This is a genomic window from Kitasatospora sp. NPDC023176, assembly GCF_055560495.1.
On sequence record NZ_JBVHIP010000023.1, the window covers coordinates 57,672 to 115,342 of the forward strand.

General features: G+C 73.0%; 44 protein-coding genes and 3 pseudogenes (1 of these 47 only partly in view). 18 read left to right on the forward strand and 29 right to left on the reverse strand.

Annotated elements, in window-relative coordinates; genetic code table 11:
* Positions 1-51: 51 nt before the first annotated feature.
* Positions 52-1,002 carry an alpha/beta hydrolase gene (locus ACZ3YL_RS27385; protein WP_465660196.1) on the reverse strand — a complete coding sequence of 317 codons (951 nt, stop codon included), beginning with the start codon at positions 1,000-1,002 and terminating at the stop codon, positions 52-54.
* An 85-nt stretch (positions 1,003-1,087) separates the two neighbouring features.
* On the opposite strand from ACZ3YL_RS27385, the gene ACZ3YL_RS27390 reads away from it, so the two are divergent.
* From ACZ3YL_RS27390 to ACZ3YL_RS27405, 4 genes are all read left to right on the forward strand, one after another.
* Positions 1,088-1,636, forward strand: coding sequence for a TetR/AcrR family transcriptional regulator (locus ACZ3YL_RS27390; protein WP_465660197.1), 549 nt, complete (start codon positions 1,088-1,090; stop codon positions 1,634-1,636).
* A 562-nt stretch (positions 1,637-2,198) separates the two neighbouring features.
* On the forward strand, positions 2,199-2,714 hold the full coding sequence (locus ACZ3YL_RS27395) for a hypothetical protein (protein WP_465660198.1): 516 nt from the start codon (positions 2,199-2,201) through the stop codon (positions 2,712-2,714).
* 4 nt (positions 2,715-2,718) lie between these two features.
* Positions 2,719-3,747: a COG1361 family protein gene (locus ACZ3YL_RS27400; RefSeq protein ID WP_465660199.1), complete on the forward strand. Its 1,029-nt coding sequence runs from the start codon at positions 2,719-2,721 to the stop codon at positions 3,745-3,747.
* Positions 3,748-4,037: 290 nt separating this feature from the next.
* Complete coding sequence (locus ACZ3YL_RS27405; RefSeq protein ID WP_465660200.1) at positions 4,038-4,745, forward strand: hypothetical protein; 708 nt, start codon at positions 4,038-4,040, stop codon at positions 4,743-4,745.
* Between the two features lie 117 nt (positions 4,746-4,862).
* Here ACZ3YL_RS27405 and ACZ3YL_RS27410 read toward each other — a convergent pair whose 3' ends face one another.
* A complete protein-coding gene (locus tag ACZ3YL_RS27410; protein ID WP_188306975.1) occupies positions 4,863-5,294 on the reverse strand; it encodes a DUF7144 family membrane protein in 432 nt (143 codons plus the stop codon).
* 312 nt (positions 5,295-5,606) lie between these two features.
* Here ACZ3YL_RS27410 and ACZ3YL_RS27415 point away from each other — a divergent pair, with 312 nt between their 5' ends.
* Both ACZ3YL_RS27415 and ACZ3YL_RS27420 read left to right on the forward strand, forming a co-directional pair.
* On the forward strand, positions 5,607-5,939 hold the full coding sequence (locus tag ACZ3YL_RS27415) for a carboxymuconolactone decarboxylase (RefSeq protein ID WP_188306974.1): 333 nt from the start codon (positions 5,607-5,609) through the stop codon (positions 5,937-5,939).
* A 335-nt stretch (positions 5,940-6,274) separates the two neighbouring features.
* Positions 6,275-7,219 carry a hypothetical protein gene (locus tag ACZ3YL_RS27420; protein ID WP_465660201.1) on the forward strand — a complete coding sequence of 315 codons (945 nt, stop codon included), beginning with the start codon at positions 6,275-6,277 and terminating at the stop codon, positions 7,217-7,219.
* 96 nt (positions 7,220-7,315) lie between these two features.
* Here the strand turns inward: ACZ3YL_RS27420 and ACZ3YL_RS27425 are convergent, their stop codons facing one another.
* Positions 7,316-8,788, reverse strand: a complete 1,473-nt coding sequence (locus tag ACZ3YL_RS27425; RefSeq protein ID WP_465660202.1) for a hypothetical protein — start codon at positions 8,786-8,788, stop codon at positions 7,316-7,318.
* 347 nt (positions 8,789-9,135) lie between these two features.
* On the opposite strand from ACZ3YL_RS27425, the gene ACZ3YL_RS27430 reads away from it, so the two are divergent.
* Entirely contained in the window at positions 9,136-10,506 is a 1,371-nt protein-coding gene (locus tag ACZ3YL_RS27430; protein ID WP_465660203.1) for a chloride channel protein, read from the forward strand.
* Positions 10,507-10,540: 34 nt separating this feature from the next.
* Here the strand turns inward: ACZ3YL_RS27430 and ACZ3YL_RS27435 are convergent, their stop codons facing one another.
* Positions 10,541-10,723: a hypothetical protein gene (locus ACZ3YL_RS27435; RefSeq protein ID WP_188306971.1), complete on the reverse strand. Its 183-nt coding sequence runs from the start codon at positions 10,721-10,723 to the stop codon at positions 10,541-10,543.
* Positions 10,724-11,191: 468 nt separating this feature from the next.
* Between ACZ3YL_RS27435 and ACZ3YL_RS27440 the strand changes: the two genes are divergently transcribed.
* Together ACZ3YL_RS27440 and ACZ3YL_RS27445 are read left to right on the forward strand one after the other, a co-directional pair.
* Positions 11,192-11,794, forward strand: a complete 603-nt coding sequence (locus ACZ3YL_RS27440) for a hypothetical protein (RefSeq protein ID WP_188306970.1) — start codon at positions 11,192-11,194, stop codon at positions 11,792-11,794.
* Positions 11,795-11,866: 72 nt separating this feature from the next.
* A pseudogene (locus ACZ3YL_RS27445) lies at positions 11,867-12,043 on the forward strand (transposase); the annotation flags it as partial.
* Positions 12,044-12,076: 33 nt separating this feature from the next.
* Here ACZ3YL_RS27445 and ACZ3YL_RS27450 read toward each other — a convergent pair.
* From ACZ3YL_RS27450 to ACZ3YL_RS27465, 4 genes and pseudogenes are all read right to left on the reverse strand, one after another.
* A pseudogene (locus ACZ3YL_RS27450) lies at positions 12,077-12,322 on the reverse strand (cation-transporting P-type ATPase); the annotation flags it as partial.
* Positions 12,323-12,428: 106 nt separating this feature from the next.
* Positions 12,429-13,388, reverse strand: a complete 960-nt coding sequence (locus ACZ3YL_RS27455) for a polyphosphate kinase 2 family protein (protein ID WP_188306969.1) — start codon at positions 13,386-13,388, stop codon at positions 12,429-12,431.
* Positions 13,389-13,633: 245 nt separating this feature from the next.
* Positions 13,634-15,370, reverse strand: a complete 1,737-nt coding sequence (locus tag ACZ3YL_RS27460) for a SulP family inorganic anion transporter (RefSeq protein WP_188306968.1) — start codon at positions 15,368-15,370, stop codon at positions 13,634-13,636.
* Positions 15,371-15,506: 136 nt separating this feature from the next.
* The gene (locus ACZ3YL_RS27465; RefSeq protein WP_465660204.1) at positions 15,507-16,010 is read right to left on the reverse strand and encodes a DUF1269 domain-containing protein; all 504 of its coding nucleotides are present in this window, start codon (positions 16,008-16,010) and stop codon (positions 15,507-15,509) included.
* A gap of 589 nt (positions 16,011-16,599) precedes the next feature.
* Between ACZ3YL_RS27465 and ACZ3YL_RS27470 the strand changes: the two are divergent.
* A pseudogene (locus ACZ3YL_RS27470) lies at positions 16,600-16,731 on the forward strand (IS110 family transposase); the annotation flags it as partial.
* A gap of 12 nt (positions 16,732-16,743) precedes the next feature.
* On the opposite strand, the gene ACZ3YL_RS27475 reads toward ACZ3YL_RS27470, so the two are convergent.
* From ACZ3YL_RS27475 to ACZ3YL_RS27550, 16 genes are all read right to left on the reverse strand, one after another.
* Positions 16,744-18,009, reverse strand: coding sequence for an MFS transporter (locus ACZ3YL_RS27475; protein ID WP_465660205.1), 1,266 nt, complete (start codon positions 18,007-18,009; stop codon positions 16,744-16,746).
* 20 nt (positions 18,010-18,029) lie between these two features.
* Entirely contained in the window at positions 18,030-18,791 is a 762-nt protein-coding gene (locus tag ACZ3YL_RS27480) for an SDR family NAD(P)-dependent oxidoreductase (protein WP_465660206.1), read from the reverse strand.
* An 11-nt stretch (positions 18,792-18,802) separates the two neighbouring features.
* Positions 18,803-19,051, reverse strand: a complete 249-nt coding sequence (locus tag ACZ3YL_RS27485) for an acyl carrier protein (RefSeq protein WP_188306999.1) — start codon at positions 19,049-19,051, stop codon at positions 18,803-18,805.
* 85 nt (positions 19,052-19,136) lie between these two features.
* Positions 19,137-20,384: an aminotransferase class I/II-fold pyridoxal phosphate-dependent enzyme gene (locus ACZ3YL_RS27490; RefSeq protein WP_465660207.1), complete on the reverse strand. Its 1,248-nt coding sequence runs from the start codon at positions 20,382-20,384 to the stop codon at positions 19,137-19,139.
* Entirely contained in the window at positions 20,381-22,285 is a 1,905-nt protein-coding gene (locus tag ACZ3YL_RS27495) for a condensation domain-containing protein (RefSeq protein ID WP_465660208.1), read from the reverse strand. The genes ACZ3YL_RS27490 and ACZ3YL_RS27495 overlap by 4 nt, the downstream gene beginning before the upstream one ends.
* Positions 22,286-22,295: 10 nt before the next feature.
* Positions 22,296-23,576 carry a beta-ketoacyl-ACP synthase II gene (fabF, locus tag ACZ3YL_RS27500; RefSeq protein ID WP_317621245.1) on the reverse strand — a complete coding sequence of 427 codons (1,281 nt, stop codon included), beginning with the start codon at positions 23,574-23,576 and terminating at the stop codon, positions 22,296-22,298.
* Entirely contained in the window at positions 23,573-25,246 is a 1,674-nt protein-coding gene (locus tag ACZ3YL_RS27505) for a thiamine pyrophosphate-binding protein (protein WP_465660209.1), read from the reverse strand. The genes fabF and ACZ3YL_RS27505 overlap by 4 nt, the downstream gene beginning before the upstream one ends.
* A 10-nt stretch (positions 25,247-25,256) precedes the next feature.
* Complete coding sequence (locus tag ACZ3YL_RS27510) at positions 25,257-28,079, reverse strand: aldehyde dehydrogenase family protein (RefSeq protein ID WP_465660210.1); 2,823 nt, start codon at positions 28,077-28,079, stop codon at positions 25,257-25,259.
* A gap of 28 nt (positions 28,080-28,107) precedes the next feature.
* Entirely contained in the window at positions 28,108-28,314 is a 207-nt protein-coding gene (locus tag ACZ3YL_RS27515; RefSeq protein WP_188306961.1) for a hypothetical protein, read from the reverse strand.
* A gap of 237 nt (positions 28,315-28,551) precedes the next feature.
* Positions 28,552-29,643 carry a class I SAM-dependent methyltransferase gene (locus tag ACZ3YL_RS27520; protein ID WP_188306960.1) on the reverse strand — a complete coding sequence of 364 codons (1,092 nt, stop codon included), beginning with the start codon at positions 29,641-29,643 and terminating at the stop codon, positions 28,552-28,554.
* The gene (locus tag ACZ3YL_RS27525) at positions 29,640-30,842 is read right to left on the reverse strand and encodes a glycosyltransferase (protein ID WP_188306959.1); all 1,203 of its coding nucleotides are present in this window, start codon (positions 30,840-30,842) and stop codon (positions 29,640-29,642) included. Before ACZ3YL_RS27525 ends, ACZ3YL_RS27520 begins: the two co-directional genes overlap by 4 nt.
* A complete protein-coding gene (locus ACZ3YL_RS27530) occupies positions 30,839-31,690 on the reverse strand; it encodes an alpha/beta fold hydrolase (RefSeq protein ID WP_465660211.1) in 852 nt (283 codons plus the stop codon). Before ACZ3YL_RS27530 ends, ACZ3YL_RS27525 begins: the two co-directional genes overlap by 4 nt.
* A gap of 2 nt (positions 31,691-31,692) precedes the next feature.
* Positions 31,693-31,947 carry an acyl carrier protein gene (locus ACZ3YL_RS27535; RefSeq protein ID WP_188306996.1) on the reverse strand — a complete coding sequence of 85 codons (255 nt, stop codon included), beginning with the start codon at positions 31,945-31,947 and terminating at the stop codon, positions 31,693-31,695.
* A 68-nt stretch (positions 31,948-32,015) separates the two neighbouring features.
* Positions 32,016-36,542, reverse strand: coding sequence for a beta-ketoacyl synthase N-terminal-like domain-containing protein (locus ACZ3YL_RS27540; protein ID WP_465660212.1), 4,527 nt, complete (start codon positions 36,540-36,542; stop codon positions 32,016-32,018).
* Between the two features lie 7 nt (positions 36,543-36,549).
* On the reverse strand, positions 36,550-43,350 hold the full coding sequence (locus tag ACZ3YL_RS27545; protein ID WP_465660213.1) for an SDR family NAD(P)-dependent oxidoreductase: 6,801 nt from the start codon (positions 43,348-43,350) through the stop codon (positions 36,550-36,552).
* 630 nt (positions 43,351-43,980) lie between these two features.
* Positions 43,981-44,778, reverse strand: coding sequence for an exodeoxyribonuclease III (locus ACZ3YL_RS27550; RefSeq protein WP_465660214.1), 798 nt, complete (start codon positions 44,776-44,778; stop codon positions 43,981-43,983).
* Between the two features lie 296 nt (positions 44,779-45,074).
* Here ACZ3YL_RS27550 and ACZ3YL_RS27555 point away from each other — a divergent pair, with 296 nt between their 5' ends.
* Together ACZ3YL_RS27555 and ACZ3YL_RS27560 are read left to right on the forward strand one after the other, a co-directional pair.
* Entirely contained in the window at positions 45,075-45,848 is a 774-nt protein-coding gene (locus tag ACZ3YL_RS27555) for a GntR family transcriptional regulator (RefSeq protein ID WP_465660215.1), read from the forward strand.
* 123 nt (positions 45,849-45,971) lie between these two features.
* The gene (locus ACZ3YL_RS27560; protein ID WP_188309583.1) at positions 45,972-46,385 is read left to right on the forward strand and encodes a hypothetical protein; all 414 of its coding nucleotides are present in this window, start codon (positions 45,972-45,974) and stop codon (positions 46,383-46,385) included.
* Between the two features lie 4 nt (positions 46,386-46,389).
* Here the strand turns inward: ACZ3YL_RS27560 and ACZ3YL_RS27565 are convergent, their stop codons facing one another.
* From ACZ3YL_RS27565 to ACZ3YL_RS27575, 3 genes are all read right to left on the reverse strand, one after another.
* A complete protein-coding gene (locus tag ACZ3YL_RS27565; protein ID WP_465660216.1) occupies positions 46,390-47,553 on the reverse strand; it encodes an ROK family protein in 1,164 nt (387 codons plus the stop codon).
* Positions 47,554-47,801: 248 nt separating this feature from the next.
* Positions 47,802-48,083 carry a hypothetical protein gene (locus tag ACZ3YL_RS27570; protein WP_465660217.1) on the reverse strand — a complete coding sequence of 94 codons (282 nt, stop codon included), beginning with the start codon at positions 48,081-48,083 and terminating at the stop codon, positions 47,802-47,804.
* A 130-nt stretch (positions 48,084-48,213) separates the two neighbouring features.
* Positions 48,214-49,758, reverse strand: a complete 1,545-nt coding sequence (locus tag ACZ3YL_RS27575) for a hypothetical protein (protein ID WP_465660218.1) — start codon at positions 49,756-49,758, stop codon at positions 48,214-48,216.
* Between the two features lie 277 nt (positions 49,759-50,035).
* On the opposite strand from ACZ3YL_RS27575, the gene paaK reads away from it, so the two are divergent.
* On the forward strand, positions 50,036-51,388 hold the full coding sequence (gene paaK / locus ACZ3YL_RS27580) for a phenylacetate--CoA ligase PaaK (RefSeq protein WP_465660219.1): 1,353 nt from the start codon (positions 50,036-50,038) through the stop codon (positions 51,386-51,388).
* Positions 51,389-51,564: 176 nt separating this feature from the next.
* Here paaK and ACZ3YL_RS27585 read toward each other — a convergent pair whose 3' ends face one another.
* Both ACZ3YL_RS27585 and ACZ3YL_RS27590 read right to left on the reverse strand, forming a co-directional pair.
* Entirely contained in the window at positions 51,565-52,344 is a 780-nt protein-coding gene (locus ACZ3YL_RS27585; protein ID WP_317621488.1) for a COG4705 family protein, read from the reverse strand.
* Position 52,345: 1 nt separating this feature from the next.
* Positions 52,346-53,011, reverse strand: a complete 666-nt coding sequence (locus ACZ3YL_RS27590) for a PepSY domain-containing protein (RefSeq protein WP_465660220.1) — start codon at positions 53,009-53,011, stop codon at positions 52,346-52,348.
* A gap of 163 nt (positions 53,012-53,174) precedes the next feature.
* Between ACZ3YL_RS27590 and ACZ3YL_RS27595 the strand changes: the two genes are divergently transcribed.
* The 5 genes from ACZ3YL_RS27595 to ACZ3YL_RS27615 all read left to right on the forward strand — a co-directional run.
* Complete coding sequence (locus ACZ3YL_RS27595) at positions 53,175-53,852, forward strand: response regulator transcription factor (protein WP_188303339.1); 678 nt, start codon at positions 53,175-53,177, stop codon at positions 53,850-53,852.
* Between the two features lies 1 nt (position 53,853).
* Positions 53,854-55,257, forward strand: coding sequence for a sensor histidine kinase (locus tag ACZ3YL_RS27600; RefSeq protein ID WP_188303340.1), 1,404 nt, complete (start codon positions 53,854-53,856; stop codon positions 55,255-55,257).
* A 102-nt stretch (positions 55,258-55,359) separates the two neighbouring features.
* A complete protein-coding gene (locus ACZ3YL_RS27605) occupies positions 55,360-56,496 on the forward strand; it encodes a substrate-binding domain-containing protein (protein ID WP_188303341.1) in 1,137 nt (378 codons plus the stop codon).
* A 69-nt stretch (positions 56,497-56,565) separates the two neighbouring features.
* The gene (locus ACZ3YL_RS27610; protein WP_411292894.1) at positions 56,566-57,345 is read left to right on the forward strand and encodes an ATP-binding cassette domain-containing protein; all 780 of its coding nucleotides are present in this window, start codon (positions 56,566-56,568) and stop codon (positions 57,343-57,345) included.
* A gap of 71 nt (positions 57,346-57,416) precedes the next feature.
* Positions 57,417-57,671, forward strand: partial view of a sugar ABC transporter permease gene (locus ACZ3YL_RS27615; protein WP_188303358.1) — the 5' portion only. 1,014 nt of this gene lie beyond the right edge of the window; the window shows 255 of its 1,269 coding nt (coding positions 1-255); its start codon is at positions 57,417-57,419; its stop codon lies off the right edge, out of view.

Below are 57,671 nucleotides of genomic sequence, written 5' to 3' on the forward strand. Positions count from 1 at the left end.
TCGGTGAGGAGACGTGGGCACGGACGTCGATGGGGCCTGGTGCGGTCGCGGTCAGGCGGCGCCTGCGCGTGTGGTGAAGGTGCTCACGGCGGCGGACAGCGCCGCGAACGCGCGGGCCAGGTCGTCCTGGGTGGAGGGGACGGCTCGGCGCATCAGGACGAAGCCATGGACGTGGCCGACGGCTTCGAGGAAGGTCGTGGGCACACCAGCCGTGATGAGGGCGGCCGCGTACGCGCGGCCCTCGTCGCGGACCGGGTCCTCGCCCGCGGTGAGTACCACGGCCGGCGGCAGGCCGGCGAGGTCGCCGAGCAGCGGGGAGGCGTGCCGGTCGTGGACGTCGGCGCGGTACTGCTCGTAGTACCAGCGCCGCCCGGCCTCGGTCAGCACGCGCCCTTCGGCGAACTCGCCCTGTGACGGGTAGGTGCGCGAGGAGTCGGTGGCCGGGTAGACGGCCATCTGCGCGAGCACCGGTACGTCGGCCGGGGTGTCGCGCAGGGTCGTCGCCGTCACGATCGCGAGGGTGCCACCAGCGCTGTCGCCGCCCAGCACCAGGGAGGCTGCCGCGCGGCCGAGTTCGGCCGATTGCGAGGCGACCCAGCGGGCGGCGTCCTCGGCGTCCTCGACCGCGGCGGGGTACGGCGCCTCCGGGGCGAGCCGGTAGTCGACGAGCACCACCGGGAGGTCGAGCTGCCGGGCTGCCTCGGCGGCGAAGGCGCGGTGGGTTCCCAGGTCGCCGGTGACGAACCCCCCGCCGTGGTACCAGAGGACGACCGGTCCGGCTTCGCGGGTGGCTCGCGCATCGAGCAGGAGGCCGGCGATCGTGCCGGAGCGGGTCGGGATCGCCAGCAGCTGCTGCACCGCGATCTCGCCGACAGGCAGGTCCGCGGCGTCGACCGATGCGCGCAGTCCGGCCCGTGCCTGTTCAGGAGTCTGTGTCTCGACTCCGGGTGCACCGCGGGCGGAGATGTACGTCAGAAGAGCCGCGACGTCGGGACGGGGCATGGTCGCCTCCCAGTGATGTCAGATTATGACATCACTCAGCCTAGCAGTCGATGTCAGAATCTGACATCACTGGTATGATCACGCCGTGAGCCGATGGGAACCGGGAAGTCGCCAACGACTGCAAGCCGCCGCTCTCGACCTGTTCGTGGAACACGGCTACGCCGCCACGACGACTGCGGCCATCGCCGAGCGGGCCGGGGTGACCGACCGGACCTTCTACCGCCACTTCAAGGACAAGAGCGAAGTGCTCTTCGGTGCCGAAAGCCGGATCGAGCAGCTCCTGGTCGACGCCGTCACGGCCTCGAAGTCCCCGGCCGCTGACGCCCTGCGCGAAGCCCTGCTCGCACTCGGCCGGGACTTCCAGCCACGCCGAACCCAGGCTGCCAGACGGGCGGCGGTCATCGAGACCGTCCCCGACCTGGCCGAGCGCGAGCTGTGGAAACTCCGCAGCTGGTCGCAGGCGCTGACCCGGGTATTCGTCGCGCGGGGCGAGAGCGCCTTCACGGCAGGCGCCCAGGTCGAAGTCGCCCTGGCCCTGTTCCGCACCGCCTTCCACCACTGGACGCACGAGGACGACCCGCCGAACCTCGACGAGCTGATCCAGGACGCCTACACCGCGGTCGGGCTCAACTAGCGCTGTGGCCACATAGGTTCACCGAGGTGGCACCAGCGAACTGACTGGATACCCCACGACGGTCCGTCCGAAGATGCCAGAAGCCGTGCCGGACTCGCTCTGCCCGCAAACGGCCGCCTCGGCTCGTTGTCCGGTCAGTGGGTGAAGCGCGGGTCCGATGCGTCGTACTGGTATCCCCGGGACAGAACCCCCGCAGAGCGGAACGACGCCTTCTCGAAGAAGGTCCACCCGTTCGAGCGCGGCCGGTCCGAAGGTGCCTGCCGGCCTGCCAGAACGGGCGGGTTCCGAGAGTCCTGAGCGCCAAGCGGCTCGAACGCGCACGATCGGTGGATCCTGTCGTGACCCGCGTGCGCGGGTTTCACCGTCGGACGAGCCGTCAGACGGCCTGAGGGTGCCGGCGAGGCGAGCCGGGCTTCGCTCCGGCTGAGATATCGCCATTCGTGTGGCGCAACGCGGCGCGCGTCGGCTTGTGTGAACAGGTCGCGCCGGATTGTCTGTGTCGCGTCAATCAGCATGTCCGCCGTCAGCCAGAATGTCCTCTGGCGGGATTCCAGGAGCCATCATGCGTACACGAAGCCTGTCTGTCGCGGCCGCAGCCGCCATTCTCGCCCTGGTTCAGCCGGGCATCGCCACCGCGAACGGCGACCCCAGCACCACAGTCACGTTCACCGTCACGACCGGCGCATTGTCGCTGTCGGTACCGGCGAGCGCCAGCCTCGGCTCGGGAGCACCCGGCACCACGATCAGCGCACCGATCGGCGCCTGTACCGTCACCGACGACCGCGCCCTCCTCTCGGCCTCCTGGACGGTGACCGCGGCGGAGACGGACTTCGCGAACGGATCGTCGACCATTCCCGCCACCAATGCCACCTACTCGCCCGGGACGGTGACGACGACCGGCACCATCACCGTCACCACGACGAACGTGACGCTGAGCAACTCCGCGCAGACGGTGCTCACCGGGAGCGCCGGTGTCGGAGACAACACCGCGAGCTGGGACCCGACAGTCGCCGTGAACGTGCCCGCCGGCGCCGTCGGCGGAACCTACACCGGAACGCTGACCCAGTCAGTTGCCTGACGGAGTGAAGGGTGTGCGCCGGTACTGGGTCCTCCTGCTGATGCTGGCCTTCGTGCAGGCCGCCGGGGTGATGCCGGCGGCGGGGCAGGAACCCGGGGCACCCTCCCCCCGGGACCCGGCTGCGGGCAGGAGCATCGCCATCAAGCTTCTCGACGCTCCGGAGAGCCGCCGTGCCGATCCCAGAGCGCATGCCTACATCGTCGACCATCTCGCACCCGGCTCGACCATCGAACGGCGGGTGGAGATCACCAACGAGTCGTCCACACCGATGCACGTCGACGTCTACGCCGCGGCAGCCACCATCGCGAAGGGTGAGTTCACCTTCGCGCCGGAGCGCACCCCCAACGAGCTGACCGGCTGGACGTCATTCGATGCGGCGGACCTTGAGCTGGGAGCCGCCGAAACGGCGCGGGTGCGCACCACCATCCGAGTGCCCGGGGATGCCGCCGCCGGGGAGCGATACGGCGTCATCTGGGCGCAGACGAGCGCCCCCGCGGATCGCTCGCACACCCTGACGGTGCTGGGCCGGGTAGGCGTCCGCATGTACGTCGATGTCGGTCGCGGTGACGAGCCACCCTCGGACTTCACGATCGAACGGCTCTCTCCGACCCGAGCCGGCGACGGGCGTGGAGAGGTTCACGCCCGGATCCACAACACGGGGGGTCGCGCCCTGGACATCAGCGGGACACTGTCCCTCCTCTCCGGGCCGGCCGGACAGCACGCCGGACCGTTCTCGACCGCCAAGACGGGCGCCACACTGGCTCCGGGTGACAGTGGAGAGGTGGTCGTCCCACTGGACGCAACGCTGCCGAACGGCCCGTGGGCCGGGGAGCTCACGCTCAGAAGCGGCCTGGTCCAGCACAACGCCCGCGCCACCATCACCTTCCCATCGACTCCCGGTAGCGTCGGAGCGGCCGCCGTGTCGGTCGCCCGGCCAGGGAACTTCCCCACCTCGGTGGTCGCCTGGCTCTCAGCCCTCGTCCTCGCCGCTCTCTGCCTCCTGCTCGCCAGGTTCCTCCGGCGCCGTCGATGACGACTCCGACCATGACCCGCCCTCGCGGCCGGCTGATCTGCTCCGTGAGCGACGTATGACGGTCCTTGTCGAGCGCGTCACCGCTCCTTCTGTACCGGCGCCATCCTCGCCGGCGCGCCGACGTCGGCACACCTCTCGTCCGCCCCCCAGCCGTGCGGATGCTTTAAGTAATGCCCATGTCACTATGAGTATCCACAGCTTGTTCTCGACGGTTGGAAGCGGAGATGCCGGTGTTCAGACACGAGAGAGAGCGGGCCGGAGCAAGCCGCCGCACGGGAGGTGCGGGCGGCATGTTCCGATCCTGGCTGAGGGTGCGGGCCCGGAGGGCGGGGGCGGTCACGCTGACCGGGCTGGCCGTCCTGGCGATCGTCCTGGCCACAGCCTGGACCGCGACGGTTCAACCCGCCTACGTCGCCCAGGTCGGCGATGCGACGCCGGTGGTCGAGCCTTTCGCCGCCATTGGCCTCACCGAACCCAGTGGCACCACCACTGGCCCCGGCAGTACTGCCAGAACCAGCAGTCTCGGCAATACCGGCCTCACGTTCACGGTCATCCCGGTCAGCCTGACCATCGCCAAGAGTCACTCGGACCCCTTCATCCAGGGCGAGGACGGCGTCTACATCATCACTGTGGGTAACCTCGCGACGGCCAGCCCGACCAATGGCACCACGGTCACCGTCCACGACCGCCTCCCCGAAGGTCTTCGGGCCGACAGGATCAGCGGCGCGGGATGGACCTGCATTCCGGCCACCCTCACCTGTACGCGCAGCGACATCCTGCCTGCCGGCCACAGCTACCCACCCATCACCCTGAACGTCGATGTCTCCTGCCACACCCGTGAGCGGGTCACCAACACCGCTACCGTCACTGGAGGAGGTGACAGCACCACCCACACCGCCACCGACCCCACCACCATCAAGCGCCACGGGCATGACGACGACGGGCATGGCGGCCACGACGGGCATCATGACCACTGCGACGGCCACGACCACTGGTAGCACTCAACCTGCGTGGACATAGCGGGAGGTGGCGGAGGTCCTCCGTCTCTGCGGAGGACCTCCGCCACCTCACCGGTCGGGTCGCCCAGTTTGCTCGGACCGGCTGCGGCGGCGGTTCTACACCGGGGTTTCCTGTCGGTGGGTACCAGCCGTCAGCGCCCAGATGATGAAGATGTCGATGGCGATCATGACGATGGACCAGAACGGGTAGTAGGGCAGCCACATGAAATTGGCGATCATGTTTAGCCCTGCGGCAATCACACCGAGGATCCGTGCCCACATCGCACCGGTGAAGAGCAGGAAGCCCGCCACCACGATCACGATGCCGAGGATGAGGTGCAGCCAGCCCCAGCCGGTGACGTCGAACTTGTAGACGTAGTTGCCGGTGATGATGTAACGCTCGTCGTTGACGATGGCGCCGATGCCCTCGAGGATGGCCATCGTTCCGCCGAAGATCATCATGCAGGCCGCGAAGAGCGTCCAGCCGGTGGCGAAGTGCTTCCGGCTGACGTGAGCCCCCGCTGGTGCTCCGCTGACGTTGCTGGCCATGTTCGACTCCTCGGGAATTGACCTGTTACCCGTACCCGCAGGAAGCGGGGAAAGGTCCCCTTCACCAACGTCCCACGACCTCCGCGAGGCTGCTACTCGCGCCTGTCCTCGGCTCCGTATGCCCGGGCCCAGGAGGCCATGGGCCGAAGCCGGGTCACTCTCCCTCGGACGGGGCCCTGGTCGGTCCACTCGGGTGGCTCACTGTTCATGCGATCACCCCGGCAGGTACCTACGGTCGGACCGGGGCGGCCTTCCGGCCGCCCCGGTCCGCGCACGCAGCGTAGACCGAGCCCACACCAAGGGAGACGGCAGATGTCCACCACCTCCGAGACGCCCGTTCTCGACACGCTCATGGCCATGACCGCCGATTCGCTCGAGCGGTGCGGCCTGGCGCCGGACATGCTCATCCTCACGCGGATCGCGGCGCTGGCGGCGATGGACGCACCAGCGGTCTCCTATCTCGCGCATCTCGAGCCGGCGATGCAGGAGCACATGACCGCTGCTCAACTGCAGGACGTCCTGGTGGCGATCGCGCCGATCGTCGGCACCGCCCGGGTGATGTCGGCCGCGACCCACATCACCGAGGCACTGGGGATCGCCATCGCGGTCGCCGACGCGGGGATCGAGAACCAGAACACCAGGTAGTCGCACATCCGGTCGCCGCCTCCGTGGCCCGATCGCCGTGGCCGGTGACTCCCGTCGGGCGTGGGGTCATTGGCCGCTCCGGGACGGAAGCGGCCGCTGACGCGGAATCAGGAAAGAGGATCGGCGCGAAGGGCTGCAAAGGGAAGATCGCTCTGGACATCCGGGAGTCGGTGCCGTACTGGGAGCCGTTCCTGGCGCCGAAGGCCCCCAGGGGTCGATGAGCGCCGACGGGATGTCCCGAGGGGATCGCCGCCCGCACCCCCGCTGGTCGCGGTGCGTTGCAGGCCACGCGTCGCCGCCGCTGGTCAGGGGGTGGCGGTGAGAGGCTGATGGCTGTGGAGGATCCCCCCGCCGACGCCCCGGCTTCCGCGCTGTCCCGCTTCGTACTGCGCGCGGCCCTGGCCGACCCCGGTCACTTGCCCGAACTCCTGGCCAACTTCGCCGTCCACCATCTCGGGCGGCGCGCCGCCACATGGGTCGCCCGCGCACGCGAGGAGCACCCTGGGGCCGGGGATGCCGAACTGTCCGCCATGGTGATCACCCGTGGGCGGCAGGTCAGCGAGAGCGAGGGCGCGTTCGTGGGCGGCCCGTTCATGGTGCTCGTTCCGTTCGCGTTCTGCACCGCGCTGCTCACACAGAGCCGGATGATGCTGGAACTCGCGGCGGTGTCGGGGCGGGAGCCCACCGAGGGCGCGCGGGCGGCCGAGCTGCTGGTGATCCAGGGCGTGTACGGGGACGAGGAGCAGGCCGCCGCCGCACTGGAGGCCGCGGCGGCGGCGCGGCCCGACGCTCCTCCTGGCCGTATTGCCGCCCTGTTGCGGGTCGTGAAGCGGATGGCCCACCTGCTCGGCGTGGTGACGCCCGAGCGACGGCCGGTGTCGACCGTCTTCCGCGTCGGGCAGTGGGTCCTGCTCGTCGGGGTGCTTCTGATCGGCCTGGTCGCCCCGCTGGTCTGGCTGCCCTACCTCGGCTACTCCTACCACAGGGCGGGCCAGCAACTCGGCGAGCGAGCCTGGGCCTACTACCAGGGCGAGGCCACCGCCTGGCCGTCGCGGCCAGCCCGGCCCGTGCGGGCCCGACCCGCACAGGCCGCCGCCGCCCTCGGGACGCTGCTCACCCTGCTGCTGCCGATCGCCGCGGTGCTCCTCGTGGTCGCCACCGACGCGAAGCTCGTGGGCAGCCGGTACCCACTGCTCGCGGTCGTACTGGTCATGCTGTCCACCGCGGTCGGCACGATCTGGTACCTGCACCGTCGCCGTCGGCGCCGGGCGGCGGACTGACCCGCTGCCCGGCCTGTCTCGATCGACCCCCCGCTCCGTGCGTCCGTCGGGGCGGCCGGCGGGGAGGGACCGGCACAACCCAGCTGGGGCGGTCCCTCACGCGTGGGCCGCCGGGGGTGCGCCGGGGGCTGGCGGGGTTGGTGTGCGGTCGCCGCCGGGGCCGGTGTCGAGGAATTCGCGGATAGCGAAGGCGAGGGCGACGAAGAAGGTGATCCACAGGACCACGGCCCAGGTCGGGTAGGACCAGGTGGCCAGGATCACGGCGGCGACCAGCAGGATCGCTGCGCCGATCCAGCCCTTGAAGCGGTGCACGAAAGGTCCGACCGGGCCGAGCTTCATGCCGAGCGAGTACAGCGCGCCGCGCAGGGAGCCGATGATGCGCCGCCAGGCGGTGCGCACCGCGACGGCGGGCCGGGACGGTCCGATCAGGAAGGCGCCCGCGGCGGTGACCACGGCGACCGCGCCGACCGCCCGGACGGTGGCCCGCATGAAGCGGATGAGGGTGTCGTAGAGGGTGCCGGCGGCCGCCTGATTGGCGCCCGGTGGCAGGTGGTCGAGGTAGAACGCGCGGAAGACGGTGAGCACGATGCCGAGCAGCAGCATGGCCAGCGCCACCCCGACGGCGGCGCCAATCAGCGCGCGGCGGCGGTTGACGGCCAGGAACACGGCGCAGGCACCGATGAGGACGGTGATGATCGGCAACCAGGCGCCCATGATCTCCAGCAGCCGGAAGTACGTTTTGACCTTGCCGACGTCCTTCGAGGAGAAGACCACGAAGTTGGTGTGGACGTCGGGGATCTTGGCGGCCGGGCCCAGGCCGGCGTTGACGAGTTCGTCCTTCACCTTGGCGACGATCGGTGCGATGTCGATGGAGACCTGGTTGTTCTCGATGACGACCGCGCCGCCGCCCTTGCCGGTGAGCGCCTTGTCGAGGGCGGTGTGGATGGCCCGGTTGGCCTCGACCCAGAGGGTGGCGAACTGCTCGCTGGTGACGACTTTGTTGACGGCCGTGCTGACCAGTTGGGTGAGGCCGCTCTTGATCGGCGCGCTCAGGTTGTTGATCAGGTTGGCGGCGTTCTGTGGCACGCCCTGTTCGGCGGCGGCGTCGGAGAGCTGCTTGACCAGGGCGTTGACGTCGATCTGGTCGAGGACGACGGTGGTGACGCGGTTGGTGACGGCCTGCTGGATGTCGGCGTCGGTGGCGAGCGGAGCCATGGTCTGGACGTAGCGGTCGGTGTTGCCGACGAAGTCGGACGTCCAGACCGCCAGCACGGACAGCAGGGACAGCAGGGAGGTGATCACGATGAGCACCGCGGCGCCCGAGGTTCGCCACCGGTGGTGTTCCTTCTTGCGCGGGACGGCCTCCAGTGCGGCGATCCGCTCGTGCAGCCGGGTGATCTCGTCGGCGTCCCCGGCCGCCGCGACCGGGGGCCGGCCGGGTTCGGGCGGTGTTGCGGGACGGCCAGGGGGAGGCGGCGGTACCGGGGGCTGCTCGGGGGGACCTGCCTTGCCGGGCCCCTCGCCGCCGGCGGGTTCGCTTGAGCCGGGCTCGGGTGGGGTCGCCGCCATTGCTCCTCCTCGGGTGGGCGGCCGGCCGTCGGCTGCCGCATGCCGTTCCAGGAGAAGCGCCGAGCGGCGCGCGTACCACCGGGAGTCGGCGGTGCGGGTGGGTGCACCCGGCTGACAGGGTGACAGCACACACGTCGGTGCATGATGGCGCCGCCCCCTGCCCGCCGCCCCCGCCATGGCCGAGGGCGTGGTCCGTGTGCCTCGATGCCGTTCACCCGCGTGGCGTTTCCGCCGTGACGGACGCCGCCGGCATCCCGATGATCGGAGGGACGCCTGCCGCCCCTGAGGGGCAGGCATCGCCGGCGCCCGGCTCCCGGGGCGGGCCGAGTGCCGAGGAGGCGATACGCATGCCAGCCGACCCTCCCGCGCCTGTCGAGCCGGCGGTGCCCGCGATGGCGTCGCAGGATCCGTTGGCGATCGTCCGCAACCGCAGCTACGTCGCGTTGCTGGTGATGGCGGCGGTGCTGGGCGTTCCGATCTCGGCCGCCGCGTACGGCTTCCTCGCCCTCGTCTCCGAACTCCAGTCCCTGGTCTACAACGACCTGCCCAAGGGCCTCGGCTTCAAGACCACCCCCAACTGGTGGGCCATCCCCGTGCTCGCCGTCTCCGGCGTCCTGGTCGCCCTCACCATCCAGTACCTACCCGGCCGGGGCGGGCACGAGCCGGCCGACGGGCTCAAGACCGGTGGCATCCCATCCCCGGCCACGGTGCCAGGGGTCGCCCTCGCCGCGATCGCCTCGCTCAGCCTCGGCGTCGTCCTCGGCCCGGAGGCCCCCCTGATCGCGCTCGGCGGCGGCCTGGCCGTCGGCGCGATCCGACTGCTCAAACGCGACGCCCCTCCCAACGCGCTCGCCGTCATCGGCGCGGCGGGCAGCTTCGCGGCGATCAGCGAACTCCTCGGATCGCCCGTCCTCGGTGCGTTCCTGCTGATGGAGGCCTCCGGCCTGGCCGGGCCGATGCTTGGCGTCGTCCTGGTGCCCGGCCTGCTCGCCGCCGGCATCGGCTCGCTGATCTTCACCGGCCTGGACTCCTGGACCGGCCTGGGCACCTACTCCCTGTCACTGACTCACGTACCACCCGCCGACCGGCCCACCCTCGCCGCGTTCGGTTGGGCAGTCCTCGCAGGCCTGGCCGCCCCGGTCCTCGGCGAGGCGATCCGCCGCTTGGCCCTGCGCCTGAGAACACACGTCGAGCCGCGAAGGGTGCCGATCACCGCGCTGATCGGCGTCCTCATCGGAGGACTCGCCCTGCTCTACGCCAGCATCACCGACAAACCGATCTCCGGAGTGCTGTTCTCGGGCGAGAGCACCATCGGCCCCCTCCTGGCCGACCAGGCCAGCTACTCCGTCGGCACACTGCTGCTGCTGGTCGTGTTCAAGTCGCTCGCCTACAGCGCGTCGCTCAGCGCCTTCCGCGGCGGCCCGGTCTTCCCGTCCCTGTTCGTGGGCGGCGCGGGCGGCCTGGCCATGTCCCACCTGCCCGGCCTCGACACCACCACGGGCTTCGCCATCGGGGTGGGCGCGCTGGGCGTCGCCATGCTCAGACTCCCGATGACCTGCGTTCTGCTGGCCACCCTGCTGCTCGGCTCCCAGGGGCTCACCGCGATGCCACTGGTGATTGTCGCGGTGGTCGTCGCCTACGTAGGGACCCTGCGCCTCGCACAGCGGAGCGCCCCGGCCACCGCCGAACCCGAGCCCACCGGGGCTCCCGCCTCGTGACGCGATCGGTCCACGGCCCGCTTCCCGGCGGCCGTCAGCCCGAGGAACCCGGCCCGGCGGTGCCGTCGTCGGTGCCCGCACCGCCGGGAGGCGGGACGATGTCGGAGAAGGCCGGCCGGTTGCCCCGGCCGAGCCCTCCGTTGACGGCACCCAAAATCACGCGTGCGGCGATGCCGACGAACACCAGGTCCCCGAGCATCTGCACGACGACCAGCACTCGGGGCTCCGTGCCATGAGGTAGTAGGCGGCTGCGAACAGAAGGATGAACAGCGGGACGCTCGTGGCCAGCTACATCGCCCTGTAGTGGGTGGAGCGCAGCCTGAAGGACGATCTACAGGGCTCGCCGGCCCGTCGGCTGGGACGCCTACTTCGAGAAGATCATGTCACCGCCTTGTAACAGTCAGTGATGATCAAGGGGCGGCACAGGATCGGGCCCACCGGCCGGGACCGCGCGGCGAAACCCCGGACGGGCATCGCTCCGGGTGAGAGGTTCGCCTGTTCGGCTCAGCGAGGATGACGGCCAGGAGACGGCGCCCGGAGACCTTTCTACCGTTGGACCCCGGGAGGCTGAATCCCCGCGGAGCCCGGCCGAGGACCTCTCGCCCGTCGGCCACCGCTCACGCCGAACCCGGCAGTCGACTTCCACCGTGACCACGCAGGGTCCGGGTCGAAGGAGATGAAGGACATGTACACCACGCGCACCGCCCGCACGCCCGCGACACCCGCACTGAACGGGTGCCGGACATCACGCCGCCGCTTTCGGGCACGGATTGGGCTCGCCGCGACCGCCACGGCCCTGTCGCTGCTGCCGATCGCCCCGTCCGCCGCCAGCGCGGCACCCCACCTCCCGCTCACACAGATCGTGCGGGAGGCCAAGGTGAAGGCGCAGCAGGAGCACCCCGGCTCGCAGTTCTACGACGCGGACGCCGTCCTGCTGACACCCACGACCAACCCCAATGACGTCCAGGCCTGGTGGATCCGCTTCCGGGCCAAGGACTCGGAGCCGTCCTTCGAGTACAAGTACTCGACCACCGGTCAGTACCAGAGCACGCAGCCGTGGAGCGTCCCGATCGGGATCCAGGCCATCTCCCCGTTCACCATGACGGAGGTCCAGGCCCACGATCTGGCCGTCAAGGCCGGGCACACCGGCGCGTTCAAGCCCCTGTACCTCAATGAGCCCGTCGTGCAGAACCCGCACCCCACCTACTACTTCTGCATTCCCAGCGAGGGCAGGACGGTGGCGGTGGACACCGTGACGGGCCACGTCACCACGCCGTGGTCGTGCTAGGGCCTGTGTGATGTTGTGATCAATACTGCGATTTCGCGCCGGCCTGAAGGCGCGATCCGGTAGAAGCTGTCCGTGACGCGCAGGCAAATCACCGACAGTCAGTGGGCGTTCATCGGCCCGTACCTGCCGATCGGCAGGTACGGGCCGTACCCCGAGAGACTGAGGGATCAGTTCGAGGGAATGATCTGGCGGTTCCGCTCCAGCGCCCAGTGGCGGGAGATGCCCTCCGAGTTCGGTCCCTGGCCGACTGCTCCACTGCTTGATCGCCAGCGAGACCACGGCCGCCGCCACCAGGATGATCTGCATGTAGCTGCGGTACTGGTCCAGGAAGCGCAGCAGGGCCGGCCTCGCCCCCTTCTCCGGCAGAGCGTTCGGGCCGCGCGCCGCCAGCAGTTCGGCTGCTCGCGCGGCCGGGAGGCCGACATCCGGAACCACGCCGAGGGCGCGCGCCACCTCCTCCGGTGAGCGCGCGTACCAGTCGGTCCGCTCCGGCGGCTCGGCTCGCGCAGGGTCTGGTTCGACCGTCACTTTCTTCCAGCCTCCGCTCCGGATGTGACAGCTCTGCCGACTGCCCCGCGCGCTCCGTGCCGTGTGCGGTCACGGAGCGCTGCTGCTTGTCGCCGGCTGGGTCGTCTCACTGCTCGTCACCCCCGTCGGGGAGGCCGTGTTCGGCCTTGTACGGGTCGGCCGGCGCACCCTCGGGCGCCTCCTCCTCCAGGTCCCGCCTGGTGGCCAGGAGATCCCGGCGGGCTTGGTCGCCGACCACCGGGTAGTGGGGGTCGATCTTGATGAGTGTGTGTGCGAGTACCGCCCCGGCGCAGATACGCGCGAACCACTTCCGGTCCGCCGGCACGACGTACCACGGCGCCCACGGGGTGCTGGTGGCCGAGAGCATCTCGGAGAACGCCTCCTGGTAGTCGTCCCAGTAGCGGCGCTCCCGGACGTCGGCGGCGGAGAACTTCCAGTTCTTATCCGGGAGGTCGATGCGCTTGAGGAAGCGGGTACGCTGCTCCTCCTTGGAGAGGTTCAGGAAGATCTTCACCACCGTGAACCCGTTGTCGGTGAGGTAGCGCTCCCAGTCGTTGATCTCGCGGTAGCGCCGGTCCCAGATACTCGCCCCGAGGGCGGATTCCGGCAGGCGCTGCCGGTTGAGGTTCTCCGGGTGCACCCGTACGACGAGGACCTCCTCGTAGTGCGAGCGGTTGAAGATCGCGATCTCTCCGCGTGCGGGGAGCTTGCGTGCGTAGCGCCACAGGTAGTCATGGTCGAGTTCCTCGGTGGACGGCACCTTGAAGCTGGTGACATGGACGCCCTGGGGGTTGACGCCGCTCATGACGTGGCGGATGGTGCCGTCCTTGCCTCCGGCGTCGAGCGCCTGCAGGCAGAGCAGTACCCCGTGGGTGTCCTGAGCGGCCAGCCGCGCCTGGTATTCGGCCAGCAGCGACACGCCGGTCTGTAGCAGTTCGATGCCCTCGCGCTTCTTCATCCCCGCCTTGTACCGGGGGTCGAAGTCGCACAGGTCCACCTGAGACCCCGGCTTCACCCGCAGCGGTTTGATGAACTTCGCGATGCGCTTGGCTCGCTTGTCTGCCATTTCGGACCATCTCTCTTCCCGCCGCCGTCACGGCCACGACTGCCGGGCGCCGGGGGCTGTTCTTCGCCCACTCCGGGCCTCGCCCCCGTGACTGGCCGCGTCGTGGCTCCGGCCGCGCCCGGGCGTGTATCCGAGCGTGTGCGGCCGGGCCCGGGACTGCAACTCGGTCCACGGCACAGTGCATTGATCGGCGTAACACGTGTGCCCCAGCGGCTGGCAGGCCATCAGGCCGTCGGGCGGGGGCGTCACGCATCCGCATCGTCAGCGGTTCCTCCGTACCAGGACCGGTATGCCGCCACGGCCATGGGCAGCGTGGGGAAGACCCGGTCCTCGCCGATGGACTCGGTGAGTCCGTAGGCGTCCAACTCGTCGCGCAGGTCCTGCTTGACCCGCGCCACGGCGAAGACGATGCCGCGGTGGACCAGCTCGTCCCGGAGGGCCTCCAGCGAGTCCAGCCCGGTGATGTCCACCTCGACGTTCGCCTCGGCGTTCAACACGAACCAGCGCACCGGCTCCGGCTGCTCGTCGACGACGGCCAGCGCGCGCCGTCGGAAGTCCTCGGCATTGGCGAAGAAGAGCGGCGAGTCGTATCGGTAGATCAGCAGTCCGGGGATGGTACGGGCCTCGGGGTAGTCGTCGATGTCGTGCATGCCGGCAACCCCGGGCACCAAGCCCTGCACCGCGTCGTGCGGCCGCGCCACCCGGGTGAGCAGCTCCGCCACCGACAGCCCGACGGCCACCAGCACGCCGTAGAGGATGTCCAGGGTCAGAACGCCGACCAGGCACCCGAGGCCGAGCAGCAGTTCCCGGCGTCGGAACGAGGCCAGCCGTCGGAAGCCCGCGATGTCGATCATCCGGACCGCGGCGAAGACGACCAGGCAGCCCAGCACGGCCGACGGCGTGTGGGCGAGGGCCGGGCCGAGGAACAGCAGAACGCCGACGACGACTGCGTCCGCCGCCAGTCCGTACAGCTGGCAGTGGGCGCCCGCCGACTTGGCCAGGCTGGTGCGGCTGGCGCTGCTGCTGACCGGGAACCCGTGCAGGACGCCGGTGCCGAAGTTCACCACGCCGAGCGCCAGAAGCTCCTGGTTGGCGTCCAACCGCTCGCCGCTGCCGCGGGACTCGAAGGCACGCGCCGTCAGGATCACGTCCGTGTAGCCCACCAGGAGCACGCCGACGGCGGGCAGCACCAGCTTCTTGAACTCACCCATGGACGGGAACGAGAAGTCCGGAAGCCCGGTCGGGATCTCTCCGATGACGGCGATGCCGTGTGCTTCCAGGTCGAAGGCGGCGACCACCGCCGTGGCCAGGACGAGCGTCAGCAGCGGGACCGGCACGCCACGCGGCAGGAACGCTGCGACGAGGAAAAGGAACAGCAGCGTCACCACGCTGAAGACCACCGTCGCGAGATGGGCCTGGGAGATGTTCCGCAGGAAGGAGACCAGCTGCGGGAAGAAGCGGGTGCCCTCGGTCTCGACGCCGGTGAGCTTGGTCAGCTGGTCCACCATCATGATCAGTGCGACCCCGGCGAGGTAGCCGATCAGGACGGGCTGCGAGAGCAGGTCCGCGACGAAGCCCAGCCGGGCGATCCAGGCCAGCACGAACATCATCCCGACCACGACCGCGAGCGCCGCCGCGAGGACGGCGTAGTGCTCCGGGTTCCCGGCCGCCAGCGGCCCGACCACGCTGGCCGTCATCAGGGCGGTCGTCGACTCGGGCCCGACCGACAGAAGCCGGGACGAGCCGAGGAAGGCGTAGACGACGAGAGCGGGCAGGATGGCCCACAGCCCGGCCACCGGGTCCAGGCCCGCGACGGTCGCATTCGCCATGACCTGCGGCACCAGGTAGGCGGCGACCGTGACACCGGCCAGCAGGTCCGCGCGCAGCCAGCTGCGCCGGTACGACCGGAGCAGCGCCAGGCCCGGGAGGAGCCGCGCGACACGACGCCGACCGCTTGCGACCGAGTCGGTCGGCGGACTCATTGGCTCTCCTTCCGCTCGAGCGGCGACGGGGATTCAGCGTCCGTCAGGAGCCGACGCCGGGCCGGAGATGGGCCCTGGCAACCGGGCAGCCGGTACGGACGCTTTCGAGGTGGCAGCCCGGTTCGACGGCGCCGACTCAGCCGGCCTCGGGCTCCTCGGAGAACGCCTCCCGCAGTCGGGACTCCTCCTCCGCAGAGAGGTTCGTCTGGATCAGTTCCGCGTCCCGGCCCTCGAAGGCGAGCCTGACCCGGTCGAACACGGCGTCGGAGCTGAGCACGAACAGCGCGGAAGTCCCGGGAGTGACGGTCTCACGCACCTGCCTGACGAAGTCGTCGTCGATACCGCTGGCCTGGGCGAGCGAGCCCCCGAGGGCACCGAAGGCTGCGCCGACGGCCATGCCGAGGATCGGCACGAGGAAGATCAGGCCGAAAAGCATTCCCCAGAACGCCCCGCCGAGGGCGCCGGTCCCGGTGAGATTGGCCAGGTGATGTGTCTTGGGCTTCCTGGCGCCCACGGGCCAGGTCACCACCGCACCGTCCTGCACCGTGATGAGCTCGTGCTTGTGCAGGTCCTTGAGGGTGTCCAGGGCGGCTTCGGCTCCGGTCGGGGTGGGGAACCGCCACACCGTCAGGGTTGCCATCACGGTCTCCGATCTCTTGGCGGGCTTGCGTCCGCGCCCTTCATCGTCAGAGCCCGGAGGGGCCGCCGCCATGCGCGAAGCCCGAAAGGGTGAGTGGCGGGAGCGTCGGCGGTCCGGAGCCCGACCGGCGGCGGTCAGGGATATCGGGCGCGCGGCGGCAACGGGCTCGTGGTGGGGTCATGCAGTCGGACTATGTTTCGATCGGTCAGTCCCTCCTGGCCACCTGGACCGGCGCCTGCTCGATATGCGGCCAACCCGCCCCAGAACCCGAACCACACCACTGCACCTCATGGGACTCGACGGGCTGTGAGGGAGACTACGGTCCGTAGCCGCCAGTAGGTGAGCACTACTCTCACCGGAGCCAGTTGAGCTCTTCTTGTCGGACCGTGCCCCTGCTGGTCGGCCGGGAGGCCTGACTTCTGATGGGATGGCGTGCCCGCCGGGTGGTCGGGCGTGAGCACTGGATCCATTAGGGCGCGAGCCGTGCCTTCCGCAGGCTGCGCATCATGACTGGACGAGGGCGAAGGGGCGGAAGCTGGTGTTGTTCATCGGTGACGACTGGGCCGAAGATCAAGCCCGGGACCTGGACTACCACCCCGCTCTGCGCCAGCTCGGCAACCGCCTCGTCGGCATCCTCCACGGCTGCCTCAAGACCCGCACCCTCTACGACGAGGCCACCGCCTGGTCACACCACTCCCGACCATGGAGTTCATCGGCTGCCGGGGCTTCGCGGTCACCGCAGCGAGCGGATCGCCGGACTGGTGGCGACCAGGCCGGCACAGACCAGGACGGCGCTGCCGCAGAGCAGGAACAGCGTCGTCGTGCCGTACGGGAGCAGGGCGCCGGCCAGCACGTAGGAGAACGGTTCGAACGCCACGGTGGCCAGCACGACGAGGCTGAGCACCCGTCCGAGCAGGTGCTCGGGCACGCGCTCCTGCAGGGTGGCCACGACGACCACGCCGAGGAACCCGGAGCCGAGGCCGACGAGGGAGACGACCGCCGTCGCGGCGGCAACGTCGCCGGCGGCGGAGAGCCCGACCATGCCCGCGCCGATCGCCGCGACACCGGCGACCACGGCCCGGCCGCGCCGGGCCGGCGGCCGCCACCCGGCCACCAGGGAGCCGGCCACCGAGCCGGCGCCGAAGCCGGAGAGTACGACGCCCAGGGCGCCCGCGCCGCCGAGGCGTTGGTCGGCGAGCACCGCGCCGCCCACGAGCACGGGGCCCACCACCGCGATGTTGATCAGGGCGATGGCGGCCAGCAGCCCGCGCACCAGTGGGTCCCGCCAGGCGTACCCCAGGCCCGCGTGCAGGGCGCGGGCGCTGCTGAACGCCTCACCGTCGACGGCGCCCGGCACCGAACCTCCGCGCCGTACCGCCCGGACAAGCGTGCCGAGGGCGACGGCGGCCAGCGCGGCCATCGCCACGATCCCGCCGAGCGTCGCGGTGAAGCCGACCGCGGCGACGCACCCGGCCGCCGCCGCCGGGCCGACCAGATCGCCCGTGGACTCCGCGCCCTGCACCAGCCCGTTGACCCGGGCCAGCTTCTCGGTCGGCACGAGGGCGGGAAGCAGCGCCAGCGCTGCGGGGAAGTACGCGGCGTCGGCGGCGCCGAACAGCCCGCCGAGCACCGCGACCGTCGGCAGCGAGGGCGAGGCGCCGGCGACCGACGCGGAGAGGGCGAGCAGGACGGCGACCCGGAGCCAGGCGGCGCCGGCCACCACCCGGGCGGGACCGAGGCGGTCGACCAGTACGCCCCCGGGCGGCAGGAGCAGCACGCGCGGCAGTGCGACGGCCACGAGCACGAGCCCGGTGGCGAAGCCGGGTTCCGACCGTTCCAGCACGTAGAGCGTGAGCCAGACGATGAACAGCGCGTCGACCACGGCCGCCAGCGCCTGGCCCACGATCAGGCGGCGCAGGTGCGCAGCGCCGAGCGGTTCGCGAGGATGACCGCGTGGCTCACCGATCAGCACCGTGAACACCTCCGCTCTCAGGTTCATACCGGGCGCGCCGGCTGTGGCTAGGCGATGTGGGTACCCCCGTCGACCGTCAGGGTGGCGCCGGTGATGTAGGACGCGGCGTCGGAGACGAGGAAGACCAGGGCTGCGGCCAGTTCCTCCGGCCGCCCGATCCGGCCCGAGAGCACCCGCGGCATCATCGCCTCCAGGTAGCCCTCGGCGTAGCCGTCGGTCATCGCGGAGGGGAAGAGGCCCGGCGCGAGGGCGTTCACTCGGATGCCCCGGCCGGGGGTCCACTGCTGGGCGAGGTCGCGGGTGAGCCCGAGCAGCCCGGCCTTCGACGCCGAGTAGGCGGCCTGTGGCAGACCGCCGGTGACCAGCGCGAGGATGCTCGACACGTTGACGATGGCACCGCCGGGCGGCATCACCCGGCTCGCGGCCTGGGCCATCCAGTAACAGCCGTGCAGATTGGTGTCGATGACCTCGCGGAACTGCTCCGGCGTCTCCTCCGTCGCGGGCTGTTCCCGGCTGATCCCGGCGTTGTTGACCAGGATGTCCACCCGCCCGAACGCGCGCACGGCCGCGTCGACCAGTGCGCGGCAGTCCGCCGGCTCGGCGACGTCGGTGCGCACGGCGACGGCTCGGCGGCCGAGCTGCTCGACGGCCGCGCGCACGGCTTCCAGCCGGTCGGCGCGCCGCGCCCCGAGCACCACGTCGGCGCCGGCCTCGGCCAGCGCGGTGGCGAAGGCGACACCCAGCCCGGAGGAGGCGCCGGTGACCACGGCGACGCGACCGTCCAGCCGGAAGCGGTCGAGGACACTCACGGCCGCCCGGCCTACGGTCGCCGGTGGTCGGCGAGGTAGTCGACCACGTCGCCGACGGTCCGCAGCCCCGCGGTCCGGTCGTCGGGGATCGTCAGCTCGAACCTGTCCTCGACGGCCACGGTGATCTCCACCATCGCCAGGGAGTCGACGTCGAGGTCGTCGGTGAACGACGTCTCGGCGCTCACCTCGGCGGGGGCGACGCCGAGGACCTCCTCGACGATCGCGACGACGGTGTTGAGGATGTCGGTGGTGTCCACCAGGAGTTCCTCCCTCTTGGGACGGGGCCGGGGTGAGCCGGCCACCGGGTGTGCTCTGCAGGTCGGTTGGCGGGTGTCGGCGGGGACGTCAGAGACCGAGGCGCCGCCGGTAGGTGAGGAGGGTGCGCAGGAAGCCGTCCAGCTGCTCCTCGGTGTGGCCCGCGTGCGGGAACAGTCGCAGCAGGGCCTGGTTGCGGGAGACGGCCGGGTAGGAGAAGACCGGGACGAGGTAGCCGTCCTCGACGAACCACTCCCGCATCTGCAGGGCGGCGGCGTCGTTGCCGACCGGCACCGAGAGCATGTACGACTCGGTCGGCGTCGTCGGCGTGCCGGCCTCGCGCATCTGCCGGCGCAGGCGGGCGGCGTGCGCCAGGTAGTCGTCGACGATCCCGGGGTTGTCGGCGAGGACGGCGATCGTACGCTCGGCGGTGTAGGCGGTCGGCGGCTGGATGGCGGCGGTGAACATCGAGGTGCCGGAGAGCAGTTCGAAGGCGTCGATGGCCGCCGCCGGCCCGGCGATCGCGCCGCCCTCCAGGCCGACGGCCTTCGACAGGGACACCATGACGAAGTCGGCCCGCTCCCGGATCGCGGCCGCATCCCGGGCGTAGGGACGGTTCTCCGGCCCGTAGACCATGAAGCCGTTCGCGTCGTCGATCATGCTGACGGCGCCGTGCCGGTCGCACTCGTCGAGGATCTCCACGATCGGCCCCATGGTGCCGTCGGCCGAGTAGATGCTCTCCGCGATCACCACGGTCTTGCGGGCGCGGACCCGGTCCAGGATGCGGGCCAGGTCCCCGACGTCGTTGTGCCGGAACGCGTGAACGGTGCGGCCGAAGCCGAGCCCCTGGAGGCCCTTCCAGATGCTCCAGTGGACGTCCCGGTCGACGACGAAGACGGTGTCGCGGTTGCGCACCTCGATCCCGGTGTCGAAGTGTGCGGAACTGCTCATCGCGTGGACGAACCCGATGTTGGCCAGCAGTCCGGTGGCGAAGCTGATGGCCCGTTCCTTGCCGGTGTGGCGGGCGATCGTCTCCTCCAGCACCTGGTGCGGGCGGCAGATCCCCTGGGTCATCCTGGATCCGCTGGTGCTCAGCCCGTGGGCGAGCGCCCCCTCCGCGAAGTGCCGCCGCACCGGGACGTGGCGGTCCAGGTCGAGGAAGCTGATGCTGGCGAAGTTCACCAGCTCGCGGCCGTTGCGGACGATGGTCGGCCCGACCGGGCCGTCCACCACCGGCGGGCGGTACGCCGTGTCGTGGGTGTTCGCCTCGACGAAGGCGTCGAAGGCCCACGGGGCCAGGCGGTCGGCGGAGGGTGCGGCGGCGCGGGGCCTGGTCATGGCGGGGTCTCTCCTCCACGGTGGGCGCGGGGTGGCAAGGGCTCCAGGGCTGTGGCGAGCCGCCCGAGCGAGGCCCGGCCGGCCAGCTCGTCCGAGGCGATCCCGGTGAAGCCGGACCGGTGGAGCAGCGCCAGCAGCCGGGGGACGCCGACCAGGGTCACTCCGTGGTCGGCGAGGCAGCGGTTCAAGTCCACGGCGTCGGGGCCGACCGAACTGCTCGGTGCGACGGTGGCCACGGCGGCGGCCAGGGCCCGTTCGGCGCCCGTCGCGGGCGGGCGCGCAGGGATCCGCGGCGTGCCGGTGTCGGTGGTGGTGGACCGGTCGGCCGTCGACAGCAGGTAGCGGCCCGGGGCGATCAGGCCGGGCACCTCGTCCAGGTGGTCCAGGACGTGGCGGTGCAGGTCGGCGGGGGTGACACCGCGGTCGGTGCGAGCGCGGGCGACGAGGTGCGGCTCGTCGCCGTCCCCGCCGGGCGCCACCGTCACGTCGAGCACGCCGGGATGGCCGCGCACCACCTCCTCGACCACGGCCGGGCGCACCCACCCCTGCGGGGCGCGCCACCAGCCGGGGGCGGCCGGTGCGGGCGGGCCCGCCGGGACCGGGCACTCGGCACCGTCTGCGACCGCGCGCAGGAGCGCGCACACCCGGACGGGCAGCGCGGCGGCCTGCCCGGCGTCCAGCAGGTGGTCCCCGACCATGACGTCGAGGGTGACGGCGCCCCCGTCGAGGGCGAGATCGACGTAGAGCGTGTCGCAGGGCTCGTCGGGCGCGCTGCTGATCCAGCAGTCGGACGGCGCGCTCAGCCCGGGGACCAGGTAGTCACGCGGCCACGAGTAGCAGTTGTACTCGATGGCGGGCACGGACACGACGCCGCGGCGACGGTCCAACCGCGCCTGGGCGGCGACCAGTTCGGCGGGGCGCCAGTGACCGTACCGGTACCCCGCGGCGGAGGCGGCGGCGACCGAGGCGATCACCGCACCGAACGCCGCGCCCGGGCGGAGGGCGATCTGCACCGGCACCGTCAGGGCCCGGACACCGACGCTGTGCCGATGGGCGGCCCGGGCCCGGTTGGACACCACCACCGAGGCGAGGAACCGGTGTTCGCCGGTACGGGTGGCGACGTCGTGGGCCAGCGCGGCGAGCACGACGACCTCCGGGCTGGCCCGATGGCGCCGGGCGACGCGGACGAGGTCGTCGTACGCGGCCACCGAGCGGTGCTGGAGGCGGTGGCGCCCTGAACCGCGGTCGGCCCCGCCGAACGGCGCCAGCACGCCGGTCGGGTTGTTCGCGAGCCGCGCGAGCCACTCGCGCTCCGCCGCGCGGGCCCGGTCCGGGGACTGGGCGGCGACCGTGTCGAGCGGGTGCACGCCGGTGTTCGTCGGTGCGCCGGTACCGCGCAGTCGCTCGTGCAGCTGGCCGAGCACCACCGCCAGCGCCCAACCGTCGATCAGCACGTGGTGGGCGGCCATCAGGACCGCGCGCGGCTTCCCCGCTTCGAGCAGCACCCTGGCGAACCAGGGTGGATTCCGCTCGGGATCGATCGGACGGGCGGCCAGCGCCGCAGTGGCGGCCGCCAGGGTGTCGGCGTCGACGACGGGGACGTCGAGCCGGTCGACCGGCAGCGGCGCCCAGTCCGCGCGGTGGACGTGCTGGACCGGACGGAGCGGGTCGACGGTGCTGCGCAGCGCCTCGTGGCGGGCGGTGAGGGAGGTGAGCGCCGCGTGGACGTCGGCGACGGTCGCCGGGGGCGGGACGTGGCAGTGGTCGGCGAGCGGTGTCGGGTTGACCCGACGCGACGGGGGGATGGTGCGTTCGAACCAGTGCCACTGCTGGACCCAGGTCAGCGGTCCGCTGCGGATGGCGGTGGCGGGGCGCGAACTCGGCTCCGGGACGTGGTTCACGGTCGCCGCCTCACACGGCTCGGACCACGAGGGCGGCATTGTGGCCGCCGAAGCCGAACGAGGTGCTGAGCGCGATCCGCATCCGCTCGTGGTGCTGCGCCCGGTGCGGGACGAAGTTGATGTCCGGGTCGATGGGGTCGTCGCAGTTGACGGTCGGCGGGACGTCGCCCGTGCGGAGGGCCTGGATCGACACCACGAGCTCGACCGCTCCGGCGGCGCCGATCATGTGCCCGGTCATCGACTTGGTGGAGCTGACCGGGATCCGGGTGACACGGTCGCCCAGCACCTTGCGCAGGACGGCCGCCTCGGTGGCGTCGTTCAGCAGCGTTCCAGTGCCGTGAGCGTTGACGTAGTCCACGTCCGCTCCCGTGATGCCCGCGTCGCGCAGCGCCGCCTCGACGGCGAGGCACGCGCCCCGGCCCGCGGGGTGCGGGGCGGTCCAGTGATGGGCGTCGGAACTCGCCCCGTAGCCCGCGAGTTCGGCCAGCGCCGTCGCTCCTCGCCGCTCGGCCACCTCGGCGGCCTCCAACACCACCACGGCGGCTCCCTCGCTCATCACGAACCCGTCCCGCCGCGCGTCGAACGGCCGGCACGCCGCGGCCGGGTCGTCGTTGCGCTTGGACAGCGCGCGGGCGTTGCCGCTGCCCGCGAGGTCGACGGTGGTGACGCAGGCGTCGGCGCCGCCGGCGAGGACGATGTCGGCCTCCCCGTGGCCGATCATGCGCATCCCCGCGCCGACCGCGTCCGCGCCGCTGGCGCACGCCGTGCTCTGGGCCCGGCTGGGCCCCTGGGTGCCGAGCCGCATGCTGATCTCGCAGGCGGCGCTGTCCATGGCGGTGGTGACCTGGGTGAACGGGCTGATGCCCCGCGGCCCCCGGTCGCGCAGCGTGTTCGCGGCGCGGTAGATCGAGCCGACCGGGCCGTAGCCGCTGCCGATGACCACGGCGACCCGCGGCGCCAGGACGTCGTCGACGACGAGCCCGGCGTGCGCGCACGCCTCCAGCGCCGCGGCGAGGGCGTACTGCGCGTACGGGTCGGCGCGGCGGCTGACCATCGGCGGCATGTAGCGGCCGGGCGCGAAGCCGCGGACCTGTCCGCCGATCCGGACGTCCAGACCGGGCACGGCGATCGCGTCCACGGTGGCGATGCCGCTGCGCCCGGCCAGCAGCGCCGTCCACGTTTCGTCGACGCTGTGGCCGAGCGGCGTCACCGCGCCGTACCCGGTGACCACCACCCGGCGCCGGGACGGGCTGCGCCCGGCGTCGCTCCGCTCCTTCCTCACGTCCGTCACTGGGGAACCACCTCGGCGTCGCGGAGGGCCGGCAGGATGTCGTCGGGTGCGACCGGCACCATCAGCACAGCGGTGCCGCCCCGGGCGCAGAACTTTCGCGCGGCGTGGATCTCCCCGGTCAGCGCGGCCTTGTCGCGCAGCACCCGGTAGTGGAGGTCCGACCCGTCCACGGCGGGCGGCGGCGCGCCGGGGCGGGTGAAGGGGTGGCGTTCGGCGTCGAGCCCGAGGCGGGAACGTTGGGCGTCCAGCCAGCCGTAGCCGCCGTTGCACAACACCACGTACAGCACGCCGCCGTGGGCCGCAGCGGTGACGGCGATGTCCGCGCGGGCCGCGAGGAACGCGCCGTCCCCGACGAACGCGGTGACCTCGTGGTCGGGGGCGGCCCGCTTGACCCCGATGGCCGCGGCCGCGCCGAAACCCAGCGGGGTCTGCTCGGACGGCACGACGGACCCGCCGCCGACGTGGAACGGGAAGCCGTAGGACCACATGTCCTGCAGCCCGTTCTCCTGCACCAGGACGCGGAGTTCGCCGGAGGTGGCGTCGAGCGCGGCGAGCAGCTCGGCGATCCGGATCCCCGGCAGCGCCGCCGCGCGGGCCAGTTCGGCCTCCACCGCCAGCGACATGGCCGTACGGGCATCGGCGATCCGCTTCCCCCACTGCTCGGTGGCCCGGCCGTCCTCGTCCAGCGCCCGCGACCAGCCGAGCACGGCGTGCCGGGCGTCGCCGAGCACGCGCGGGCCGGCGAACTCGGCGGACAGCCCGGCCGGATCCACGTTGACCTGTACCACCGGGACCGGCGGCCAGGGTGTGCCGCCGTCGACGACCGTCTCCTCCAGTCGCCCGGCGAGGGACACCACCAGGTCGCAGGAGGACCACAACGCGCGGGCGGGAGCGGCGGCGTAGAGGCCGGCCAGGCCGCAGAACAGCGGGTGGTGCTCGTCGACGGCACCGCGGCCGGAGGCGGTGGTGAAGAGTGCCGCGCCGAGGCGTTCGGCGAAGCGTTCGACCACGCCACCGCCGTTGCGGTGCCGCATCCCGCCGCCCACCAGCAGCACCGGACGCCGGCTCCTGCGGATCGCCGCCAGGGCCCGTCCCGGCGCCACGGGCACGGAGTCGGGGAGCAGCGGTTCGGGCAGCGTCGGCGGCGGCCCGGTGACGGTGATCTCCGCCGTGCGGACGTCGTCGGGGATCTCCAGGTACACCGGCCCGGGGGGCGGGCCGACGGCTCGGGTCAGCGCCGTCACCGTCGCGGGGACGACCCGGTCCGGATGCCCGACCCGGTGGGCCCACCGCACGAGCGGTGCGGTGACGGCGACCTGGTCGAGTTCCTGGAAGCCGCCGCTGCCCCGGCGGCGTTCGGGCCCACCGGCGGCCAGCACGAGCACCGGCGCGCCGGACTCCCGCGCCTCCAGCAGGCCCGTGGCGGCGTGGGTGACGGCCGGGCCCTTGCCGAGTGCGCAGACGGCGGGCCGACCGGACTGCAGCGCGTAGCCGGTCGCCATGTACATCGCGTTGCGCTGGTCACGGCAGGGGACGAGGTCGAGGCCGGCGGCGTCGAGGGCGCGGAGCAACTCCAGGTCGTCGCCGGGGAGTCCGAAGCAGGTGTCCACGCCGTTCGCCACCAGCAGGTCAACGATCGCGGACCACGCGTCGGGGTACCGCTTGCTCACCTTGCTCACCTCAGTCCCCGATCGCCGCGGCAGGGGCGGCAGGGGCGGCAGTCGACAGGTTCCGCGCCACGGCCTGCGACATGAGCAGCGGTTCGGCGTGCCGCTCGCCGCCGTAGGAGACGTAGTTCGCCCTGATCCCGAACCCGCCGAACGGGCGGTTGCCGTCCTCGGCGTCGAGCAGCGTGTGGTTGACGCAGATCCGGTGCCGCTTGGCCAGGACGTCCACCGTCTCCGGGTCGTTCCCGTAGAGCATCGCTCCCAGCGCGCGCTCGCTGAAGTAGGGGGTCGCCAGCCGTTCCCGCAGCAGCCGCGCGCTGGGGTAGGCCACGACGTTGAACACCGGGGCGAACATCTCGGCGAGCGGGATCTTGTCGTGGAAGCCCCACAGCAGCACGGTCGGCTCGATCCTGCGGGACGGCAGGTCGAGGCGCCCGCCGTGCCGAATGCGGTGGGTGTGCCGCACCAGGTAGTCCGAGCAGTTCACCAGCGCCGAGTCGGAGAAGATCGGGCCGTAGTCGGCGACGGGGTCGCCGTTCTGCCCGAAGCGCAGCGAGGTCAGCTTGGCGGACAGCAGGTCGACGAATTCCTCGGTGCGGCGCTTCGGCGTGAACACGACGTCGGGACCGAAACAGTCCTGGCCCGAGTTGTAGAGCCGGATCCTCGTGAGGTCGTGCACGGCGCGGGTGAAGTCGGCGTCGGGTGCGATCACGAAGGGGTTGATGCCGCGGCCGAAGAACAGGAAGAGCTGGTCCTCTGCCAGCCCTTCGCGGACGGTCTCGGCATTAGCGTAGTCGCCGGTGAAGACGATCAGGTCCGCCTCGCGCACCGGTCCCGTCACGAACTTTCGCTGGCTTAGCTCGGAAAGGTCGATCGGCAAGCCGTGCACCGATGCCAGCAGATCGTGCAGGCGTTGCATCTGGCTTTTCGTCTCGGAGGACGGGCGAAAGGTGATTCTCTCGCTGTAAAGGGAGGCTATGAGCATGTAGAGCGCGTAGGAATAGAGCGGAATGTTGGAGGGCATGAAGACCGCGGCCCGGGGCACGTGGCAGGGCCGGACCCGGCGGATCTCCTCCTCCGCCCCGTCCAGGGTGGCGAGGAACGAACGGATCTCCGCCTCGGCGGTGTGGAGGGGCGAGGTCTCGGTGAGGATCCTCAGCACCTCGTCCTCGTGGTCGGCCACGTACCGGCGCACCGCGCGCACCGCGCCGACCCGGTCGGCGAAGGGGACGCGGTAGCCCGTCGCGTCGACGGTCGAGGCGGGCGCGGTGACGTCGGGGGTCGTGCGGTTCGAGGCGGAGAGCGAGGTCATGGCGATGGTCTCCAGGGCGGCCCGGTCGGGCTTTCCGGTGTTCGTGAGGGGCAGCGAGGGCAGCACGAGGATGTGGTCGGGCTGCTCGTAGCGGGCGAGCGCGGGGCGCAACAGTCGTTTCCAGTACGCGGGTTCGTGCCCGTCCGGGTCCGCGATCACGAACACCAGGCGGCTGCCCAGGCGTGCGTCGGGGACGGCGACGACCTGCGTCTGTGCGCCGGCCTCCTCGGCCTGTTCGGCGAGCTGGTCGGGATAGAGGGTGTGACCGTCGCGGTGCACGGCGTGCTTGCGCCCGATCGGGAAGACCCGGCCGGCGCCGTCGAGCAGGCCGATGTCGCCGGTGCGGTGCACGGGGCTCGAAACCGGGACGATCTCGCCGTCCTCGCCGAGCCGGCCGGTCATCAACCCGTCGCTGCGGACCACGAGTTCGCCGAGTCGGCCGGGGGGAAGCGGCCGGCCCCGGTCGTCGTGGACCTCGACGACCACCCCGGGCAGGGGCGTGCCGCAGCCGACCGGATCGCCGGGCGGTGCGAGCGCGATGTTCCCCACCTCGGTCGCCCCGTACCCGTCGAGCAGGTGCCGCCCGGTGCGGGCGTGGAACCGGGCGGCCAGCGTGCGCCCCAGCGGCGCGCCGCCCACGCACCAGGCCCGTACCGCCCCCAGCGCGTCCGCGAGGGCGGGGCGGTGGTCGAGCAGGTTGAGCAGGCTGTAGTAGGTCGACGGCGCGCCGTCGACGACGGAGAGGCCGTGCTCGACGCCGATCGCGAACGCCCGGTCCAGCCGCGTCGTCGGCCCGTAGACCACCAGCGTGCCGCCGCCCAGCCACCAGCAGAGCACCAGCGACAAGCCGTACTGGTGGGAGTACGGCAGGACGGGCAGGAAGACCTCGTCCGGTCGGTACCCCATGCGCTCCGCACTGAGCGCGAGGTTGTCCAGGATCGAACGGCCGGAGCGGACGATGCCTTTGGGGCTGCCCGTCGTGCCCGACGACCACGAGATCGCGGCGTCCCGGCGCCGGGCCCAGCGCGCGAGATCCGGCCCGGCCGTCGCGTCCGACATGCCGAGCGGCGCCACGGTGTCGCCCCCACCCTCGCCGACGTCGAGCACCACGCGCGCCTGGGCGCGGATCCGCGACCGCTGGGCCGGTGCGGCCCGGTGATCGGCCAGGACCACCGAGGCGTCGAGGTGGACGAGTGCGAGCAGAACGACGACCCATTCCAGGGAATTGGCCCCGCTCATCATCACCCGTGAACCGGGTCCGACACCGCGGTGGGAAAGGGATTCGGTGGCGCCGAACATCCGGGACACGATTTCGTCGGTCTCCCAGACGCGCCCCTCGGGCGAGATCAATCTCCTGGAAACGGGCACCGTGCACTCCTCAATACCAGGCGGTTCGAGGTGACTATCCCATACCGGGGGAACGGTGTCGAGGGGTGCGAGAAAATACCACTGCGTGTACGGGATAACTGTGTACGAAGTGGCGGAAGGGGAATGTGGGGAGTGGGATTCATCAATAGAATTCATTTGATCCGATAATTGAATGGGTGGTCACTCAGGCCTTTGGGGCGTCCGGCGCGAGGATGTTCTCGTTGGTGCGGCCGGCGGCGAAGTCGTCGATGCTGCGGAGCGTGGCGTCGACGATCCGGCCGACCGCCGTCGCCGTGAAGTAGTCGGCGCGTTCGACGTAGGCGGCGATGCAGCCGTCGGCGAGGCCGGGGGTGGTGACGATGAGGTCGATCCTCCAGCGGAACGACGCCATTTGGAAAAAGGTCCAGGAACACCGCTACCGCGGCCTGCTGCCGAAAGTTCGCCTCCAACACACCTTCTCCGCCCCGCGATCAACGTGATCAGACTCGACGCCCACTGGACCGCCCAGCCCCGCGACCACACCCGGAGCAGCAACCTCACCCGCCGCAGCTACCGACTCACGGCCGGACCAAAGCGAATTGAGCAACAGAGTCCTTCAGAGCTCGAACACCTGCCGGTCCGCCGGCATTCATGAGCCTGGTTCGGCGCGGCGGGCGAGCAGCCGGTAGGCGTTGGACAGTCCGGTGCGGCCCGCGATGCGGGCGATCAGGCGGTCGAGCAGGGCGGCCAGCAGGAGGACGGGCGCGCCGGCCAGGAGGATCGCGGTCCGCAGCGCCCGGCTCGGGCGGCTCGGCGGGCTGCCGGGCAGCCAGGGTGCGTCCTCGCGCGGTGCGATCTCGTCCAGCAGGAGCCAGCAGGCGGCCAGCAGGTCGATCGGGTCGTGCGGTTCGCGGTGCTGTTCGAACAGGACGGTGAAGCCCAGCTCGCCCAGGCGGCGGCGCAGGTTGGCCACCGGCACGAGATGCAGGTGCTGGGGTTGTAGCCAGGGCAGCCACCAGCGGCCGAGCAGCCGGGCGTAGCGGCTCCCGGGGTCGGGCACCTCGATCAGGAGCAGGCCGTTCGGGCGCAACGCCTGTCGGGCGGCGGCGAGTTCGCGGGCCGGGTCGGTGCTGTGCTCCAGGTAGTGGAACATGCTGACGACGTCGTACTGCCCGGCGAGTTCGGGCGCCAGCGCGGGGAAGGAGCCCCGGAAGCCGCGGCGCAGTCGGCCGCGCCGCTCGGCCAGCTCGACGCCCTCGGTGAGATCCAGGCCGTCGAAGGCGGTGTCGGGGAAGAGCCCGCGGGCGGTCTCGCAGAAGTGTCCGTGGCCGGTGCCGACGTCCAGCCAGCTGCCGGGGGCGGGGGCGAACGCGGTGACGGACCGCGCGCGGCCGCGGTAGGCGGCCGCCCGGGTGCCGAACATGCCGCCGAGGCGCTGCTCGCCGAGGCCGTCGTAGAAGTCACGGTAGTAGAACTCCAGGCCCGCGCTGCTGAGTCGGGGGTTCTGGAAGACGTGCCCGCAGTCCTGGCAGGCGTCCAGCACGAAGCGGCCCGGCTTGTGCTGGAGCAGGTCGGTGGTGCGCAGCCGGACGGTCAGCCGGGCGGACTCGCACCACGGGCAGGTGGTGCGGCGCGGTTCGAAGAACCGGCCGGTGCCGTCGGCCAGTTCGGCCTGGTAGGCGGGACGCCGGGCGGCGACCTGCGCGCCGCGGTCCGCGGGCCCGGTTTCGGCGGTGGTCAACGCGCTCTCCTCTCCGACGCCTGCGGGACCTCGCGGAGCAGCCGTTCCACCTGGGTGGCGGCGCGGGCCGCGCCGCCGGCCGCCCGGAAGGAAGCGGCGATACGCCGGGCGGCGGCGAGGTGCCCGGGGTCGTCCAGCACCATGTCCACGGCCTGGCCGAGGCGGTCCGCGCTGCTGCGGCCGAAGCGCACCCGCACACCGGCGCCGGCCGCCACCACCTGGCCGGCGACTACCGGCTGGTCGTCCCGGATCGGCGCGACCACCAGCGGCACGCCATGCCACAGTGCCTCGCAGACCGTGTTGTGTCCGGCATGGCAGACCACGGCCGAGCAGTGCGCCAGCAGCTGGAGCTGCGGCACGAACGGCAGCACCAGGACGTTCGGGTCGGCCGCCGGCTCGCCGAGGACGCCGCCAGGGTCGACGATCACCGCCTGGAGGCGGTCGGACCGGGCGCGCAAGGCCGTCTGACCATCAGCCAGGAAGGCTGCGCCGACGTCGGTGTTGGCCGTGCCGAGGGTGACCAGCACGGTGGCCCGGTCCGGGGCCAGCCACTCCCACGGGAACGCTGTGGAGGCTGGGCGTCCGGCGATCGAGGGGCCGACGAAGCAGACCTGGCGGTCTGCCTGCGGGCCGGCCAACTCGGCTGTGGTGAAGGCGAGGACGAGGCGCGGGGAGAAGCGCGGGTCGGCGGCGCTGGCCGGGTCGCCGAGGCGGTGGCGCAGGTCGGTCAGCAGGCCGGAGATCCAGGCCTTGACCAGCGGCATGCCGTCCAGCGCGCCGGTGAACTCGGCGGAGGTGGTCGCCGAGGTGGCCCACGGCAGGCCGAGCCGCTCGGCGACCAGCGCGCCGGCCAGCGCCTGCTGGTCGACCACCAGGAGGTCGGGCTCGAAGTCGGCCACCGCCGAAGCCACTCCGGGAGCCATTGCCTCGGCGAGCGGGACCAGGAAGTCTTCCCAGAGGAACTTCAGCGCCGCCGTGCCGCGCAGCTCCGGCGGCCGTCGCACGGCGCTGCCGGGCTCTGCTCCGGGAGCGACCGCACAGGGGAACACCTCGGCCGCCGGCCCGGCGAGCGGGCGGACCAGCTCCGGCAGTCCGGCCCAGGCGACCGTGTGCCCGCGGGCGGCGAGCTCGGCCGCGACGCCCACGGTCGGGTTGACGTGCCCGACCAGCGGCGGGACGACGAACAGCACCCGGCTCACACCAGGCTCCTCTTGGCCACCGGGGGTTGCAGCCGCTGCCCGGCCCGCGGGCCGCGCAGCGCGACGCCGTGCCCGGCGAACCAGGAAAGCGTCAACTCGCGTACCACATCCGGGGCTTCGATGAGGATGGAGTGCTCCTGGCCCGGCACCACGACGCTGCGGCAGTCGGGCAGCAGGGCGTCCAGCCAGGCGGCCTGGTCGGCCAGGTCGGACTCGCTGCCGTAGACGGCCAGGACCGGGCAGTGGATCGCCCGCAGTTCCGCTTCGGCGGGCAGCCGGCTCGCCGGGATGTCCCGGGCCAGCGAGGTGCCGGCCAGCAGCGCCCCGGCCGAGCGGGCCAGCCGGGCGGTGTGCGCGCCGCGCTGGGTGGCGACCCAGGCGAGGGTGTCCTCGTCGCGCAGGTGCTGCTCGGAGCGCCGCAGGATGCCGTCCAGCTTGCCGGCCCACCCGGGTGAGGCCGGCTCCGACTCGATCGCGAGGATGCCGGCCACCTGGGACGGCCGGCGGGAGGCCAGGCCGAAGGCCACCGTGCCGCCGAAGGAGTTGCCGACCAGGTGCACCCGGTCGGTGACGGCCAGCCGGTCCAGCAGCCGCTCCAGATCGCCGACGAACTGCTCCAGCCGGTAGCCGGCGGGCGGCCGGGCGGTGCGGCCGTGGCCGCGCTGGTCGTACATCAGCACCTCGACGCCGGCCGCGGCGAGGGCGGGAGCGAGGGTGAAGTAGAAGCTGGCGAGGCTGTCCGTGAGCAGCCCGTGCAGCAGGACGGCCGTGGCGGCGGGCGGACGGCCGTCCTGCGGGCCGAGCCGCTGTACGTGGCAGCGCAGGCCGTCGAGGTCGACGAAGGTCATGGTCAGGCCCGTTCTCCGGGCTGGAGTCGGTCGACCACGTACTCGACCAGGCGGCCGACGGTCAGGCCGATGATCTCGTCGAGCTCCATGCCCGCGACGAACTCGGCGAAGTTGATCCGGTCGCCCCAGCGCTCCCGCAGCTGTCCGGCCAGTGTGACCAGGTCGATGCTCTCCAGGCCGAGGTCCTCGGTGAACCGCGTCTGCATGGTGACCTCCGCGTCGTCCAGGCCACAATCGTCGAGCACCACGGTCAGCATGCCGGCGAGCTCGGCCAGGACCTCCGGCTCGGTGGGCGGGCGCAGGCCCGTGGGCTGTTCGCTGATGGTCACTTGGCTCGGTTCCCTTCAGGATGCTCGGGGTGGTGGGAATGGTCGAGGTCGTCGGTGGTCCAGGCCACCACGTACTGCCGGGGCGGCAGGTCGGGTGGGCTGCTGAGGCGGGCGCAGCGCACCCGGTGGGTGCGGGGGCCGTCGGGCCCGTCGGCGGCGACGAGCAGTGCGGACGGTTCCGCGGCAACCACCGTGAAGTCGCGCGGCCGGCCGCTGAGTCCGGTCCGCTCGGCCTTGGCCGCGGCCTCCTTCGCGGCCCAGAACCGGGTGAACCACAGGGCCTCGGGCTCGCCGTCGCCGGCCCGGCAGGCGGCCAGCAGCTCCAACTCCGCCTGGCCGAGCGCGACCTGGAGCGTCTCGGCCGGGCGCGGAGTGACTTCCTCGATGTCGATGCCGACGCGGGGTGCGCCAGCGGGCCGGGCCGGTCTGGCGACGGCCACCGCGATCTCCGGGCGGTGGGCCAGCGAGACCTCCAGCTCGGGCAGTCGCAGGCCGTGCAGGCCGCGGACCAGGGGCCAGCCGGACGGGTCGTTGAGTACCTCGATCTCGGCGGGGAACGGCCGGCGCCCGTCCTCGGCCCACAGCAGGCGTCGGATCGCGTCCTTCGCCGCGATCCGGCCCAGCAGCCAGGCCCGGCGCGTCCGGGGCGGCTGCTGCTCGTAGCGGGCGCGCTCGGCGGAGCCCAGGTGGTTGCGCATGATCAGGTCGCGGGAGGCGAGGTCCGGCCAGCGCTCGTGCAGCAGCACCCAGCCGCCGGGTTGCGGCCGGGAGAGCGTCGCGCGCTCCACGAAGCGTTCGGTCGGTCTGGTGTCGGGGTGGCCGTCGAAGCGCCGGTCCTGCCAGCCCTGCACCTGCGCCCAGACCCGGCCGCCGGACTGCAGTTGCACCTCGGCTTCGAGGGTTTCGTCGGTCAGGGCGGTGATCCGGATGTGGCAGGGGAGCCGGGTGCCGGGCTCGGGTGGCGGCCCGTAGAAGCACAGTCGGCGGATGCCGACCGGGAAGACCACGGAACGGTCGGTGCGGGTGGCCATGATCCAGTAGCCGAGCAGCTGGCCGACGTTGTCGAGCAGCGCGCCCGGGGCGGCGGGTACCGTGATCACGCCGCGGACGTGGTTCTCGCCGATCGCGGTCAGTTCGGTCACGCCCTGGAACGCCGGGCCATGGAACATCCAGCGCTCCTGGTAGAGCCCGGCGGCGGTGAGGTCCGGGGTTCGTTCGGCGGTGGGTTGCACCGGCCAGGGGGCGGGCGGCTGATCGTACCGATGCGTCAGTTCGACCGTTCCGTCGGCGAATTTGCCGAAGGAGGCGGCGAGGCGGCCCGGCCCGGCGTCCTTGAGGGTGATCTCCACGTCCAGCGGCGTGGCGGCCGGTACCCACTGCTCGAACCGCAGGTCGGACAGCGCGGCGGTGACCCGCTCTGGGGCGGCCCGCTCGGCGGCGTCCATCAGGTGCTGGATGATCGTGGTGGCGGGGACCACTGGCCAGCGGTCCGACACCTCGGGCCAGCCCGGCCGTTGGCGGAAGAAGCAGTGGTCCAGCAAGTACGGCATGGTGTCCACGGAGATCCGCAGCCTGCCGGCCCGGGGCGGTTCGGTCCGGGGTGTCGCGAGTGCCGGGGCGGGGCTGAACCGCCGCCGCGCGCCGATCAGTTCGGCCGCCGTCCGCTCGGTCTCCCTTAGCAGCGCGCCGAGTTCGGCCGCCACCGGGAAGCGGGCCGCGAGCGCGGCCAGTTCGCCGACCGGCGGCGTGGACACCGTCCCCGTGGCGGAACCCAGTTCGGATCGCAGGGCGGTGAGCGCGGTCGGGTCCAGCGAGACCAGCGCGCTGTCGAGGTCGACCGGTACGGCCGGGTGCGGGCGCTGCTCGGGGGCGGTGGGCAGCAGGGCGGCGGCGTCCGGCGAGGCGCCGTCCGCCCAGAGCGCCGCGGCGACCCGGCGCAGTTGCGCCAGCCCGTCCCGGTGCGGGGAGTTGGCGGTGACGACCAGGTGTTCGCGCTCGCCCAGGGTGTCGCCCACCAGTGAGCCCAGCTGCCCGGTGCCGACCTGGACGAAGGCTCGGAACCCGGCCTCGTACATCGCCTCGACCAGCGGTCGGAACCGAACCGGCTCCAGCAGGTGACGCAGGAACAGCGCACGCACCTCGGCCTCACCGGCCGGGAAGGGCGCCGCGGTCGTCCCCGACCACACCGTCACGGTGGGCCGGTGGAGTTCGAAGCGCTCGGCGGCCTCCCGGATCGGCGCAAGGTACGGCCCCAGCATCGGGGTATGGAAGCCCGACTGGAACGGCAGCACCTGGCCGAGGATGCCGCGGGCGCGGAAGTGCCGGACCAGCTCGGCGACCGGCTGCTCCGGGCCGCAGACGATCGCCTGCTGCGGCGCGTTGTCGTGCGACAGCACCACCTCCGCCAGGCCCTCCACCGTCGCCAGCGCGTCGAGCACCTTGGCCGCCGAGGTGCCGAGGGCGGCGAAGGCGAGGCCGGGAACGTGCAGCGAGGCGGGGTCGAAGGTGTTCAGGAAGGAGTCCACCGCGGCGCCGGATTGCAGCCCGGCGCAGATCATCGCCGTCCACTCGCCGACGCTGTGCCCGGCGACGCCGTCCGGCCGCACGCCGATCCGGCGCAGCGCGGCGTCCAGCAGCCGGCCGACACCGACCACCCCGGCGCCGTGCCGGGCGACGTCGCCCACATGTGCGGTGTCGGCGCCGAGTGGGCGGGGCAGGCCGAAGTGGTCGGCCACCTCCGTCACCCGGGGGGTGAACTCGCCCTCCAGTCCGGGGAAGAGGAACGCCACCCGCCCGGTCGCGTGCTCCCCGAGCAGGGGGCGCGGTGCGAACCAGACGTCGTTGCGCCCGCGCCAGGCCCGGCCGCGGCTCACCGCCCGCCGGGCCAGCGCCAGCCGCTTGGCGGTCGGGTCGACAATCGCCACGCGGCAGCGCGGCGCGGGGCCGCCCCGCTCGGGCAGGCCGGCGGCCAGGACGGCGGAGTCCCCGGCCGCCAGCAGCTGCGCCAGCTGCTCCGGCCCGTCGGCGGCCAGCCGCAGCACCCGCTCGGGCTCGGCCACGACAGCCGGCCGCACGGGCGCAAGAGCGGGCGAGGAGCCTGCATCGGGGGCCTGCTCCAGCACCACGTGGGCGTTGATACCGCCGAAGCCGAAGGCGTTCACCGCCGCGCGCCGCGGGCCCGGACCGGGCTCCCAGGGCTGTGCCGCGCCGATGGTGCGAAAGCGGGTCGCGGCCAGGGCCGGGTGCGGGTCGTCGCAGTGCAGCGTGGGCAGCAGCAGCCCGTGGTGCACCGCGAGCGCCGCCTTGACGAGGCCCGCGATGCCGGCGGCCGGCATGGTGTGGCCGATCATCGACTTGACCGAGCCGAGCACCGAGCGCTCCGAACCCTCCGACGCCCGGCCGAACACTGCGGCCAGCGTGGTGAGTTCGGCGGCGTCGCCAGCCGGGGTCGCGGTGCCGTGCGCCTCCAGCAGGCCGAGCGCGTCGGGCGCGGCCGGGTCGAGCCCGGCCGTCCTCCAGGCCGCCCGCACCGCCCGGCTCTGCCCGCCGGGGTCGGGGTTGGTGAGCCCGGCTGTCCGGCCGTCGCCGGCCACCCCGGTACCCCGGATCACCGCGTAGACGCGGTCCCCGTCGCGCTCGGCGTCAGCGAGCCGCTTGAGCACCACCACGCCGGTGCCCTCGCCGATCAGGATGCCGTCGGCCTGCCGGTGGAACGGGCGGATCCGCTGGCTCGGGGAGAGCGCCCGCAGCTGGGCGAACACGCTCCACAGCGTGACGTCGTGGCAGTGGTGCACCCCGCCCGCGAGGACCGCGTCGCAGCGTCCGCTCGCCAGCTCGCCCACCGCCTGGTCCACCGCGACGAGCGACGACGCGCAGGCCGCGTCCACGGTGTAGGCGGGGCCGCGCAGGTCGAGCCGGTTGGCCAGCCGGGAGGCGGTCAGGTTCGGCACCAGGCCGATCGCCGACTCCGGCTGGTCCGGCCCAAGCCGCCGCACGAACGCCTCTCGCACGCGGTGTAGTTGAGTGTCGGTCAGTTCTGGCAGCAGCTCGCCGAGGGTGCGGACCAGCTGGTGCGCGCTGCGCACGCGCTGGTCGAGCCGGACCAGGCCCGGCGTCAGGTACCCGCCGCGGCCCAGCACCACCCCGATCCGGTCGCGGTCCGGGAGACGGTCGGCTCCGCCGGCGTCGGCGATGGCCGCCGCGGCGACCTGGAGCGCGATCAGCTGGTCGGGCTCGGTGCCGGCGAGCGAGTTCGGCATCAGGCCGAACCGGGTCGGCTGCACCTCGGCCAGCCCGTCGACGAAGCCGCCGCGCCGGCAGTACAGCCGGTCCGGCGCGGCCGGCCCAAAGGCGGCCTCCGGGTCGTAGTACTCCGCGTCCCAACGCCCCTCGGGGACGTCCGTGATCGCGTCGACGCCGTCGACCAGGTTCCGCCAGTAGGCCGCCAGGTCGGGCGCGCCGGGCAGCAGTACCGCCATGCCCACCACCGCCACAGGGGGCAGCTGGGTTCCGGTCAGGGACACCGCGCCGTCACCAGCCTGACGCGGTGTAGACCACGGACGGTACCGACTCCTCGCCCCAGGCCAGCTCGCGCAGTAGTGCCAGCGTGCCCGCGTCCGGATCGATCAGCCGTACGCCCCGCCGCCGGTAGTCCCGGGCCAGCTCCTCGGAGACCATGCCGCCGTGTGCTCCGGACGGCGCCCACGGGCCCCAGTGGACGGTCAGCGCCCGGCCGCCGGTCCGCAGCGTCCAGCGGGCGCCCAGCTCCTCCAGCGCGTCGTTCGCCGCGGCGTAGTCGGCCTGGCCGCGGTTGCCCAGCGCGGCCGCGATACTGCCGAAGAGCACGGTGAACCGCGGCCCGTCCGGGAGTTCGGCCAGCGCGTCGAGCAGGGCGGCGGCGCCGTGCGCCTTGGTGGCGAAGACCCGCCGGAACGACTCCGGATCCTTCTCCGCCAGCACCTTGTCCTCGATCACGCCCGCGGCATAGACCACGCCGTCCAGCCGGCCGTACTCGGCGTGCACCTCCTTGACGGCCTGCCGGAGGGCGGCCGGATCGGCAGCGTTCACCGTCCGGTAGCGGGCCGGCGAGCCCAGCGCGGACAGCTCGTCGAGCGTCGCCGCGACCTCGCGACCGGCCAGCAGGCGGGACGCCGCGGCGTCGACCTGCGGCAATGGGACGCCCTGCCGGGCGAGTGCGGCCCGTAGCGCGGAGCGGTCGCGGGCGGCGGCCGTCGCCGGGTCCTCGGGGCCCTCCGGGGCGGCGGTCCGGCCCAGCAGCTCCAGGCGGCAGTGGCAGGCTGCGGCGAGCGTCGCCGCGAACCGCGCGGTGATCCCGCGCGCGCCGCCGACCAGCAGCACCACGGCGTCGCGGTCCAGCCCCAGCGCGGCGGCCTCCGCCACGCCGTCGCCGGCCGGGCCGGCACCCGTGCGGCCCAGCACGCCGAGGCCGGCCTCGGCCAGCGCCAGCCCCTGGCGGCCGGCCGGGCCGTGCAGCACCACCGGCTCTCGGTCGTCGGCCAGCAGCTCGGCGACCAGCGCGTCTGCCGCCTCGGCCGGCTCGACTTCGACCAGCCGGACCGTGCTGTCCGGGTACTCGCGCGCCAGCGTGCGGAACAGCCCGCGCAGCCCGTCCGCCCGGCCACCGGCGGACGGCGCCGTGGGGCGGGCGGCGAGCAGGTGGCGCGGTGCCAGGGCCAGTGCGGCCTGCAGGGCGGGTACACAGCCGGGCAGCACCGGCGCGCCGCGCTCGGCGAGCGGGTCGAGGAGTAGCACGCCGTCAAATGGGCCGTCTGCGGTAGACAGTTCGTGTGCCGCATCGAACGGCAGGGCGTCTGCGCTGGCCGCGCTGAGACGGGCGGCGAGCGCGGCGGCGAGGCCGTGGCCGTCGTCGCCCAGCAGGGCGAAACGGCGGCCCGCGAGCGTGTCCGGCGATCCGGTGGGGTCGGGCAGCGGAACGGCGGCGAACCGCAGGCGGACCGGTTCGTGGCCAGCCACGACGGCGGCGGGTTCAGGGGCGGCCGCGGGTTCCGGGTTCGGTTGGGTGGCCGGGGTGGTGTGGGTGGTGAGCCAGGTGGTGATGGCTGTGACGGTGCGGGCGCGGGAGAGTTCTTCGATCTGTTGGTCGTCGAGGGTGGTGATGTCGGTGTTGGTGGTGGTGAGGCGGCGGGCGAGTTGGCCGATGATTTCGGTGCGCTTGATGGAGTCGATGCTGAGGTCGGCTTCGAGGTCGAGGTGGGGTTCGATCATGTCGGCCGGGTAGCCGGTGCGTTCGCTGATGATCTCGACCACGACGTGCAGCAGGTCCACCGGTTCGGACGCCGCGAACACCGTCGGCTCGGCGGCCCCGGCCCCGGCCGCGGCCGGCAGCGCCGGGGCCACCCGGGTAACCGCGGGAGCGACGGGGGCCGGCCGGGCCGGCGCCGCGGCCGCGCCGCCGAAGTACGTCATCAGCACGTCCCGTTGGGCCGCGATCAGTTCCCGGCTGGTGCGCAGGTAGTCCGCCATCAGCGCGTCACCCGAACCTTCGTACCCGCCGTTCTCCTGCGGTGCCTGCGCGGTCATCAGAGCCTCCGGTACGGGTCGGGCCGGCGCCAGCGCACCGGGCAGCAGGTCTCCGGCGGCCGTCCGCACCAAGTGCCCGTCCACCGTCCAGCCGGGCCGGCGCGTGGTGCGCACCCGGCCCGGGTCCACCGCGTCCCGGCCGCGCAGCAGCGGCCCGGTACGCACCGGCACTCCCGCGACCGCCAGTTCGGCCAGCGCGTCGAGGAAGCCCGGCAACCCGCGGCGACGCCCCTCGACAGCCACCACGCGGTGCGGCCGCTCGCCGAGGACGGCCGACACCAGACCGGTCAGCACCGATCCCGGGCCGGCCTCGACGAAGACGCGCGCACCGGTTCGGTACATCGCCTCGATCTGCTCGACGAAACGCACCGGTGCGCCGATCTGCGCCGCGAGTTCGGCCCGCACCCCGGCCGGGTCCGCCGGGTAGGCCGCGGCCGTCCGGTTCGACCAGACCGGGAACTCCGGCGCGCGTACCGTCCGGGAGGCCAGCGCCGCTGCGAAGCGCTCGCCCGCGCCGCCGACCAGCGGGCTGTGGAAGGCACACGCGACGGGCAGCCGCTTGACCCCGAACCCGGCCGCCCGCAGCAGCTCGCCTGCCGCCGCGACCGCCTCCGTCCCACCGGAGATCACCGTCTGCCGTGGCGAGTTGTGGTTCGCGATCACCACGCTGCCGGCCGCGCCGGACGCCGTGAGGGCTCGCCCGACCTCCTCCGACCCGGCTGTCACCGCGGCCATCGAGCCCGGATCCGCGCCCTCGCCGACCGCGTCCACGATCGCCCGGGCCCGCTCCGCGCTGAGCGACGGCAGGTCCCCCGCGCCGAGCGCCCCGGCCGCGCACAGCGCGACCAACTCACCGTAGCTGTGGCCCCCTGCCAGGTCCGGGCGCACCCCAGCCAGCGCCAGCAGCTCGTACGCCGCGAGACCGGTCACGCCGAGCACCGGCTGCGCCACCCGGGTGTCGGTCACCGCCGCGCGCTGCGCCTCGCGGTCCTCCGCTGTGAAGGCCGCCGGCGGGTACAGCACCTCGGCGAACTCCCGGCCGAGCCGTAGCTGACGCTGCAACACCGGGAAGGCCGTGAACAGCTCCGCGAACATCCCCGGGCGCTGGCTGCCCTGCCCCGGGAACAGGAACGCCACCTGCCCGGCCTCGACGCCCGCCGACCCGGCCAGGTGCAGCCCATCCGCCGGAGCGTGCTCCCCGGCCCGCGCGCGGTGCAGCAGCCCGGTCAACTCGGCCACGCCCGAGGCCACCACGGCGATCTGCACCGGCCCGCGCCCTGCGTCCGCCCGGCGGGACGCCGCCAGGGCCAGATCCCGCAGCCGCCACGGCTCGCCGTCCGCCGCCAGTTGCAGCAGTTCCTCGACCCCGCGCAGCGCTCCGGCCCGGTCCGTGCCGCGGAACAGGAACAGCTCGGCCGGCCACTGCGGCAGGCCGTGCACCGGCGGCGGGCTGTCGTAACCGCGCAGCACCGCGTGGAAGTTGGTGCCGCCGAAACCGAACGCGCTGACTCCGGCGACCCGTTCGGCCGGCGGCACCGCCCACGGCCGCGCCTCGGTGTGGAAGACGAACGGGCTCTCCGCTTCCCGCCAGGCCGGGTTCGGCCGCTCCAGGTGCAGGGTCGGCGGCTTGACGCCGGTGTACAGGGCCAGCGACGCCTTGATCAGACCCGCCAGGCCCGCCGCGCACTTGGTGTGCCCGATTTGCGACTTGACCGACCCGAGCGCGCAACTCCCTGGCGCCGCCCCGGCCTCGGTGAAAACCTGGCTCAGCGTGGCCAGTTCGGCCCGGTCGCCGACCACCGTCCCAGTGCCGTGCGCCTCCACCAGTCCCACCTCGGCCGGCCCGACCCCGGCACCGCGGTACGCGCGCTCCAGTGCCGCCCGCTGCCCCTCGGGGCGCGGGGCCGTCAGGCCCAGCGAACGGCCGTCGCTCGCGCTGCCGACGCCCTGGACCACCGCATACACCCGGTCGCCGTCCCGCTCCGCGTCCGCCAGGCGCTTGAGCACCAGGCAGCCCACGCCCTCGCCCAGCGCGATGCCGTCCGCGGAGGCGTCGAACGGACGGGAGCGGCCGGTCGGCGAGAGCGCGTGCACCGAGGCGAACAGCAGGTAGTCGTTGATCCCGTTGTGCAGGTCCGCGCCGCCGCACAGCGCCAGGTCGCTGGTGCCCGCGACCAGCTCCTTGCAGGCCACGTCCAGCGCCGCCAGCGAGGACGCACAGGCCGCGTCCACCGTGAAGTTGGCGCCGCCCAGGTCCAGCCGGTTGGCGATCCGGCCCGAGATGACGTTCGCCAGCATGCCTGGGAAGGAGTCCTCGGTGAGCTTGGGCAGCTGCGCCGCGAGCGGCTCCGGCACCCGGCCCAGGTACGCCGGCAGCACCGACGCCAGCACCCCGGCGTTCGACAGGTCGCTGCCCGCCTCCGCGCCGAACACCACCGTGGTCCGGGAGCGGTCGAAGCTCCGCCCGCCCTCCGCTCCGCCGCCGTCGTAGCCGGCGTCCACCAGCGCCCGGCGCGCGGCCTCCAGCGCCAGCAGCTGGACCGGCTCGATGCTGGCCAGAGCGGTCGGCGGGATGCCGTAGCTCAGCGGGTCGAACGGGATCGGCGGCAGGAAGCCGCCCCACCTGGACGGCGTGCTGCCGGGCTCGCCGTCCGGCGAGTAGTACAGCGCCGGGTCCCAGCGCTCGGCGGGCACCTCGGTGACCGCGTCGACCCCGGCCACCACGTTGGCCCAGAAGGCCGGTAGATCCGGCGCGTCAGGGAACATACCCGCCATGCCGATCACCGCGATCTCCAGCGGCGCGGCCACTGGGTCGGCCTCCGCGGCCGGCTCCAGCTCCAGCTGCTGGACCAACTGCGTGGCCCGGGCGGCCAGGAACTCGGCCGCGCCGGTGCTGACCGCCGTGTGCAGCTCGGCCAGCGTGGTGGCGGCCGAGCGCAGCACCGCGACCTGGCCGGCCATGAACATCCCGCGGGCCAGCTGCTCCTGCTCGTTGACGCCGGTCAGCGAACCCGCCACCCGGTCCAGGCCCTTGCTGGCGACCCGCAGCCGGCCCACGTTCAACTGCTCCAGCCGCTGCCAGACTTCGCGCTCCGGCACGCCGTCCGCCCGCAGCCGCTCGCGAGTCCGCCGGAACTCTGCGGTGAACGGGCTCGGCACGCAGCGGGTGGCGTGGCCCGGCGCCGTCTGCAGCAGCTCCGTCCCGCGCGCGGCCAGCACCTGCCGCTGGAACTGCGGTTGGACGGCGCCCAGGGCGACCGCCTCCTCGGTGAACAGGTACGCCGTGCCCATCAGCAGGCCCGCCGCCACGCCCCGGTCCGCCAGTGGTGCGGAGAGCGCCGCCACCATCGCCGCCGACCGCTCGTCGTGCACGCCTCCCGCGAGCAGCACCTCGATGCGGGTGACCGCGTCCGCGGTGTCCAGGAAGTCCGAGAGCACCGCCAACTGGGCCTCCCAGAGCGGGAAGCTGTGCTGCGGCCCGACATGCCCGCCGCACTCCGAGCCTTCGAAGACGAACCGGCGCGCGCCGTCCTCCAGGAACTGCCGCAGCAGGCCGGGGGAGGGGACGTGCAGGAATGTCCGGACCCCGGCCTGCTCCAACGTCCTCGCCTGCGACGGGCGTCCGCCCGCGATCACCGCGTGAGTGGGTCGCGCGGCCAGGACCTCGTCCAGCTGGGCGCCGCGCACCTCCTCCGGAGCGAAGCCCAACACGCCGACGCCCCAGGCGAGTCCGCTCGCCGCCGCGCTCGTGCGGGCCAGCAGCTCGCGGGTCTGCTCGCGGTCCGCCAGCGCCAGCGCGACGAATGGCAGCGCACCGGCAGCGGCCACCGCCGCGGCGAAGGCCGGCTGGTCGCTGACCCTGGTCATCGGCCCCTGCGCCACCGGCAGTTCGCTGCCCAGCACGTCACACATCCGCGCGTCCGGCCCGAGCAGCGCGGCGGCCGCGCCGGGCGCCGCCGCGGCCCGCAACCCGTCGAGCACCGCATCCCGGACGGCCCGGACCGCTCGGCCGGCGGTTCTCCAGCGGTCGGCGAATCTCTGAGCCAGGAAACCGTCCTGACCTAGCGGCAGATCCATGGTGGATCCGTCCGGCTGGGCGCGCCGGAGCGCGCGGCGGCCGTCTACTAGCACGGTCTCGGAGCCGTCCAGGCCGCGCAGGGCGGCGGCGGCCTCGTCCGGCGAGGCCGACTCGGCCAGCAGGGCCAGCTGGCTGTCCAGCACCACCCCGGCCGCACCGCCCGCCACGGCCGCCGCGGCGGTGTGCGGCCCGATCCCGCCGCACGCCCATACGGGCGCGGTGATCTCCGGTGCCGCCAGGAGCTGTTGCAGCAGCACGAAGGTGCTCAGCTCCCCGACTCGCCCGCCGCACTCGCTGCCGCGCGCGACCAAGCCGTGCGCACCGGCCCGCAGCGCCGCCAACGCCTCGGCCAGATCCGTCACTTCGGCGAGTACCCGGTACTCGCCGGCCAGCCTCGCCACGTCCCAGCCCGGGGTCGGCGCCGCCAGCACCACGGTGTGCGGGCCGGCGCCGCCCGGGGAGTGCAGCTCATCGGGGGTCAGGCCGCAGTCGGGCTCGACCCGCACCCCGAACCGGCCGGGGGTGCGTTCGTACAGTCGGGCGAGTTCCTCGCGCGTCCGGCGGTCGCCGGTGCCGAGGTCGAGCACGCCGAGCGCGCCCGCCCGGCACACGGCCTCCGCCAGGCCGGCGTCCGGTGCGTGGAACGGGGTGATCCCGATGACGAGGTCGACCAGCGGGGGATTGGGCCTCATGGGCACTCCGGTGTGAGTCACGGTGCAGTCGGGGGCAGGTGCGACTCCTGGCGCAGTGGGCTACGGGCCTCGCGAAGGGGGAGTGCGAGGCATCGTTGCGCGATCCGCTGGCCGGTTGAAGAATGACCCTACCGATTGGTAGGCCTGGCAAGGTTAAGCCGTAGTTGCATGTGCATGTCAATATCCCGGCACGTGGCTGACCCACTCTCCGGCGATCACTCAACACGCTTGCGTGGCAGACAACTTGCGCCGCTCCCAGGGCAGTCGGGGCTGCCGTGTGGCGGTGGCGGCGCCGAGATGTACCTGTTCGCAGGACTACCGGTCGGGAAATCGTGGTCGGTCCGGTAGGGCCGGTACGCGGTTTCGATATTCCATTCCGGATCAAGCGACTGCCGGGGGTCCGCCGATAGGGAGAGCCACCTTGGTCGATCCCGTGTTGGCGCCGCAAGCCGTCACCGTCCGCCAGTCAGCTCTCGCGATTCCCCTGGCGGGAGGCGGTGCGACGAATAGACTTGTCAAACCGGCCAGGCGAGATCCACGCCTCGTCCGCTGGTGCGAGTGGGCCCAGGTTGAGGGGCGCCACGGGCCGGGGTCGCCGCTCGGCGCTGCTCGACTGCGGCTGATCGTCGGTCAGTTATCGCCGAAGTCGAACCCGGCGGTGACGGGTGCGTGGTCGGACCACCGCTCTGCGTGGGAGGGTGCGCGCTCGACGTATGCCTCGATGCATTTGTCCGCAATGCCCGGAGTCGTCACGATAAGGTCGATCCGCCAGCCGGAGTCGTTGTCGAAGGCGCGGCCGCGGTAGGACCACCAGGAGTAGGGGCCGGTGCGGTCGGGGTGGAGGGCGCGGACGACGTCGACGTAGCCGGCCTCCTCGTAGACGCGGGAGAGCCAGGCGCGTTCCTCGGGGAGGAAGCCGGCGGACTTCTGGTTGGCCTTCCAGTTCTTGAGGTCCTCGGGGCGGTGGGCGATGTTCCAGTCGCCGCAGACCACGACCTCGCGGCCGTCGGCGGCGGCGCGGGCGCGCAGGGTGGTGAGGTGGACGAGGAATTCCGCCATGAAGCGTTCCTTCTCGTCCTGGCGTTCGGTGCCGACCTCGCCGGAGGGGAGGTAGAGGCTGGCGACGGTGAGGCCCGGCAGGTCGATTTCCACGTACCTGCCGGAGTCGTCGAATTCCTCCGAGCCGAATCCGATGGTGCTGCGCTGCGGCTCCCGGCGGGAGAGGATCGCGACGCCGGCCCGGCCCTTGGCGACCGACGGGGCCCAGATCGCGTGCCAGCCGTCCAGGTCACGCAGTTCGACGGGCAGTTGCCCGGGCTCGGAGCGCACCTCCTGGAGGCAGATCACGTCCGCCTCCGTGCCGGCCAGCCACTCCACGAAGCCCTTCTTGGCGGCCGCCCGGATTCCGTTCACATTCACACTCGTCACCACGATCACCCGGGCAGCCTACCCACTGGCCGAGCCTGCCCCGAAGCGTGACGCGCGGCCGTGGGGGGCTCCGAAGGGCTGTCGTGAACGTGGCATGAATGTTCGCGACGGTCGTATCAAGCCCCGTCATTGGTCTTGACCATCTCCGGACGGAACACCTAGGGTCGCTTACTGCAAGGACCTTTAATAAAGAAGGACGGATAAAGGCCCGCTCTCCCACCTGCCGCAACAGCGGGCAGCGGGCCCGGGATCCGCCCTCCTTGTCGTAGGGCGGACAAGACCAGGTGGAGGACACGGTGGGGACGACAGGGGACCTTTCGGCGGTGCCGGAACCGAAGTACTGGCACCTGCGCACGGTGCTGCTGCGGGCCATCGACACGGAGTTCTCCACCGGCCAGGTCCTGCCCAACGAGCGCGAGCTGTCCGCCCGCTTCGGTGTGGCCCGGGCGACGCTGCGGCAGGCCCTGGACCAGCTGGAGCTGGAGGGCCGGCTGGTCCGCCGCCGGGGGATCGGTACCCTGATCGCCGCCCCGCGGGTCGGCGTCCCGGTGAACCGGCAGGAGGAGGGCTGGCCCGGTGTCGGCCGCAGCCAGTCCTGGCGCACGGTCGACTGCACCACCGCCCCTGCCTCCGCGCGGCTGGCCAAGGGCCTCGGCATCGCGGAGGGCGCCACGGTGCACACCGTCCGCCGGGTCCGCCTGGTCGAGGGCCGCGCGATGGCCACCGAGTCGCTGCACGTCCCGGCCTGCGCCCTGCCGCACCTGCCCGGCTTCCGCGCCGAGAGCGACCGCGCCCGTTCGGTGCTGCGCCAGCTGGAGCGCCTGGAGGTGGACGGTGAGTCCCGGGCCGTCGAGCTGGGTGTCGCCGAGGCCGACGAGGCCGTGCTGCTGGAGCGCCCGCCGGGCACCCCGGTGCTGGTCATGACCACCCAGTACGCCTCCGCCGGCCGCCTGGTGGCGCTCGCCGTCTCCACCTACCGCGCGGACACCTGCAAGCTGACCTTCGGCGAGACCGGCCTGGTCGAGGTCACCCCGGTCGGTGCGACCACCGAGGTCCGCACCGCCTCCTGAACCATTTCGCACCTACCCTCAGACGATGGCCCGGACGCCCAACTGGCGTCCGGGCCATCGTCGTTGACCGAGCTGCCGGTGGCTGAGTACCGTGCGGTGGGGCGATGCGGAAGGGGGTGGCCGGTGAACCTGGTGCAGGAGTTGTGGGCGAGGTCCGAGATCGCGGACTACGACGCGCTGTTCCGGGCGGACGGGACGGCGAGGGAGGCCTTCATCGACGGGCCCGACACCCTCGTGGTGGAGCTCGGGGAGCCGTTCGACGTCGAGGCGCCGGAGTTCGGGCACGAGATCGAGGTGCGGAGCGAGGCCGAACTGCCGGACGGGCGGGGCTTCGTCTGCTGCGGGGACGGCGCGATGGGGGACGAGGGGTTCCTCGCCCGGCTCGACGCCGACCGGCGACTGGTGTGGGTGTTCGCGTCGACGGGCGGCAATCCGTTCCTGCGGGCCTCCGCCGACTGGCCGTTGGCGCACTTCGTCAACGACTGGGGGCGCACCCTCACCATCGACCTGGCCGACCCGGACTACGCCGCCCCCTGACCCGTCACACCCGGGGCGGGTCCACCGCGAAGAGCTGGTCCTCCACGTGGTCCAGGGCGACCCGCAGGGCGCCCATCGAGACGACCTCCGAGCCCAGCGCCGCCAGCGCCACCTCGGGGGCGCGGAGGGTGAACTGGGCGAGGCGTTCGCGCAGCGGTTCCAGGACGCCGTCCAGGCCGGCCGCCCAGCCGCCGATCACCACCAGCTGGGGGTCGATGGCCAGCACCAGGGCGGCGACGCCCTGGACGAGCCGGGTGAGGAAGCGGTCCATGGCGACCTTGGCGACCTCGTCGCCCTCCCGGGCCAGCCGCAGGACCCGGGCGACGGCGGCCTCGTCCAGCGGGTTGAGCGGCTTGCCGGTGGTGGAGAGCAGCTTCTCGGGGGTGACCTCCTGGCCGAGCAGGTGCAGGGCGCCGATCTCGCCGGCGGCGCCGCCGAAGCCGCGGTGCAGTCTGCCGTTGATCAGGGAGCCGGCGCCGGGGCTGAGGCCGGCCATCACGAAGACCACGTCGTCGGCGCCGACCGCCGCGCCCTGCCAGTGTTCGGCGATGGCGGCGAGGTTGGCGTCGTTCTCGATCAGGACGGGGCAGCGGAACGAGCGGCGCAGCCGGGCGCCGAGGTCGAGACCGGTCCAGCCGGGCATCGCGGTGCCGAGCCGGACGGTGCCCTCGCGGTCGACGATGCCGGGGGTGCCGATGCCGACGGCCCACAGGTTGTCCCGGGAGATGCCCGCCTTGCGCAGGACCTCGGCGACGGCGGTGCGGACGGCGGTGAGCCGGTCCTCGGCCTCCAGGGTCTCGTCGACCGGCTTGAAGTGACTGCCCACCACCTCGCCGGCGAGGTCGGCGAGGATGACCCGGATGTCGTGGACGCCGATCTCGATGCCGAGGATGTGCCCGGCCTCGGCACGGAAGCGGTACCAGCGGGCCGGGCGGCCGCGGCGGCCGGTGCCCTGCTGGCCGTCCTCCCGGGGCTGCTCGACCTCGGCGACGAGTCCGGTCTCGACCAGGCCCTCGATCACGCCCTCGACGGTGGGCCGGGACAGCCCGGTCTCGCCGACGAGTTGGGTGAGGGTCACCGAGTGGCCGGTCCGCAGCGCCCGAAGCGTGACCGCGGCGTTGATCCGCCGCAGCAGCGAGGAGTCTCCTCCGGTGAGCCGATCCGCCAATGCGATGCCCTTCGCCGTTCGCGCGACTGCCCTGGCGCGCGGTGTGGAGTCCGCGGAGCCCACCGAACGGCCCGCGGGGGTCTGCCCCCGGAACGCGGCACGGGCGGCGCGCCGCCGCCCGTACGGGAGGCCCGGAGGACAAGCCGGAGCCTACCCGGGGACCTCGCCGGGCGGCGAGGATTCCCGCAGCTCACCTGGGCTTCGGTATCGAAATGGTACGGATCGGGTGGCGGTACGTGACCCTGGCTTCACTCGCAGCCCACCGACGGCCCGCACACCGGGCGCAGCCCCCGGACGGCCCAGCGCGAGCGCACCGACAGCAGCGAGCCGACGCTCAGCCAGGAGCACGCCGAGAACGCGCTGACCACCGAGCCGGCCGAGCCGATCGAGAGCACGCTGCCGACCGATCCGATCGAGAGTACGGAGCCGACCGAGCCGATGGACAGCAGTGAGCCGATGGACCCGAGGGAGGCGATGGAACCGAGCGAGGCCCGGGAGCGGATCGAACGCACGGGAGCGGGAGCGGCCATGCGCCCGATCGTAGCCCTGCCGCCGTCGGCCCACCCGCGCTCAGCCCACCCGCGCCCAGCCCGTCCGGACGATGCCCGTCCGGACGAAGCCGGCCGGAAGCAGCCCGGCCGGACGCACCCCAGCCGCCGCTCAGTCCACCCGCGCGACGAACAGCCCCTGCCCGAGCAGCCCCATCGGGTGCCCGTCCGCCGGCAGCGTGAGCACGGTGGGGCAGCCCGCGGTGGTGAGGGCGGTCCGCCAGTGCCGGGCCGGGTGGGCGGTGAGGCCCCGGGGGTCGCCGGTGATCAGCAGGTCGAGCTGTTCGGTGACGGGGGCGAGCAGCAGCAGTCGGCCGCCGGGGGCGAGCAGGTCGACCAGCGCCGGGACCTCCTCCTCGGGCCGGCCGCCGGCGGTGGCGACGACGACGTCGTAGCGGCCGCCGTCGGTGGCGAGGTGGTGTTCGGCGTGCTGCCGGGGGCGGGCGGCGAGGGCGCGGGCGACGGCCGTCTCGGTGCCGTCGCGGTCGAGTTCGAGTACCCGCGGCGGCTGCGGCCCCTGGTGGGCCTCGACGGTGGCGCGGACGAGGGCGCCGAGGGCGGTGCCGAGGTAGCCGCGGGCGGCGGCCCAGCGGACCGGGGCGGCGGCCGGTCGGGGGGCTTCCTCGCCGGTGAGCAGCTTGGGCAGCCGTAGGGCGCCGCGCCGGACCCGGTCGAGGACGGCGGCGGTGCCGAGGCCGTCGGTCCAGCTGTCGACGGCGGGTCGCCAGGCCTCCCGGACCTCGGCGGAGCTGACCGTGTGGGCGCCGTGGTAGATCGGGCCCTGGGCGCCGCCGTCCCGGTGGGCGATCAGGCCGTGCCGGGCGAGGGCGTCGAGCCAGCGGCCGACCCGGGGGCGTTGGGCGGGGGTGACCAGGGCGGTGGCGAGGAGTTCGGCCTCGGAGCGGCCGTGTTCGGGGTCGGTGAGTACCCCGGCCTGCTGGAGGGTGTGCAGCAGCGCGGTGAGGACGGCCCGGTCGAGGTGGGCGCCGAATTCGGTGAGCTGCTCGGCGGTGACGCCGATGCTGTGCTTCCAGGCGGCGGCGGTGGCGGCCTCGGTGTCGGCGCGCAGTCGGCGGTCGGCGGCCTCGGACCGGTTGTCGGGGGCGCGCAGGTGGGCGAGGACGGCGCCGAGGGCATCGACGGCGGCGTAGACGTCGTCCTGCCGGGGTTCGGGGCCGACGTGCAGGACGAGCCGGAGCGCGCCGAGGTCGTGGTCGGCGAGGTCGGGCTGTCGGCTGAGCCGCCAGAGCAGGGCGGAGGGCAGGCTGAGGTGGGTGGTGCCGTTGGCGGCGAGGGCGGTGAGCTGCTCGTCGGGCCGCTGGTCGGGGTCGGCGCAGTGCACGGTGCCGCCGGCCAGCAGGGTGGCCAGGGCGAGTTCGACGGCCAGGTCGGTGGCGGGGTGCAGCACGGTGTGCCGTATGGGCGGCGGGCCGAGGACGCCGGCCCAGTGCCGGAGCCGTTCCTCGGCGGCGCGGGCGGTGGAGGGCGGCAGGGCGGCGTGTTCGGCGACGCGTTCGGCGAGGGCCCGGGGCAGGCCGCCCGGCGGGGAGACGCCGAGCAGCAGGCCGATGCCGCTGATCGCGCGTCCGTCGGCGACGACGGCGGGTCTGTCGCCGAGCTCGCGCAGCGCGCTGACCAGCGCAGGGGTCGAGGCCAAGGTGATCACTCCGGGGTGCGGGGGAGAAGCCGCACTACTGAACCATGGGTCCGGGCCGATGAGCGGGGCCTACGGGTAATAATTCCGTAATGATTTTCATATCGGCCAGCCAAGCGGTGGGCGCGATCCTGGCACGAACACCCCGGAACTGCGCATTCCGGAACCGCTGCGCGATGCCTTGACAGGTGGTTCGGGTGCTGGGTTACTTGGCCTGGGCTTGCCCTGACCGAACGATCGGTTGGGCTCCCAGGCTCGGCCGACCTGCGGAGGAGCGACGATGACCGGCAGCGCACCCGACCCGGACCGACGCCTGGGGGAGCCGATTCCACCCGCCCTCCTGGACGCCGGAGAACGGATGGGCGTCGACGAACTGCGCGCCCACCAGCTCGACCGGCTCCGGGCCACCCTGCGGCACGCCTACGACCACGTCGAGCTCTACCGCCGCAAGTTCGACGCCGCCGGGGTGCGCCCGGAGGACTGCCGCACCCTGGCGGACCTCGCCCGGTTCCCCTTCACCACCAAGGCCGACCTGCGCGAGGGCTACCCCTTCGGCATGTTCGCCGTCCCGATGGAGCGGGTCCGCCGGATCCACGCCTCCAGCGGCACCACCGGGCGCCCGACCGTGGTCGGCTACACCGAGAACGACCTGTCCATGTGGGCCGACGTGGTCGCCCGCTCGATCCGCGCGGCCGGCGGCCGGCCCGGCCACAAGGTGCACATCGCCTACGGCTACGGGCTGTTCACCGGCGGCCTGGGCGCCCACTACGGCGCCGAGCGGGCCGGCTGCACCGTCATCCCGGCCTCCGGCGGGATGACCGCCCGGCAGGTCCAGCTGATCCAGGACTTCCGCCCCGAGATCATCATGGTCACCCCGTCCTACCTGCTCACCCTGCTGGACGAGTTCGAGAAGCAGGGCCTGGATCCGCGCGCCAGCTCGCTGCGGATCGGCATCTTCGGCGCGGAGCCCTGGACGGAGGAGATGCGGCGCGAGATCGAGGAGCGGCTCGACCTGCACGCCGTCGACATCTACGGCCTGTCCGAGGTGGTCGGCCCCGGCATCGCCCAGGAGTGCGTGGAGACCAAGGACGGGCTGCACATCTGGGAGGACCACTTCTATCCGGAGGTGGTGGACCCGCTGGCCGATCAGCTGGGGCCGGACGGGGTGCTGCCCGACGGGGAGGGCGGCGAGCTGGTCTTCACCTCGCTCACCAAGGAGGCGCTGCCGGTCATCCGCTACCGCACCCGCGACCTCAGCCGGCTGCTGCCGGGCACCGCGCGGCCGGCCTTCCGGCGGATGGAGAAGGTCACCGGGCGCAGCGACGACATGATCATCCTGCGCGGGGTGAACCTCTTCCCGACCCAGATCGAGGAGATCCTGCTGCGCACCCCGGGCGTCGCCCCGCACTTCCAGCTGCGGCTGACCCGCGAGGGCCGGCTGGACCGCCTGGCCGTCCGGGTGGAGGCCCGCCCGGAGGCGCCCGCCGCACTGCGCGAGGCGGCGCGGACGGAGATCGTGCGGGCGGTGAAGGACGGGGTGGGTGTGACGGTCACGGTCGAGGTGGTGGACCCGTACACGCTGGAGCGCTCGGTCGGGAAGATCAAGCGGGTGGTCGACGAGCGACCGCGCTGAGACGGCTGATCGGGCTGAGACGCGCGACCGCGCCGAGACGGCCGATCGGGCTGAGACGGCTGATCGCGCCGGGAAGTGGCCGGAGGCGCACGGCTGTCCGGGGGGTGATGCCGTGCGCCTCCGACGTCTACAGCAATGTAGACGCTCGATGGGTGGGGCGTCCAGTCATCGAGGGCCTAGCGTCGGCGCGCCCGCGCGGACAGCGCCAGCGCCACCACCATCAGCACCGCGAGCGCCAGGCTGACCGGGCCGGTGCCCAGTGCGAGCCCACCGCGGTCGGCGCCGACGCCCAGCCAGTCCGCGAACGAGGCGCCCAACGGGCGGGTCAGCACGTACGCCCACCAGAAGCCGGCCACCGGGCCCACCCAGCGGGCCCGGGCCGCCACCGCCGGGATCGTGATCAGTACCGCGAAGCCCAGCCCGGCCACCAGGTAGCCGAGGTCCAGGGTGGCCGCCGTCAGGTCGCCCAGCGCCGTGCCCAGCGCGAAGGTCAGCAGCACGGCCGCCCAGTAGAACAACTCCCGGCGCAGCCCCGTCACCCGGTCGATCGCCAGCGAGCCCTCCACCCGGTGCCAGAGCAGGAACAGCGCCGCCAGCGCCACCGCCAGTGAGCCCGCCGACAGCGCGTACGGGACGCCCAGCGCCACGTGCGCCACATCGGCGACCATCGTGCCGAACACGCTGACCATGACCACCACCGCCCAGTACAGCCCCGGCAGGCAGCGGCGGGTGCGCAACTGCACCAGCAGCACGACGGCCAGCAGCAGCCCGGCGGCGGCCACCGCGGGGACGGGGCCCACGGTGTGCGCGAGGAAGTCCGAGAGGGTCTCGCCCATGCCGGTGGTGAGCACCTTCACCACCCAGAACCAGCCGTCCACGACGGGGACCTTGCTGGCCGCCCGCGCCTCGCCGGAGCCGGCCGGGCGGGGCGTCGTCGGTGCGTAGGAGTGGGCCACGTCAGCCCTCCGCGCCGTCGACGGCGGGACCGGAGGCGGCGGGACCGGAGGCGACCGTGCCGGAGGCGGCGGGACCGGAGACGACGGTGTTGCCCGTGAGCTGGCCGTCGGCGCCGTCCACCGTCACCAGGTGGCGCACGCCGTCCTGGCCCACCACCGTCACCGCCCAGGCGGCGCCGCCGCCCTGCTCGGTCACCCGGTGCAGCGCCTCGGCGCGCCCGCCGGGGACGGCGGCCTGGGCCTTCTCCAGCGCCGCGGAGGCGGCGACCGAGGGCAGCGCGGCCGGCGCCCCGCCCCGACCGGAGCCGTGCTCCCGGCCCTGCCCCTGCCCCTGGCCGTGCCCCTGCCGGTGCCCGTTCCCGTCCGCGTGCCCGTGCCCGTACCCGCCCTCGGAGTCGGAGCGGTCCGCCGCCTCGCGGTGACCGCGTCCGCCCTCGCCGTGCCCCTCGTGGGCCACCGCCGCGACCGCGAGCCCGCCCGCGCCGAGCAGCGCCACCGTCACCAACCCGGCCGCCAGCCGGCGCTCCCGACCGCCCGCCCAGGCCCGCAGCCGCTCCGCACGCCGCCGCCGGGGCGACAGCGGCGGCAGCTCGGGGACGGCCTCCGGCTCCTCGGCGGCCGTTCGGGAAGCGGCCGGCGGGGTGGTGGACGACAGGGGATCGGTCATCGGAAGGCTCCTTGCCTCGGGCGGCTGCGATCGACTGTGATCGACTGCGTCGACTTCGGGCCCGGTACCGCCCGGGCCGCGCCCGGTGATCATGGCGGACCGTACCTGAACCCCCGCTTAAGCCCGGTCCGGAGCTCTCAGCCGCACCTGGCACCCTGAACGGATGCACATACTCGTCGTGGAGGACGAACAGCGGATGGCCACCGCGCTGCGGCGCGGCCTGGAGGCCGACGGCCACACCGTCGACACCGCCCACAACGGCCCCGAGGGCCTCGCCCTCGCCGAGCGCCACCCCTACGACGTGATCGTCCTGGACATCATGCTGCCGGGCCTCAACGGCTACCGGGTCTGCGCCCGGCTGCGCGCGGGCGGCTGCCGGGCCGGCATCCTGATGCTCACCGCCAAGGACGGCGAGTGGGACGAGGCCGAGGCCCTGGACACCGGCGCCGACGACTACCTCTCCAAGCCGTTCTCCTTCGTCGTCCTGCTCGCCCGGCTGCGCGCCCTGCACCGCCGGATCGACCAGCAGCGCCCCCGGCTGCACACCCTCGGCGACCTCGTGCTGGACGCCAACGCCCGCACCTGCACCCGGGCCGGCACCCCCACCCACCTGACCGCCCGCGAGTTCGCGATCCTGGAGCACCTGGCGGCCCGGGCCGGGACGGTCGTCTCCAAGCGCGAGATCCTCGACCACGTCTGGGACGCCGACCACGACGCCGACCCGAGCATCGTCGAGGTGCACGTCCACGCCCTGCGCCGCAAGATCGACTCCCCGTTCGGCCGGTCCGCGCTGCAGACCATGCGCGGCGCCGGCTACCGGCTCGACCCGGACGGCGGCTGAGATGCGTCGACTCCCGCACTGGGCGGGCCGGCTCGTCCCCCGTACGGTGCGCGCCCGGGCCACCGCCGCGGCCGGTACGGTGCTGGCCGCCGCGCTCGCCCTGGCCGGGGCCGGGCTGCTCGCCGCCGTCCACGCCGACCTGGTCGCCTCGGCCGCCTCAGCGACCCGGCAGCAGGCCGACTCGGTCGCCCAACTCGCCCTCCAGGGGCGGCTGCCGGCCGTCCTCCACACCGGGCACGGCACCGACTTCCTCCAGGTCGTCGACGCCCGGGGCACCGTCCTCGCCGCCAGCCCCAACCTGGCCGGCCGCGCCGCCGTCGCCACCGAGCGGCGCACCGGCTCGCTCACCACCACCGAGGTCGACCCGCTCTACGACCACCACCGCCAGCGGCTCACCGCCGTCGCCGCCGACACCCCCAACGGGCCGGTCACCGTCTACGCGGGCGCCTCGCTGCGCGCCGCCGACGAGGCGATGGACATCACCCAGGCCGGGCTCGCCGTCGCCTGCCCGCTGCTGCTGCTCACCGGCGTGGTGGTCACCTGGAAGGTCACCGGGCAGGCGCTGCGGCCGGTGGAGGCGATCCGTGCCGAGGTCGACGCCATCACCGGCCAGGACCTGCACCGGCGCGTCCCCGAGCCCGGCACCGCCGACGAGATCGCCCGGCTCGCCGCCACCATGAACGCGATGCTCGACCGGCTGGAGGCCTCCGGCCGCCGCCAGCGGCAGTTCATCGCCGACGCCTCGCACGAACTGCGCAGCCCGCTGGCGGTGCTGCGCACCCAGCTGGAGGTCGCCGACACCCACCCGGACCAGGCCGTCCGCGCCGAACTGGTGCACGGCGCCCTCGCGGACACCGACCGGCTGCAGAACCTCGCCACCGACCTGCTGCTGCTCGCCCGCCTCGACGCCGGCGGCGCCGACGAGCGCCCCCGTCAGCGGATCGACCTCACCGACCTGGTCGCCACCACCGTGCTGGCCCGCCCCTGCGGCCCGCACCGCCGCACCACCGACCTCGCCCCGGAGGTCGCCGTCGACGGCATCCCGCTCTGGCTCGTCCGGCTGCTCACCAACCTGCTGGACAACGCCGAGCGGCACGCGGCCGGCACCGTCCACGTCCGGCTGTCCACCGACCCGGTCCGCGGCCTCGCCCTGCTGGACGTCGAGGACGACGGCCCCGGCATCCCGCCCGCCGACCGGGAGCGCGTCTTCGAACGCTTCACCCGGCTGGACGACGCCCGCTCCCGCGACCACGGCGGCACCGGCCTGGGCCTGTCGATCGCCCGCGACATCGCCCGCCACCACCACGGCACCCTCACCGTCGCCCCGACCCAGAGCCAGACCCAGGCCCAGACCGCGGCCGGCGCCCGGCTCACCGCCGCGATCCCTCTGGCGGCGGATGCCTGAGCGGCCCGCGGGACCCGTTCGGCGCAGCCGGGATCGTGGTGGCGCCCGATGCTTCCCAGACTCGAAGGACGAGGGGGTGGACTCGACCGGAGAGGCATTCTCATGAGCATCGGGCTTCGTCGCATCCTCGCGGTGGCCGCAGTGGTCTCCCTCGGCTTGGGCGCCGCCTCCTGCGGCAGCGCCAAGCAGGCCTCGTCGGGCGGCGGTTCGTCGGGCTCCGCTGCCGCGGGTGCCGGGGCGAGCGGCACCGTGGCGGTGGGGGCGGTGCGGATCGGCCTGTTGCTGCCCGAGACCAAGACCACCCGCTACGAGCAGTTCGACCGCCCGCTGATCGAGCAGCGGATCAAGCAGCTGGCGCCCGAGGCGCAGATCGACTACTACAACGCCAACCAGGACGCGACCCTCCAGCAGACCCAGGTGGACACCGCCCTCACCAAGGGCGACAAGGTGCTGATCCTGGACGCGGTGGACGCCAAGTCGATCCAGTCCTCCGTCCAGAAGGCCCATGACGCGGGCGTCAAGGTGCTCGCCTACGACCGGCTCGCCCAGGGCCCGGTCGACGCGTACGTGTCCTTCGACAACCACAAGGTCGGCGAACTCCAGGGCCAGGCCCTGGTGGCGGCGGTCGGCGGCAAGGCGGGCGCGGGCGAGATCTTCATGATCAACGGCTCGCCCACCGACCCCAACGCGGCCGACTTCAAGGCCGGCGCGCACAGCGCGATCGACGGCAAGCTGAAGATCGGCAAGGAGTACGACACCCCCCAGTGGGACCCGAACACGGCCAACCAGGAGGCCGCCGCCGCGATCACCGCGATCGGCGCGGCCAACGTGGTCGGTGCCTACTCGGCCAACGACGGCATGGCCGCGGGCGTCGCGACCGCCCTCAAGGCGGCCGGCCTGAGCGTGCCGCTCACCGGCCAGGACGCCCAGATCGACGGCATCCAGCGGATCGTGGCCGGCACCCAGACCATGACGATCTACAAGCCGTTCAAGCCGGAGGCCGACGCCGCCGCCCGGATGGCCGTCGCGCTGGCCGCCGGCCAGGCCCTGGACTCCACCCTGGCGCCGACCACGGTCACCAACGGCAGCGGCAACAAGGTGCCGGCCAACCTGATCACCCCGGTCGTCGTCGACAAGAACAACATCAAGACCACCGTGGTCCAGGACGGCCTCTACACCGTCGCCCAGATCTGCACGCCGGACTTCGCCGACGCCTGCAAGAGCGCCGGCCTCCAGTAGCCGGCCGCACCCCCTCGAAGCCGAACGGCCCCGCCCCAGCACGGGTGCGGGGCAAGGGAGTTGGTCACTGTGGCAGGTGAGACCGTACTGGCCCTGCGCGGGGTCTCCAAACGGTTCGGCGCCGTCCAGGCGCTCACCGACATCGAACTGGAGGTGCACGCCGGCGAGGTGCTGGCCCTGGTCGGCGACAACGGCGCCGGAAAGTCCACCCTGGTCAAGGCGATCGCCGGGGTGCACCAGCCCGACGAGGGCGCCATCGAATGGCAGGGCCGGCCGGTCAGCATCCACCGGCCGCAGGACGCCCAGCAGCTGGGCATCGCCACGGTCTACCAGGACCTCGCGCTGTGCGACAACCTCGACGTGGTCGGGAACCTCTTCCTCGGCCGCGAGATCCGCCGCCTCGGCATCCTCGACGAGGTCGCGATGGAGAAGCGCTCCCGGGCACTGCTGGACACCCTCTCCATCCGCATCCCCAGCGTGCGGATCCCGGTCGCCTCGCTCTCCGGCGGTCAGCGCCAGGTCGTCGCGATCGCCCGCGCGCTGATCGGCTCGCCCAAGGTCGTGATGCTGGACGAACCGACCGCGGCCCTCGGCGTCGAACAGACCGCCCAGGTGCTCGACCTGGTCGAGCGGCTGCGCGAACAGGACCACGGCGTGATCCTGATCAGCCACAACATGGCGGACGTGATGGCCGTCGCGGACACCGTCGCGGTGCTGCGCCTCGGCCGCAACAACGGCGTCTTCGACAAGCGCCACACCAACCAGGAAGAGATCATCTCGGCCATCACCGGCGCCACGGACAACGCCGTGACCCGCCGCAGGGCCCGGGGTCAGGAGGGTTCGGAGTGAGCGACCACAATCCCGGGGGCTTCCCCGGCGGCGACCCCGAACGCCACCACCCGCCGCTGCCCGAGGACAGCATGCCCACCGGCGGCGTCAACGCCCCCGTCCCGGTGGCCCCGGAGGCCACCCCCGCGGTCGACCCCCGGCTGATCGTGCGCCAGGAGGGCGTCAGGGGGTATCTGGGCGAGTTCCGCCGGCGGATGCGCAGCGGCGAACTGGGCTCGCTGCCCGTCGTGCTGGCCCTGATCGTGATCTGGGCGGTGTTCGGCAGCCTCAACAGCAGCTTCCTGTCCGCCCAGAACCTGTCCAACCTGTCCCAGCAGATCGTCGGC

Coding starts and splice junctions, on each gene's coding strand:
- ACZ3YL_RS27465 (WP_465660204.1), bottom strand. CDS start 16,010: ATGGCAACCCTGACGGTGTGGCGGTTCCCCACCCCGACCGGAGCCGAA.
- ACZ3YL_RS27490 (WP_465660207.1), bottom strand. CDS start 20,384: ATGACCAGGCCCCGCGCCGCCGCACCCTCCGCCGACCGCCTGGCCCCG.
- ACZ3YL_RS27395 (WP_465660198.1), top strand. CDS start 2,199: ATGCGTACACGAAGCCTGTCTGTCGCGGCCGCAGCCGCCATTCTCGCC.
- ACZ3YL_RS27535 (WP_188306996.1), bottom strand. CDS start 31,947: ATGCTGACCGTGGTGCTCGACGATTGTGGCCTGGACGACGCGGAGGTC.
- ACZ3YL_RS27590 (WP_465660220.1), bottom strand. CDS start 53,011: ATGACCGATCCCCTGTCGTCCACCACCCCGCCGGCCGCTTCCCGAACG.
- ACZ3YL_RS27595 (WP_188303339.1), top strand. CDS start 53,175: ATGCACATACTCGTCGTGGAGGACGAACAGCGGATGGCCACCGCGCTG.
- ACZ3YL_RS27510 (WP_465660210.1), bottom strand. CDS start 28,079: ATGAATTCTATTGATGAATCCCACTCCCCACATTCCCCTTCCGCCACT.
- ACZ3YL_RS27430 (WP_465660203.1), top strand. CDS start 9,136: ATGCCAGCCGACCCTCCCGCGCCTGTCGAGCCGGCGGTGCCCGCGATG.
- ACZ3YL_RS27600 (WP_188303340.1), top strand. CDS start 53,854: ATGCGTCGACTCCCGCACTGGGCGGGCCGGCTCGTCCCCCGTACGGTG.
- ACZ3YL_RS27515 (WP_188306961.1), bottom strand. CDS start 28,314: ATGGCGTCGTTCCGCTGGAGGATCGACCTCATCGTCACCACCCCCGGC.
- ACZ3YL_RS27605 (WP_188303341.1), top strand. CDS start 55,360: ATGAGCATCGGGCTTCGTCGCATCCTCGCGGTGGCCGCAGTGGTCTCC.
- ACZ3YL_RS27425 (WP_465660202.1), bottom strand. CDS start 8,788: ATGGCGGCGACCCCACCCGAGCCCGGCTCAAGCGAACCCGCCGGCGGC.
- ACZ3YL_RS27475 (WP_465660205.1), bottom strand. CDS start 18,009: ATGAACCTGAGAGCGGAGGTGTTCACGGTGCTGATCGGTGAGCCACGC.
- ACZ3YL_RS27415 (WP_188306974.1), top strand. CDS start 5,607: ATGTCCACCACCTCCGAGACGCCCGTTCTCGACACGCTCATGGCCATG.
- ACZ3YL_RS27385 (WP_465660196.1), bottom strand. CDS start 1,002: ATGCCCCGTCCCGACGTCGCGGCTCTTCTGACGTACATCTCCGCCCGC.
- ACZ3YL_RS27405 (WP_465660200.1), top strand. CDS start 4,038: ATGTTCCGATCCTGGCTGAGGGTGCGGGCCCGGAGGGCGGGGGCGGTC.
- ACZ3YL_RS27455 (WP_188306969.1), bottom strand. CDS start 13,388: ATGGCAGACAAGCGAGCCAAGCGCATCGCGAAGTTCATCAAACCGCTG.
- ACZ3YL_RS27570 (WP_465660217.1), bottom strand. CDS start 48,083: ATGGCCGCTCCCGCTCCCGTGCGTTCGATCCGCTCCCGGGCCTCGCTC.
- ACZ3YL_RS27460 (WP_188306968.1), bottom strand. CDS start 15,370: ATGAGTCCGCCGACCGACTCGGTCGCAAGCGGTCGGCGTCGTGTCGCG.
- paaK (WP_465660219.1), top strand. CDS start 50,036: ATGACCGGCAGCGCACCCGACCCGGACCGACGCCTGGGGGAGCCGATT.
- ACZ3YL_RS27530 (WP_465660211.1), bottom strand. CDS start 31,690: ATGACCTTCGTCGACCTCGACGGCCTGCGCTGCCACGTACAGCGGCTC.
- ACZ3YL_RS27545 (WP_465660213.1), bottom strand. CDS start 43,350: ATGAGGCCCAATCCCCCGCTGGTCGACCTCGTCATCGGGATCACCCCG.
- ACZ3YL_RS27440 (WP_188306970.1), top strand. CDS start 11,192: ATGTACACCACGCGCACCGCCCGCACGCCCGCGACACCCGCACTGAAC.
- ACZ3YL_RS27410 (WP_188306975.1), bottom strand. CDS start 5,294: ATGGCCAGCAACGTCAGCGGAGCACCAGCGGGGGCTCACGTCAGCCGG.